The 52214-nt window shown below is 58.9% G+C and carries 45 protein-coding genes and 7 pseudogenes; 15 read left to right on the forward strand and 37 right to left on the reverse strand.

The features are described from left to right. Positions 1-98: 98 nt before the first annotated feature. The 17 genes and pseudogenes from HHL21_RS20545 to HHL21_RS21840 form a co-directional block, all read right to left on the reverse strand. Entirely contained in the window at positions 99-251 is a 153-nt protein-coding gene (locus tag HHL21_RS20545) for a hypothetical protein (protein ID WP_169469392.1), read from the reverse strand. A gap of 101 nt (positions 252-352) precedes the next feature. Beyond that, positions 353-937 (reverse strand): sugar O-acetyltransferase, encoded by a 585-nt coding sequence (locus HHL21_RS20550; RefSeq protein ID WP_169469394.1) that lies wholly within the window; start codon positions 935-937, stop codon positions 353-355. 55 nt (positions 938-992) lie between these two features. Beyond that, a complete protein-coding gene (gene arsH / locus HHL21_RS20555; protein ID WP_169469396.1) occupies positions 993-1712 on the reverse strand; it encodes an arsenical resistance protein ArsH in 720 nt (239 codons plus the stop codon). Between the two features lie 47 nt (positions 1713-1759). Next, a complete protein-coding gene (locus HHL21_RS20560; RefSeq protein ID WP_169469398.1) occupies positions 1760-2239 on the reverse strand; it encodes an arsenate reductase ArsC in 480 nt (159 codons plus the stop codon). Between the two features lie 372 nt (positions 2240-2611). Continuing rightward, positions 2612-4000, reverse strand: coding sequence for an FAD-binding oxidoreductase (locus tag HHL21_RS20565; protein ID WP_169469400.1), 1389 nt, complete (start codon positions 3998-4000; stop codon positions 2612-2614). A gap of 199 nt (positions 4001-4199) precedes the next feature. Continuing rightward, positions 4200-4601 (reverse strand): alpha/beta fold hydrolase, encoded by a 402-nt coding sequence (locus HHL21_RS20570; RefSeq protein ID WP_169469402.1) that lies wholly within the window; start codon positions 4599-4601, stop codon positions 4200-4202. Positions 4602-4972: 371 nt separating this feature from the next. Continuing rightward, the gene (locus tag HHL21_RS20575) at positions 4973-6022 is read right to left on the reverse strand and encodes a DMT family transporter (protein ID WP_169469404.1); all 1050 of its coding nucleotides are present in this window, start codon (positions 6020-6022) and stop codon (positions 4973-4975) included. A 66-nt stretch (positions 6023-6088) separates the two neighbouring features. Then, positions 6089-6463: a hypothetical protein gene (locus HHL21_RS20580; RefSeq protein WP_169469406.1), complete on the reverse strand. Its 375-nt coding sequence runs from the start codon at positions 6461-6463 to the stop codon at positions 6089-6091. A gap of 55 nt (positions 6464-6518) precedes the next feature. Continuing rightward, positions 6519-9617, reverse strand: coding sequence for an efflux RND transporter permease subunit (locus HHL21_RS20585; RefSeq protein ID WP_169469408.1), 3099 nt, complete (start codon positions 9615-9617; stop codon positions 6519-6521). A 7-nt stretch (positions 9618-9624) separates the two neighbouring features. Continuing rightward, on the reverse strand, positions 9625-10743 hold the full coding sequence (locus HHL21_RS20590; RefSeq protein ID WP_169469410.1) for an efflux RND transporter periplasmic adaptor subunit: 1119 nt from the start codon (positions 10741-10743) through the stop codon (positions 9625-9627). A 1-nt stretch (position 10744) separates the two neighbouring features. After that, positions 10745-11293 (reverse strand): hypothetical protein, encoded by a 549-nt coding sequence (locus HHL21_RS20595; RefSeq protein WP_169469412.1) that lies wholly within the window; start codon positions 11291-11293, stop codon positions 10745-10747. After that, complete coding sequence (locus HHL21_RS20600; RefSeq protein ID WP_169469414.1) at positions 11290-12513, reverse strand: TolC family protein; 1224 nt, start codon at positions 12511-12513, stop codon at positions 11290-11292. The genes HHL21_RS20595 and HHL21_RS20600 overlap by 4 nt, the downstream gene beginning before the upstream one ends. An 80-nt stretch (positions 12514-12593) precedes the next feature. Further along, positions 12594-12977 carry a hypothetical protein gene (locus tag HHL21_RS20605; RefSeq protein WP_169469416.1) on the reverse strand — a complete coding sequence of 128 codons (384 nt, stop codon included), beginning with the start codon at positions 12975-12977 and terminating at the stop codon, positions 12594-12596. 112 nt (positions 12978-13089) lie between these two features. Beyond that, entirely contained in the window at positions 13090-14499 is a 1410-nt protein-coding gene (locus HHL21_RS20610) for a TolC family protein (RefSeq protein WP_169469418.1), read from the reverse strand. Next, entirely contained in the window at positions 14496-17789 is a 3294-nt protein-coding gene (locus HHL21_RS20615) for an efflux RND transporter permease subunit (RefSeq protein ID WP_169469420.1), read from the reverse strand. Before HHL21_RS20615 ends, HHL21_RS20610 begins: the two co-directional genes overlap by 4 nt. A 9-nt stretch (positions 17790-17798) precedes the next feature. Beyond that, positions 17799-18983 carry an efflux RND transporter periplasmic adaptor subunit gene (locus tag HHL21_RS20620; RefSeq protein WP_169469422.1) on the reverse strand — a complete coding sequence of 395 codons (1185 nt, stop codon included), beginning with the start codon at positions 18981-18983 and terminating at the stop codon, positions 17799-17801. Between the two features lie 98 nt (positions 18984-19081). Further along, positions 19082-19210, reverse strand: a pseudogene (locus tag HHL21_RS21840) (alpha/beta hydrolase); the annotation flags it as partial. Positions 19211-19338: 128 nt separating this feature from the next. On the opposite strand from HHL21_RS21840, the gene HHL21_RS20625 reads away from it, so the two are divergent. Continuing rightward, positions 19339-19575 (forward strand): hypothetical protein, encoded by a 237-nt coding sequence (locus tag HHL21_RS20625; protein ID WP_169469424.1) that lies wholly within the window; start codon positions 19339-19341, stop codon positions 19573-19575. Between the two features lie 139 nt (positions 19576-19714). On the opposite strand, the pseudogene HHL21_RS20630 reads toward HHL21_RS20625, so the two are convergent. The 3 genes and pseudogenes from HHL21_RS20630 to HHL21_RS20640 form a co-directional block, all read right to left on the reverse strand. Next, positions 19715-20181 (reverse strand): annotated as a pseudogene (locus HHL21_RS20630) (MarR family winged helix-turn-helix transcriptional regulator). A 64-nt stretch (positions 20182-20245) separates the two neighbouring features. Then, positions 20246-20752: a peptide-methionine (S)-S-oxide reductase MsrA gene (gene msrA / locus HHL21_RS20635; protein WP_169469426.1), complete on the reverse strand. Its 507-nt coding sequence runs from the start codon at positions 20750-20752 to the stop codon at positions 20246-20248. Between the two features lie 64 nt (positions 20753-20816). Then, a complete protein-coding gene (locus HHL21_RS20640) occupies positions 20817-21272 on the reverse strand; it encodes an Ohr family peroxiredoxin (RefSeq protein WP_169469428.1) in 456 nt (151 codons plus the stop codon). A 325-nt stretch (positions 21273-21597) separates the two neighbouring features. Here HHL21_RS20640 and HHL21_RS20645 point away from each other — a divergent pair. Then, positions 21598-21724: pseudogene (locus HHL21_RS20645) on the forward strand (IS3 family transposase); the annotation flags it as partial. A 146-nt stretch (positions 21725-21870) separates the two neighbouring features. Here the strand turns inward: HHL21_RS20645 and HHL21_RS20650 are convergent. The 3 genes and pseudogenes from HHL21_RS20650 to HHL21_RS20660 form a co-directional block, all read right to left on the reverse strand. Then, positions 21871-22056, reverse strand: a pseudogene (locus HHL21_RS20650) (epoxide hydrolase); the annotation flags it as partial. A gap of 77 nt (positions 22057-22133) precedes the next feature. Then, positions 22134-22775, reverse strand: a pseudogene (locus HHL21_RS20655) (Tn3 family transposase); the annotation flags it as partial. Positions 22776-23052: 277 nt separating this feature from the next. Then, positions 23053-23856 (reverse strand): site-specific integrase, encoded by an 804-nt coding sequence (locus tag HHL21_RS20660; RefSeq protein ID WP_229496648.1) that lies wholly within the window; start codon positions 23854-23856, stop codon positions 23053-23055. Between the two features lie 696 nt (positions 23857-24552). Here HHL21_RS20660 and HHL21_RS20665 point away from each other — a divergent pair. Together HHL21_RS20665 and HHL21_RS20670 are read left to right on the forward strand one after the other, a co-directional pair. Beyond that, the gene (locus tag HHL21_RS20665) at positions 24553-27357 is read left to right on the forward strand and encodes an EAL domain-containing protein (RefSeq protein ID WP_169469432.1); all 2805 of its coding nucleotides are present in this window, start codon (positions 24553-24555) and stop codon (positions 27355-27357) included. A 39-nt stretch (positions 27358-27396) separates the two neighbouring features. Continuing rightward, positions 27397-29913 carry a transporter substrate-binding domain-containing protein gene (locus HHL21_RS20670; RefSeq protein WP_169469434.1) on the forward strand — a complete coding sequence of 839 codons (2517 nt, stop codon included), beginning with the start codon at positions 27397-27399 and terminating at the stop codon, positions 29911-29913. A gap of 322 nt (positions 29914-30235) precedes the next feature. On the opposite strand, the gene HHL21_RS22065 is transcribed toward HHL21_RS20670, so the two are convergent. Then, positions 30236-30634 (reverse strand): hypothetical protein, encoded by a 399-nt coding sequence (locus HHL21_RS22065; protein ID WP_206085949.1) that lies wholly within the window; start codon positions 30632-30634, stop codon positions 30236-30238. A gap of 700 nt (positions 30635-31334) precedes the next feature. Further along, complete coding sequence (locus HHL21_RS20680) at positions 31335-31514, reverse strand: ATP-binding protein (RefSeq protein ID WP_169469476.1); 180 nt, start codon at positions 31512-31514, stop codon at positions 31335-31337. A gap of 236 nt (positions 31515-31750) precedes the next feature. Between HHL21_RS20680 and HHL21_RS20685 the strand changes: the two genes are divergently transcribed. Together HHL21_RS20685 and HHL21_RS20690 are read left to right on the forward strand one after the other, a co-directional pair. Continuing rightward, complete coding sequence (locus tag HHL21_RS20685) at positions 31751-31942, forward strand: type II toxin-antitoxin system VapB family antitoxin (RefSeq protein WP_169469436.1); 192 nt, start codon at positions 31751-31753, stop codon at positions 31940-31942. 1 nt (position 31943) lies between these two features. Next, positions 31944-32315 (forward strand): type II toxin-antitoxin system VapC family toxin, encoded by a 372-nt coding sequence (locus HHL21_RS20690; RefSeq protein ID WP_169469438.1) that lies wholly within the window; start codon positions 31944-31946, stop codon positions 32313-32315. 38 nt (positions 32316-32353) lie between these two features. On the opposite strand, the pseudogene HHL21_RS22225 reads toward HHL21_RS20690, so the two are convergent. The 3 genes and pseudogenes from HHL21_RS22225 to HHL21_RS22230 form a co-directional block, all read right to left on the reverse strand. Then, positions 32354-32593 (reverse strand): annotated as a pseudogene (locus HHL21_RS22225) (ester cyclase); the annotation flags it as partial. A 12-nt stretch (positions 32594-32605) separates the two neighbouring features. Beyond that, positions 32606-32830: a hypothetical protein gene (locus HHL21_RS20700; RefSeq protein WP_169469442.1), complete on the reverse strand. Its 225-nt coding sequence runs from the start codon at positions 32828-32830 to the stop codon at positions 32606-32608. Positions 32831-33087: 257 nt separating this feature from the next. Next, complete coding sequence (locus HHL21_RS22230) at positions 33088-33297, reverse strand: DUF6130 family protein (protein WP_370659773.1); 210 nt, start codon at positions 33295-33297, stop codon at positions 33088-33090. Positions 33298-33631: 334 nt separating this feature from the next. Here HHL21_RS22230 and HHL21_RS20705 point away from each other — a divergent pair, with 334 nt between their 5' ends. From HHL21_RS20705 to HHL21_RS20715, 3 genes are read left to right on the forward strand one after another with little or no spacing between them, the layout of a single operon-like run. Continuing rightward, the gene (locus tag HHL21_RS20705; protein WP_169469444.1) at positions 33632-34441 is read left to right on the forward strand and encodes an SDR family NAD(P)-dependent oxidoreductase; all 810 of its coding nucleotides are present in this window, start codon (positions 33632-33634) and stop codon (positions 34439-34441) included. 2 nt (positions 34442-34443) lie between these two features. Continuing rightward, entirely contained in the window at positions 34444-34716 is a 273-nt protein-coding gene (locus HHL21_RS20710; RefSeq protein WP_169469452.1) for a cupin domain-containing protein, read from the forward strand. Continuing rightward, positions 34713-35807 (forward strand): thioredoxin family protein, encoded by a 1095-nt coding sequence (locus HHL21_RS20715; RefSeq protein ID WP_169469454.1) that lies wholly within the window; start codon positions 34713-34715, stop codon positions 35805-35807. Before HHL21_RS20710 ends, HHL21_RS20715 begins: the two co-directional genes overlap by 4 nt. 42 nt (positions 35808-35849) lie before the next feature. Here the strand turns inward: HHL21_RS20715 and HHL21_RS20720 are convergent. Further along, positions 35850-36515: pseudogene (locus tag HHL21_RS20720) on the reverse strand (sensor histidine kinase); the annotation flags it as partial. Between the two features lie 500 nt (positions 36516-37015). Between HHL21_RS20720 and HHL21_RS20725 the strand changes: the two are divergent. From HHL21_RS20725 to HHL21_RS20740, 4 genes are all read left to right on the forward strand, one after another. After that, complete coding sequence (locus HHL21_RS20725) at positions 37016-37318, forward strand: DUF4148 domain-containing protein (protein WP_169469456.1); 303 nt, start codon at positions 37016-37018, stop codon at positions 37316-37318. 17 nt (positions 37319-37335) lie between these two features. Beyond that, the gene (locus tag HHL21_RS20730; protein ID WP_229496650.1) at positions 37336-37956 is read left to right on the forward strand and encodes an SDR family oxidoreductase; all 621 of its coding nucleotides are present in this window, start codon (positions 37336-37338) and stop codon (positions 37954-37956) included. 82 nt (positions 37957-38038) lie between these two features. After that, positions 38039-38464: an organic hydroperoxide resistance protein gene (locus HHL21_RS20735; protein ID WP_169469458.1), complete on the forward strand. Its 426-nt coding sequence runs from the start codon at positions 38039-38041 to the stop codon at positions 38462-38464. A gap of 195 nt (positions 38465-38659) precedes the next feature. Next, positions 38660-39079 (forward strand): organic hydroperoxide resistance protein, encoded by a 420-nt coding sequence (locus tag HHL21_RS20740; protein ID WP_169469460.1) that lies wholly within the window; start codon positions 38660-38662, stop codon positions 39077-39079. 12 nt (positions 39080-39091) lie between these two features. On the opposite strand, the gene HHL21_RS20745 is transcribed toward HHL21_RS20740, so the two are convergent. Continuing rightward, positions 39092-39343 carry a hypothetical protein gene (locus tag HHL21_RS20745; protein ID WP_169469462.1) on the reverse strand — a complete coding sequence of 84 codons (252 nt, stop codon included), beginning with the start codon at positions 39341-39343 and terminating at the stop codon, positions 39092-39094. 749 nt (positions 39344-40092) lie between these two features. Between HHL21_RS20745 and HHL21_RS20750 the strand changes: the two genes are divergently transcribed. Next, positions 40093-40758 (forward strand): RodZ family helix-turn-helix domain-containing protein, encoded by a 666-nt coding sequence (locus HHL21_RS20750; protein WP_169469464.1) that lies wholly within the window; start codon positions 40093-40095, stop codon positions 40756-40758. 276 nt (positions 40759-41034) lie between these two features. Beyond that, positions 41035-41865, forward strand: a complete 831-nt coding sequence (locus HHL21_RS20755; protein WP_370659774.1) for a hypothetical protein — start codon at positions 41035-41037, stop codon at positions 41863-41865. Positions 41866-42264: 399 nt separating this feature from the next. Here the strand turns inward: HHL21_RS20755 and HHL21_RS20760 are convergent, their stop codons facing one another. From HHL21_RS20760 to HHL21_RS20790, 7 genes are all read right to left on the reverse strand, one after another. Beyond that, positions 42265-42999 carry a GIY-YIG nuclease family protein gene (locus tag HHL21_RS20760; RefSeq protein ID WP_169469466.1) on the reverse strand — a complete coding sequence of 245 codons (735 nt, stop codon included), beginning with the start codon at positions 42997-42999 and terminating at the stop codon, positions 42265-42267. A 108-nt stretch (positions 43000-43107) separates the two neighbouring features. Further along, positions 43108-44361: an abortive infection family protein gene (locus tag HHL21_RS20765; protein ID WP_169469467.1), complete on the reverse strand. Its 1254-nt coding sequence runs from the start codon at positions 44359-44361 to the stop codon at positions 43108-43110. A 122-nt stretch (positions 44362-44483) separates the two neighbouring features. Beyond that, complete coding sequence (locus tag HHL21_RS20770; protein WP_169469469.1) at positions 44484-44765, reverse strand: hypothetical protein; 282 nt, start codon at positions 44763-44765, stop codon at positions 44484-44486. Between the two features lies 1 nt (position 44766). Beyond that, a complete protein-coding gene (locus HHL21_RS20775; RefSeq protein WP_169469471.1) occupies positions 44767-47265 on the reverse strand; it encodes a DEAD/DEAH box helicase family protein in 2499 nt (832 codons plus the stop codon). 141 nt (positions 47266-47406) lie between these two features. Next, the gene (locus HHL21_RS20780; protein WP_206085950.1) at positions 47407-48429 is read right to left on the reverse strand and encodes a helix-turn-helix domain-containing protein; all 1023 of its coding nucleotides are present in this window, start codon (positions 48427-48429) and stop codon (positions 47407-47409) included. Between the two features lie 46 nt (positions 48430-48475). Beyond that, on the reverse strand, positions 48476-49084 hold the full coding sequence (locus tag HHL21_RS20785; RefSeq protein ID WP_169469473.1) for a hypothetical protein: 609 nt from the start codon (positions 49082-49084) through the stop codon (positions 48476-48478). Positions 49085-50161: 1077 nt separating this feature from the next. Beyond that, complete coding sequence (locus tag HHL21_RS20790) at positions 50162-51868, reverse strand: hypothetical protein (RefSeq protein ID WP_169469475.1); 1707 nt, start codon at positions 51866-51868, stop codon at positions 50162-50164. Positions 51869-52214: the final 346 nt, after the last annotated feature.

Genomic DNA, 52214 nt, shown 5'->3' on the forward strand with positions numbered 1-52214 from the left:
CATCGTGACCGCTGATTCCGGTGGCGGCCGAAATCGGTCACGATAGACCGGAATGGGTGGTCACGATGGCCAGAATGACCGGTCACGATAGACCGGAATCACTGGTCACGATGGGCCGGAATACCCACCAGCCAACGCGTGGCTTCAAGGCGCCTTTTCAGTTCGGAAATTTCGACTTCCGGGACGTTGACATGAAATGGATGAATTGTGGGAGGCGTGCCCGTCTGCGGGGCGTTTTCGATCTTGCTCATAGAGGACTCCATTTGGCTTCGATTGTGCGGTTAGCGATTGGGCGAGGATGCAGCCCGTTCCATTACGATGAGCCCCGATTTTCGGCGCTCATTGTTGGTAATCAGTCTAGCGATGCACCGATCGATGAACTATAGAGCGTTCTGATGACCGTGCAGGGATTCCCTGCCGCGAAGACGCCGGGAGGAATGTCTTTCACCACAACGCTCCCGGCGCCAATGATAGCGCCGTCTCCGATCGTCACGCCCGGGCAGATAACCGCTGCGCCGCCAACCCAGACATCGTTCCCGATCCGAATCGTTTTGCCTGACTCAATCCCGCTGCGGCGCTGTACTGCGTCCATCGGATGGGTTGCCGTGTAAATCTGAACCGCGGGTCCGAACAGGACGTTATTCCCGATGAATACCCTGGCGACATCAAGGACGACGCAGTTAAAATTGAAGTAGACGCCGGCGCCCATGACGATGTTGGCGCCGTAGTCGCACTGGAACGGCGGCGTCACATACGCACTGGTGTTCGCGCCGAACAAGCTCGACACCAGCGCCTGCCTCTCAGTCTCCGGCGCACGAGGAGAAAGCGTATTCAATTGCTGGCACAGTTCGCGTGCCCGCAGCCGTTCCTCGACCAGCTGTGGATCGGCAGAATTGTACGGAACTTCCGCGAGCATTTTTTCTTTCTCGGTGCGCATCCGGCTTAATTTTGAGGAGAGGGCACTTGGATATTAGCAGAGCAATAGACGGCCACTATATCCTCTCGATCTGCTTGTCGATTGCTTTCAGCGTCCGCTCGCTCCGCTCACTATAGCGATCGACCAGGTAATCGGTCCGGCCGCGCAGCAGCAGTGTGAACTTGAAAAGCTCCTCCATGACGTCGACCACGCGGTCGTAATAGGCCGATGGTTTCATGCGTCCTGCCTCATCAAACTCCTTGTAGGCCATCGGGACCGATGACTGGTTCGGAATCGTGACCATCCGCATCCAGCGCCCAAGCAGCCGCAAGGTGTTCACAACGTTGAACGATTGCGACCCGCCACACACCTGCATGACCGCCAGGGTCCTTCCCTGGCTTGGTCGCATCGCGCCTTGTTCGAGCGGGATCCAGTCGATTTGGTTCTTCATGACGGCGGTGATGGCGCCATGGCGTTCAGGACTGCACCACACCTGACCTTCGGACCACAATGAAAGTTCGCGCAACTCGACAACCTTCGGATGGTTCTCGGGAACGCTCCCCGCCATTGGCAGCTCGGTCGGATCGAAGATTCTGACCTCGGCGCCAAAATGTTCGAGGATGCGCGCCGCTTCTTCGGTCAGGAAGCGACTGAAGGAGCGTTCCCGCAGAGAACCGTACAGCATCAGGATGCGCGGCGGATGAGTCTGGTCCCCGACCTGGATGAGTTTCTCCATTGCCGGAACATCGAGTTGTGCCGGCTTGATGTTTGGAAGGTCGTTCAAGTTTTCCGCCATGTTCTGCTTTGGATGTCGTTGAAATGCCTGGGTGGCGAAAATTCGCGTTACGGAAGAATGTTGCCGATGCGGTCGAGTTCAGCTTTCAGCTTGCTTTTATCCTCCTGCAGCTCGGCCAGCGGCAGCGCGAGGAAGGCCTCGATGCGTGCCCGCAGGATTCGGTAAGCCTTAACAAAGGCAGCGTCGATTTCTTCTCCCGTGCCGGTCGCATGGGCGGGATCCTCAACGCCCCAGTGCGCACGCAACACAGGACCAAGGTAGGCGGGACAGGTTTCCCCAGCGGCGCTGGCGCAGACGGTTATGACGATGTCGGGTGTAGCGGGAAGCTTGTCCCATGACTTGCTGTGGTAGCCTTCCGTCGCTATCCCTTCACGCGCGAGGCGGGCGAGCGAACGAGGGTGGACGTAGCCAGCCGGCTGGCTGCCGGCGCTCATCGCGCGCCAACCTTCCGGCGCCAGATGATTGAACGTGGCTTCGCCCAGGATCGAGCGGCAAGAATTGCCAGTGCACAAAAATAAAACATTCACTACAGGCCTCGCGAGTTCGGTTCGATAATTCGAGTATAGTCGAAAGGTTGACGAATTCCAAGGTGTTATGTTTCCAGGAACGCTCCTACGTGAGCAACGCGCACGTGTTAACTGACGAGCCCGCTGCGGACTCCTGGTCGAAATGGGAAGTTTTCACTCTCGATGCCGCGCTCTTTAGTCTGTGAAATGCGCGGACGCAACCGGACTCGCGGCGATTGCTGATGACTCGGCAGGAGCGAAATGGCGAGTAGCATCTTGCCTGCCGAAGCGAGGGCCCTTTTTGTCGCTTGCTTATAAGATCGGTCCAAGCGAAGGTTTTTTTGATGGGGCCGGATTGGAAAAACTGAGCGATACGCCAACCCTGAGCCACACTCAGGGTCCGGGCCGGATGTTCTGGTTGCTGCGGAAAAGGTTGTCGGGATCGTACTTCGCCTTGATTTCCTTAAGCCGGCGGTAGTTCGGGCCATAGGCTTCGGCGATCCGGTCGCCTTCGTCCTCATTGAGGAAGTTGATATAAACGCCACCGGCCGCGTGCGGCGCCGCCGCCTTGAAGAATTCGCGTGCCCAAGCCAGGCACTTGGCATCCTCGGCGGGCTCGAGCCAGCGGGTGTGCACGTTCATCGCGTACAGCGCGTCGCGGTGCGGATAGGCCATCTCGTCCGGGGCGTGTGTATTGGCCGCGCCGCCGAGCAGTCCGAGGAAAATTTCGCTCTGCTCAGATGGCAAATTGCCGGCATACTCGATCACCACGTCGATGGCGGCGTCGCTTAGCGTGTTGAAGTTGTGGGACTTCCAATAATTGCGCGCGGGCGGTACCAGCAGGGGATCGAAAATTTGCTGCCACGCGACGTACGGCATGGAGCCGATGTGTTCGCCCACTGGCTCGCCGAAACCGCGCAACTCGGCTACCGCGCCGTTCACTTCTTCTGATGGGAGTGGCGAGAAAAAGGCCAGCGCCACCACCTCGCTTCCGTGCACCGCCGCAGGCAGGAATGGCAGGGGCGGGGCCTTGCGCAGCACCGCCCAGACCGAAATATTCTCATCCAGCGCCTCGACGTAGTCGCGGTATTTCCTTAGCACTGACCTGGCCTGTGCAAATGGGAAGACCATCAGGCCGCCGGTGACCATCGGACCGACTGCATGGAGCGCGAATTCGAATGTCGTTACCACTCCGAAATTCCCGCCGCCGCCGCGGATTGCCCAGAACAAGTCGGGATGGCTGTCGATGTCGGTGTGCAGCCGCTCGCCGTTGGCAATGACGATGTCGGCCGAGACCAGGTTGTCGACCGCCAGCCCGTACTTGCGCGTTAGCCAGCCAAAGCCGCCGCCGAGCGTGAGGCCGCCCACGCCGGTGGTCGAATTGATGCCGAGCGGCGTTGCCAGCCCATACGCCTGTGCCTCGTGATCGACGTCGCGCAAGGTCGCGCCGCCCTCGACCCAGGCCCGCATTTTATGCGGGGCGACCTGTACCGAGCGCATCATGCTCAGGTCGATCACCAGTCCGTCATTGACCAGGGCGCTGCCTGCAATGTTGTGGCCGCCGCCGCGAACCGCCAGTTGCAGGCCATGGTCGCGAGAGAAGTTGACCGCGGCCCGCACGTCGGCTGCGCCGGCGCAACGCACGATCATGGCCGGGCGCTTGTCGATCATCGCGTTCCAGATCTTGCGGGCGTCGTCGTAATCAGGTTGGCCGGGCAGGAGCACGGCGCCCCTGAGGCTGCGCTCGAGCTCTTCGATCTCCATAACGCCTACGGTAGTCATGACATACCCTTCGCATTGGTTCGCTGACGATCCTTCATAATAGGATGGCAGGGGCGATTTGCAAGCGGTGTCGGCGCCAACACGTTGTTGTCCTTTTTGGTCACAGCCGGACCTTGATGTAGGTCCGTACCGGGTTGATCGAACCTTGCTCAGCCTTGGCGGACCGGAACGTCGGGGTCCGGGCCCGCGTTCGGCTACTTCAATCGCATTTCGCTGCGATTTCCTGTGCTGCTCTTTCGATCAGCTTGGCCACGGCCTGTGGCTGCGAAATGTAAACCGAGTGGCTGCCCGGTACTTCCTCGACGCTCGCGCCGATGCGTTTCGACATGAATTGCTGCGCCGGAGGAGGAATCATCTTGTCGTCTTTGGCGATCAGGTAGTAGCTTGGCTTTGCTTTCCACGCCGCTTCGCTCACTGCACCGGTCCGTGCGTCCAGGCCCCAAGGCACTTGGGAGGCGGCCATGAAGTTCGCTTTTTCTGGATCGATATCGCCTGCAAACGAAGCGGCAAACTTGGCTTGATCGAGCAGCAGGAAGCCATCGACAGGTTGACCGCGCCACGTAGCGGACCGGCGATCGTCAACTGAACTGCGGCCTGCCAATTGAGCACCTGCCTGGACTTGTTGATCCCATTCTCGATACGAACTTGGTCAGCGTTTTCATCGTTCTCACCTTCGAATTGTTCGCTTTCGGGATGGTTCTTGCCACGTTTGGCCGATGAAAGGTCAGGCGCCGGTGGATTTATTTTAGTAGTAAAAGATTTAGAGTTAAAGTAGTCCTTGCGATCTTCTTACTCGCCGGTCGCCAAGCCTGCTCACGACAGCGACGCCTATTGGGCGCAGGGAGTATCTAAGGCCAGGAGGCCTGCTACATCGGCCTTCCCTCGCAGCTTGCAAAATCGACCGACAACCGCCGGACCGTCACACATTTACGTCGATTTCAAATGAAGCAAATGTGCAACACCGCACACCCTTCAGTGGCGATGCCGGTGATGTATGTCCGGAGTGTGCGGATGCTTATGCGTGACGGGATCATGGACATGCGGATGAGCGTGCGGCTCATTCCCGTCCCACTCGAAATCGTGTTCATGCTGATGATGCGCGTCGTGCCGGTGTGCGTGTGCATGTGCTAATGGTTCGTGCGTGTGTTCATGCCCATGGTGTTCGGTGAGATGGAGCCAGATGCCCGCCGCCATCAGCGCGGAGGCGGCCCAGAACGTTGGAGCAGGATCCTCTCCGAGCATCAGCAAGGACAGCGCTGCGCCGATGAACGGCGCGATCGAAAAATAGGCGCCGGTTCGCGCAGTGCCGAGGTGGCGCAAGGCAAGAACGAACAGCACCAGGCTGAGGCCGTAGCTGCAAAAGCCGAGCACGCCGGCCGACACCGCAGCGCTCAGCGAGGGAAGCGACTGTCCCGCCGCGAACGCGAGCGATAGGTTAATGGAGCCGGCAACCAGCCCTTTGATTGATGCGATCTGCACCGCATCACTCGCCGATATCTTGCGGGTGAGGTTGTTGTCGATCGCCCAGCATAGGCAGGCGCCGATAATGGCCAGGCTTGACCACGGCACCTCGGTGACCCCACCCCGCCAGCTCAACAGGGCCGTGCCTGCGACGATCAGGAGCATGCCGGCGAAGATGCGGCGATCGAAATTCTCGTTGAAAATGAACCACGCCAGCGCTGCAGTCAGGACACCCTCGGTGTTAAGCAGCAGCGATGCGGTGGAGGCGGGCGTTACCGCCAGGCCAACCATCAGCAATACGGGCCCGACGACTCCGCCAAACGCCGTCGCACCGAGCAGCCATGGCAGATCCCGCGCGGTCAGGCTGTCGCCCTGCGCTTGCTTGCCTCCGCTGGCGCTCATGCGGATCAGGTACCAGGACAGCAGTCCGAGGCCGCTCCCGAGATACAGAAGCGCAGCAAGCATGACCGGCTCGACCTGGCCCAGCAGGGTTTTCGCAAACGGCGCGCTTGCGCCAAATGATATGGCGGCGAGGAGCGCGTAGATGACACCCTGGTGCATGAGCTGCCTTCTTGAGTTAAGCGGGCGGGCGGCCGTTGCGGCAACGGCCGCCATCCGAGACATGCCTTACTTTACCGAGAACCGGACGCTGACCACGTTCTTGTCCGCGAACGTGACGGCGGCGACGGCTTTGCTGCCCTTTGTCAGGACGGTGTCGCCTTTTGCAACGAGCATATTGCCGCCTGCAGCTTCAAGCGGCACTTCGGTCTTCTGCGTTCCCTTCAAGACGGTCAATGTGCCGGTGACGCCGGTAGTCGGCAAATCCTTGCCGTGATCGTCGACAAAAATCGTGGTCTTGCCGTTCTTGCTGACCAGCTCGAACGATAGGTCGCCGGCGGTCTGCACGATGCCGCCATGCTTGGCCTTGCTGCCATGCGCCATCGCGTTGCCGGACAGGGCAAGACTCATTGCTACAGCCGCGAGTGCAATCAATTTCTTCATTCCAGTTCTCCGAAAATGTAGCGGCAGGGAAGGGCGCCGCTACCTGGCCCATGTTTCAATACGCTTGCTGCTCGTCCGAGGCAACCAGCGCCTCCAGCGGCTTGCGTCCCACCAGCCAGAAGATCAACGGTGTCAGGAGCGAGTCCAGCACCGTGGAACTGATCAGGCCGCCAAAAATGACCACCGCCACAGGATGCAGAATCTCCTTGCCCGGCGCATCCGCGGCTAACAGCAGGGGCAACAGGGCGAAGGCGGCGACCAGGGCTGTCATCAGAACCGGGGTCAGACGCTCCAGCGAGCCACGCACGATCATCGGCCAACCGAACGTTTCACCCTCGAACTTGCAGAGGTTGACGTAGTGGCTGACCTTCAGGATGCCATTGCGTGTCGCGATGCCTGCGAGCGTGATAAAGCCCATCATCGAGGCCACCGACAATGAGACCCCCGCGATCCACATCGCGATCACGCTGCCCACCAGCGCAAACGGGATGTTGCCCATGATGATAAGCGCAAGCGTGGACGACCGGTAGCGCGAATACAGCACCAGGAAGATCAGCACCAGCGACGCCAGCGACAGGCCGACGATGAGCCGCTGCGCCTGCTCCTGCGCCTGGAACTGCCCTTCGATACGGACGAAGTAGCCATCCGGCAGCTTGGCATCGGCGACGGTTTTTCGAACATTGGCTATGATGTCGGACATGTTGCTGCCGTCGGAATTGGCATACACGACGATACGGCGACGTCCGTTTTCGCGCCCGATCTGGTTCGGGCCATCGCCTTCCTCGACGGTGGCAATCGCCGACAGCGGAATGCGCCCGGCGGGGCTGTCGATCATGACGCGCGCCATGTCCTGCGGCGTGCGGTGCGCATCGGACAGGCGGACAACCAGGTCGAAGCGGCGCGCGCCATCGATGATCTGGGTCACGCGGCTTCCCTCCGCCAGCGATTCCAGCGCGGCCAGCACCTGTCCGGCGGCAAGGCCGTGCTGTGCCGCTTTCCGATAGTCGACGTGCACCTTGATCTGGGGGATCAGCACCTGACGTTCCACCGACAGGTCGACCAGGCCCGGGACCGTGGCCAGGCCGGTTCGCAAGCCGTCGGCAAGTCCGCGCAAGGTGTCCAGATCGTCACCGTAAATCTTCAGCGCAATCTGGGCCCGGACCCCGGACAGCAGGTGGTCCAGGCGGTGCGAAATCGGCTGGCCGATCGCTACCGAGGCTGGGATGGCCGAGAGCTGGGACCGGATGCCCGCCATGATCTCCTCGCGGCTGCGTTCGGACGGCCTGAGGTCGACGTCGATTTCGGAGGAGTGAACACCTTCGGCATGCTCGTCGAGCTCGGCACGGCCGGTGCGCCTTCCGACCTTGGTCACTTCAGGGACCTGGCCGATCAGGGTTTCCGCCAACGCGCCCATCCGGTTCGCTTCCGCCAGCGAGGTGCCCGGTGTAAAGGTCATCCCCATGACGAGCGATCCTTCGTTAAACGCCGGCAGGAATGCGCGCGGGAAGAACGGCACCGACGCGGCGGCCGCAATGACGACAATCAGGGCAACTGCCAGGATGGTGCGGATGCGGGCGAACGACCAGTCAAGGACGGCGCTATCCCAGGCTTTCAGTCGGCGCACAACGGGGCTGTCGCCCCGGTGCAGGCGTTTCATGCGCGGCAGCAGGTAGTACGCCAGGGCCGGCGTCACCGTCATCGAAACCAGCATCGAAGCGAGGATCGAGCCGATGTAGGCAATGCCAAGCGGAGCGAACAGGCGGCCTTCAATGCCCGGAAGGGCAAACAGGGGCACAAACACCAGCACGACAATGATGGTCGCGTACACAATCCCCGAGCGCACTTCGATCGAGGCGCGCCAGATTACCTCGAGCACGGAAAGGCCACTCTCGCTACGCTGTTTCAGCCGCCGTACGATATTCTCCACGTCCACTACCGCGTCGTCGACCAGTTCACCGATGGCGATCGCCAGCCCGCCCAGCGTCATGACGTTAATCGACTGGCCAAGCAGGTGGAAGGCCAGCGCAGTCACGCCAAGCGACAGCGGGATCGCGATCAGCGAGATCAACGTGGTCCGCACACTCAGCAGGAAGGCGAACAGCACGATGGCCACCAGGATGGCGCCGTCGCGCAGCGCGTCGACCACGTTGCCGATCGAGGAATCGATGAAGTTGGCCTGGCGGAATAGCACGACAGGCTGCGCCATGCCCTTGGGCAGTCCCTGCTTCAGCTCGGCGAGCGCGGTTTCGATGTCGCGCGTCAGGCGCACGGTGTCGCCGGCGGGCTGCTTCTGGACGCTGATAATGACCGCCGGTTTGCCGTTCAAGCCAGCGTCGCCTCGCTTGAATGCCGGCGCATAGCGCACGCTGGCAACCTGCTCGAGCAGCACTGGCGTGCCGTTCCGGTAGGCGACAGCCAGTCCCTTGGCGTCATCGAGCTTATTGGTACGCCCCAGGTTCCTGATCAGGTATTCGCGGCTGTTCAGGTCGATGAAGCCGCCACTGGTATTGGCCGCGAAGCCACGCAGCGCGCCGGTAAGCTGGTCGAGCGAAATGCCGAACTGGGCCATTCGCGCAGTATCGGGTTCGACCCGAAGCTGGCGCACTTCGCCGCCGATGGGGATGACCTGCGACACGCCGGGAATCGACAGCAGGCGCGGCCGCAGGACAAAGTCGGCATACTCGCGCGCCTTCATCGGGTCGGTGACCGCGACGTCGATCGGCAAGGCGATCAGCATGATTTCGCCCATGATCGAGGAAACCGGACCCATCATCGGCGAGATATTGTCCGGGAGCTGTTCCTTGACGAGAGCGATCCGTTCGGACACCAGCTGGCGGTTGCGGTAGGGGTCGGTACCCCAGTCGAACTCCGCGTAGACAATCGACAGGCCGACGCCGGAGACCGAGCGTACCCGCGTCACACCAGGCATGCCGTTGAGCGAAGTCTCGATCGGGAACGAAACAAGTTGCTCGACCTCCTCGGGCGCCATGCCGCCGGCCTCCGTCAGCACGGTCACGACCGGCTTGTTCAGGTCGGGAAACACGTCGACCGGGGTGCGCCAGGCGGTGACAGCGCCCCAGATCATCAGGAGCACGGCGGCCGCAAGCACAAACAGCCGGTTTCTCAGGCTAAAGCGAACAATAAAATTGAACATGGTCCGCTTACCTGATCTGGTTGATCAGCGCGGTGCCGGACACCACCACGCGGTTATCGCCACTGAGCCCTTTGACGATCACGATAGTACGGGCGTCGAGCGCTTTGGCTTCCACCGGCAGTGCGATGAAACGCTGCGCCCCTGACTTGATCCAGACGACCGTCTCGTTGGCCTGGTTGCGGGCAAGCGCTTCGGCAGGAAGCGCGACGCCTCTCACCCTGGTGCTCAGTTTTGCGAGAACGGTCACAGGCTGGCCGATAGCAAGGCCGAGATCGGCGCCGCTTGCGCGGAAGTTGATGGGCAGGGCGCCGTCGCGCAGCGAGCGGGCGCCGCCCAGCAGGGTTAGCTTCACCGAGGGCGACTGGACCAGCGTGGCTTCGGTGATGCGGCCGGCAAGACCAACATCGGTGGCGAGTGCCTCCACCAGCATACGCCCGGGATCGACGATATCGAACAGCACGTCGCGCGACTCCACGATTTGACCGTTCAGGATTGACGCGCTGGCGATCACGCCGCTGGCCGGCGCGGCAATGCTCTCGACACCGCCGATCGATGCGGCTACGGCCCGTTCGCGCCCGATGACGCTCGTCAGTTCTGCCCTTGCCGCCTCGATATCCTTGGCTGGCACCGTGCCTTCGAGGGACTCGAGGCGCCGTACCCGGCGTGCGAGCAAGGTCCGATTCGCGCGAAGCTCAGCCAACTGGGCGGCCTGATTGCCACGCTCGATGGCGCCATCGACCGGGCGGATGCGGGCCAGGACCTGGCCTTTGCGAACCTGTTGCCCAGCAACCGGAAGGCCATTGGGTCCGGGCTCGATGCGTCCGGAAAATGGCGCCTGGACGCGGCCGCCTGCATTCGGATCCATGCTGGCACGGGCGTTCAGCTCGACAGTCAGCGGATGGTCCGCCTCCTGCGCCATGATCGTGCGGATCGCCATGCGTCGCTGGGCCAGCTTCGGCACGTTGACGCTGCCGTCCGGCAGGCGGGCCAGCCCGCCAGTAGTACCCGTGGCCTGATCGTCAAGGTGCTCGCCGTTTGGGCCATGGGCGCCGGGGGAAGCCAGCGCAGGGAGTACCAGCATTGCGCTCAGGATAAAGCCGGCAAATCGGGTAGGGAAGGATGTCATCTTATTTTTCCTTGCGGTTCAGGCGGCGGCGTGCAATTACAATCGCGGCGACGATTGCCGCGGCGAGCGCGGCCCCAATGCCCAAAGGCCAGCCATCAAATTGATCGTGCTCCGCGGTTGGTTCTGTGCGCACGACCAGCGTGCCTTCGAGCAGGTCGCTTTCGTCGCCGGCGATCAAGGTAAACAACAATGGATGCGAGCCTGGTTTCGAGAGTGCTGCGAGCAATTTCGGATCGTCAATCGCGTAGTCACCGATATCCGCATGGAATTTCGCCTGCGCCTTTAAGCCCTTGTACGCGACTTCGAGCTTGCCGTTTAATACTGGCGCGTTGGTCTCGTACCGGTCGATCAGGACCGACAGCTCGCCGCCAGCGAGGTGGCCGACCAGCTCGAACGATTCGGTGAAGGTTTCAACCCGCGCTACCGCGGTGCCGCCCGCCGTTGCAGCCGGGCCGTCAAGGTGCTCGCCGTTGGGGCCGTGCGCGCCGGGCGAAGCGAAGGCCGGGGACATTGCGCACAGGGCGAGCAGGAGTATGTTTATAAATTTCATGGAAGAATTCCTCGTGCTTGATTAAGTTGGGCGTGTGCCAGGCCCAGCGCAACGCGCTGCTGGCGCACCGCAACATCCGCTTCATGGGTCAGTGCGTTCGCGCGCAATACTTCTGCAAGACCCCGTTCGCCGAGGCGGAACGCGTTTTCGATTAGTGATCTGTATTCGTGCAGCGCGGTAGCGCGACTGGTTGCAGCGTCCAGTGCGGCCTGGGCGTTCGCCAGCTGTTCCTGTGCCAACGACGCGTCCAGCGCCACGCTGGCTTCGGCTTGCGCAGCGTCGGCAGCTGCAGTTGCGATCTGGGTTCGTGCCAGGGTTTCCGCGGGACGGTTGCGGGCCTCACTGCCGAGTGGGATCTGCAAGGCGATTCCGATGCTTCGGTTCGGCTCGCCCAGATTGCGTTCCTGCTCATGGCGAAGCGATACGGCAAAGCTTGGCGGAGCGCCGCGTGCCGCTTCGGCCATGCGTAATCCCGCCTGCGCGCGCGATACAGTGGCCCGGGCTGCGGCGAGGCGAGCGTTGACCGGCTCGGCAACATCGCGCAGCGGCTCAGGTTCCAAGGATGGAAGGTCGGGAAATCCGGTCAGCACCCGGTAGCGCGCCAGTGCCTCGGCCGCCCTGGTCCTTGCAAGCGCAACGTCGACTTGCGCGGCGTGCACTTCCTGTTGGGCGAGCAAACCGTCGCTGCGTGCCAGGTCGCCAGCCCGGACCCGGCGCGCCACAGCGGCGGCGAGTTGCTCCATGTGGTGGAGGTGATCGTCTTTCTCCGCCAACACCTCGCGGGCGGCGGCCGCTTCCCACAGCCGGATACGGACTTCGCCGGCTACGGCAAGGCGGGCCTGCAGGAGCTGCGCAGACACTTCCTCGCTGCTGCGCGCCGCCCACGCCTCGCGCGTTGTTTTCTGACCTGGCAACCAGACAGGCGCAGAGAGCGACAGCTCGGACTCGCGCTGTTCGCGCTGGCTGGGCGAACGATCGTTACGTTGCGACAGGCTGAGTGTCGGGCTTCCGGCGATCCACGACCGCGCAGTCGAGCGTGCGGCCGCCGCTTCCTCCTGGCGCGCTTCCAATGTGCTGACCTGGGCTGAGCGCGCCCAGGCATTCTCGATAACGGTTTTCAGGGTGGCGCCGGTTACGGGCGCGAACGGCGCGGCTACTGCCAGACACGGCAGGAAGATAGCAGCACCGGCAATGCATAAAGACAAGCGACAAGCGCGCATGGGTTCTCCATCGGGTGATCAATAGAATCACCGAGGGCAGGCGAACGGACGGGACGAAAGCCGCGCCCAGAGCGTGTCGATTACGTGCGAATCGATCCCTCGGCAGTTTGGCCGGGGGCTGGGGACGGGGGGCGAAGCGGATCGTCCAGATACGGATCGGGAATGAAACGCGAAAACTCGGCCTTCAAGACCGAAACGAGCTGTTCAGGCGCGCTCGGGAGTTTCGGGACAGAGAGATCGGCAGGCTGCGGCGAGCAAGTGTGATCCTGGGCGTGCTGCGCCGACTCGTCCGAATCGTCGTAATGGACCGAGCCATCGCCATCGTGATGGTGCTGGACGTGGTTGTCGTGTTCGATCTGGTGCGCCATGTTGGCGCCGCCTCCGGACAGGAGCGCGCCGACCTGCAGAGCGAAGCTTTGCAAGGGCAGGCACATCAGAAGGGCGATACAGATGAGTCGACGCACGAATAATCCTTGGGAATACCGGCGCGATTATAGCAGTCGGGACTGCCAGGATAAAAATATCGACGTCCGATAAAGCGAAACGGTGACGGCGGCATTCGCTGCAGTTGTCCGATCAGGGGCCGCCCCAGCCACCGGCCAGCGCCTTATACACGACCACTAGCGATCCCGCCGCAGCCGCCTGCGCCTGCGCCAGCCGGTCGCGCGCCGACAACAGCTCGCGCTCTGCATCCAGTACGACCAGAAAGTCGGTCATGCCGACGGCGAAGCGCTCGCGTGCAATCAAGGCGGCCTGTTCCGACGACATGACCGCGGCGTACAGCAGCGCCGCCTGCTGCTGCGAACGCGTGTAGTGGATGAAGGCGCCCTCGGTCTCCTCGAGCGCCGCAAGCACGGCGCGTTCGTAGTTGGCAACGGCTGCATCGGCCCTTGCATCAGATGCGGCGATACTGGCACGGATGCGGCCGAAGTCCAACAGGTTCCACACCAACTGGGCGCCGAGGTTGTAGGCGTATGACGCGCCCTTGCCAATGTCGGCGGCGTGCGAGGCGTTCTGGCCGATGGTGCCACCGAGAGTTATGGTCGGGAACCAGGCGCTGCGTGCCACGCCTGCGTTGGCCGCCGCCGCCGCAAGTTGCGCTTCAGCCAGCTGTACGTCCGGCCGGCGGCGCAAAAGGTTTTCCGGCGTGCCGATGCCGCCCAGGTCGACGACTCTCAGTCCAGGCAAGGGACGCACTACCTGCAATTCGGCATCAAGCCCGGATGGTGGCAAGCCGCATAGTACCGCCAGCCGGTAGCGGGTACGTGCCAGCGCGGACTCGATGGCAGGCACGGTGGCGGCAGTTGAGTTGACCAGCGCGCGTGCACGCTCTGTATCCAGCGCCGTGCCCCGCCCGGCACCTTCACGAGCCTCTACCAGTTGCTGAGCTGCCCGCTGGGTCTCCAGCGAAGCGACAGCCACACGCAGTTGCTCCTGCAGGCCGCGCAGGTTGAAGTAGTTGCGCGCCACCTCGGCGGCGATGCTCAACTGGGCTGCGCGATAGCCCGCCTCGCCCGCCAGCACGCCTGCCTGCGCCGCGCGGCGGGTACCGCTCAAGCGGCCGAAGACATCTACTTCCCACAGCACATCCAGCCCGACGGAATAGGCGTTGTCCGTCTTCGGCTCGCCATTACTGTCCTTGGCGCGCACGCGGGCGGCGCCGGCGCCGACGTTCACGGAAGGCCACATGTCGGCACTGGCAAAGCGGCCGGCGGCGCGTGCTTCGGCGAGGCTGGCGGCAGCAGTACGCACGTCAGTATTGGCCTTCAAAGCCCGCTGCACGAGGGACGACAGCTGCTCGTCCTCAAATCGCCGCCAGAATTCAGCAACCGGCTCGTCGGTCACCGCCTTGTCCGGCGCATTGACAAAGCCAGCCTGCGCAGGCGGCTGGTAGCGCGCGAGCTGCGGCGCGTGGGAACAGGCGGCCAGGCACGACAACGCGAGCAGGGCGCCTGCCCGGCCGAGGAAGTAGGGCGCGCGACTCATGATTCCCCCTTTTTTGGTGGCTGGTCGGCATCGTCAATGCCGGCATGGAAGGGATGGGCAGCGGCGTCCACGGCGCGACGCACTTCGGCCGCGTGTTCACGTCGTTTCGCCGTGCCCTTGCGCACCATGCTGTAGAACACCGGCGTCAGGAAAATGCCGAAGAAGGTCACGCCGACCATGCCGGAGAACACCGCAATCCCCATCGCGCGCCGCATTTCACTGCCCGCACCGCTACCAAGGATCAACGGGATCACGCCGGCGCAGAACGCGATGGACGTCATCAGGATAGGGCGCAAGCGCAGGTGGCATGCCTCCAGCACAGCCTCGACCATCGGCATCCCGCGTTCCTCCAGCTCCTTGGCAAATTCCACGATCAGGATGGCGTTCTTGCAGGCCAGGCCGACCAGTACCACCAGGGCCACTTGAGTGAAGATGTTCAGGTCACCCGTCTGCCTGAATGGAGGGAAATGCGATAGCCAGACGCCAAATAGAGCGCACAGGATACACATCGGCACGATCAGGATGATGGCAAGTGGCAGGCTCCAGCTTTCATACTGAGCGGTGAGTACCAGCACGACCAGTACCACTGACACGAGCAGCACTGCTGCCAGTGTGGGGATCTTGATGCCGAAACCGGGCAGCGTTACGTCACGGGTCAGGCGGTCCTGGTAGGTCAAATCGGTCCATTCGAAGCCCATTCCTCGGGGCAGGCCCTGGACCATTTTTTCGATCTCGTTTTCCGCCTGGCCGCTGGAGAAGCCGGGCTTCGGCGCGCCGTTGATGTCGGCAGCCGGGAAACCGTTGTAGCGCGTGACGCGCGTCGGTCCGAACGTCGGCTGGATCTGCATGACTGCGCCCAGTTGCACCATCTGGCCGGCATCATTGCGGGTCTGCAAGCGCGCGATGTTGTCTGAATTGGCACGGAAGGGCGCATCTGCCTGCACCACGACCTGGTAAGTCTTGCCGAACCGCGTGAAATCGTTCACGTACAGCGAACCAAGGTTGATTTGCAGCGTGTCGTAAATCGACTGTAGCGGCAGCCCCATTTGCTTGGCTTTGGTACGGTCGACATCAGCGAACAACTGGGGCACATTGATGTCGTAGGTGGAGTATGGCGTCGCAATCGTCGACTTAGGGTTGCCGTAAATCGGCCCCAGCAAGCCCCACACGCTGCCGTACAGCGCCTGCTCGCCCTGGCCGCCGCGGTCTTGCACCATTAGCTTGAAGCCGCCGGCCGCACCCAGGCCGTCGACAGCGGGCGGTGGGACGACAAAGATGCGCGCACCCTGCAGTTGCTGCATGGCGCCGTTCACTTTGCCCAGGATGGCGTCCTTCGATAAGGCCGCCGATGTGCGGTCCTCGAATGGGGCCAAACCAAAGAACACAATCCCTTCGTTCGGCGCAGCGGAGAATCCGGCAATCGACAGCCCGGGGAAGCCGATCGAATTCTCAATGCCTGGCACCTTGAGGGCGATATCGCTCATCTCGCGGATTACCTTCTCGGTCCGGTCCAAGGTGGCCCCAGCGGGCAGTTGCGCCACGCCGATCAGGTATTGCTTGTCCGGCGAAGGAACAAAGCCGCTCGGCACGGCCGCGAACAACACCGCAGTCAGAACCAACAGAATGCCGTATACACCAAGCGCCAACGACTTGCGCTTCAGGAGGCCCTCCACGCCTCGACTGTACTTCTTGCTCTGGCGCTGGAAGAAGCAGTTGAACCAGTGGAAGAAGCGGCCAAACAGCTTGTCCATCCAGATCATCACCTTGTCCTTCTGTGCATCATGGGGGCGCAGCAGCAGGGCAGCCAGGGCGGGTGACAGGGTCAGCGAGTTGATTGCCGAGATCACCGTCGAAATGGCAATGGTCGCAGCGAACTGCTTGTAGAACTGGCCGGACAAGCCAGGCACAAAAGTCAATGGGATGAACACGGCGCACAGTACCAGGGCGATAGCGACGATCGGGCCACTGACCTCACTCATTGCCTTGTGTGTCGCTGCGTGTGGCGTCAGGCCGTCGGCAATGTTGCGCTCAACGTTCTCGACCACGACAATGGCATCGTCCACCACGATACCAATCGATAGCACCAGGCCGAACAGGGTCAGCGTGTTGATCGAGTAGCCAAGCAACAGCAGCACGCCAAACGTGCCGACAATTGACACGGGCACGGCCAGCAGGGGAATTATCGAAGCACGCCAGGTTTGCAGGAAGATGATCACCACCAGTACCACCAGCAACACGGCCTCGATCAGCGTGATGACGACCTTTTCGATCGATGTCTGTACGAAACGGGTCGGGTCATAGACAATGTCGTAGTCCACCCCTTGCGGAAAGCTTTGCTTTAGTCGGGCCATGGTGGAGCGCACGTTGTCCGACAGCGCAAGCGCATTCGAGCCTGGCGACTGGAAGATACCGATTGCCACAGCCTCCTTGTTGTTCAACAGGCTGCGTAAGGCGAAGGTACTGGCGCTCATCTCTACGCGACCAATATCCTTGATCCTTACTAAGGCTCCGGTGCCGGTGTCGCTGCGGATAATGATGTCTGCGAAGTCCTCCTCCTTGACCAGGCGTCCCTGCGCGTTGATGGCCAGCTGGAACTCTGTATTGTTTACTGCAGGCGGTGAACCGACGACACCGGCGGCAACCTGTGCATTTTGCTCACGGATCGCTTGCACTACATCGCCCGCGGTCATATTGCGTGCGGCGAGTTTCTGCGGATCCAGCCATATGCGCATAGCGTAATCGCCGCCGCCAAAGAACAGGACCGTGCCCGTGCCAGGGATGCGCAGCAGTTCGTCGCGCACATTCAAGTTGGCATAATTGCGCAGGTAGAGCGTGTCGTGGCTGTTATCCCGGCTGACCATATGCACCACCATGGTCAGGCTGGACGACTGCTTCTCGGTGGTAACGCCAATCTGGCGCACGATGTCGGGCAGTCGGGGCAGGGCGCGGTTGATGCGGTTCTGGACCGCCGTTTCAGCTTGCTCCGGTACGGTACCGATCTTGAAGGTGACAGTGATGCTCATGCTGCCATCGGCGGTCGCCTGGCTCTGGTAATACAGCACGTTCTCCAAGCCATTGATCTGCTCTTCCAGCGGTGCCGCCACCGTTTCCGAAATCACGCGGGGGTTAGCGCCGGGGAACTGAGCGCGCACCACAATCTGTGGCGGTGCCACTTCCGGATATTCCGAGATCGGTAGCTGGAAGATTGCCAGCAGCCCGGTCATGAAGATGAAGATCGAGATAACGGTGGCAAGGCGTGGGTGCTCAATGAAATACTTTGAGATGTCCATGGCGCCTCCTTAACCCTTGGCCGGAGCGGGCGGGGTGGGCGGCGGGGCGGGGATGGGCATGCCTTTGTCATCCACTTTGAGGACCTGCGGGGTGACGGGGGCGCCGGGGAAGGCGCGCAGCAGGCCGTCCACGATCACCAGTTCGCCTTCCTTTACGCCTTCGACTACGCGCATTCCATCGATCAGTGCGCCGGGCTTCACTTCGCGCTGCTCGACGATATTGTTCTTGCCGATTACCAGGACCACCTTGCGCGTCTGGTCGGTGGTCACGGCGCGGTCAGCGACCACGGTGGCGCTGTAGTTGCCACTGCCGACCAGTTTGAGGCGGACAAACAGGCCGGGGGTGAACAGGCCATCCTTGTTGTCGAACACGGCACGTCCTCGCAGGGAAGCGGTGGCCGGGCTGAGGCGGTTGTCCACGAAGTCCATCTTGCCCTGGTGGGGGAAGCCTTGTTCATTGGCCAGGCCGAGGTAGATTACGCTGGGAGTATCACGCGAGGAGGGGCGGGTGCCTTCGCGGGCAGCGCGCATGTATTTGAGGTAGAGAGCTTCGCTGGCGTCGAAGTAGGCGTACACGCGGTCGGTGGACACCACTGTGGTCAGAACCGGATCGCCCACGTTGACCAGATTACCTTCGGTGACATTGGCGCGCGAAGTGCGGCCGTCGACCGGCGCGGTGATCTTGGTGAATTCGAGGTTCAGGCGGGCCTGGGTCAGCGCAGCCTCGCCAGCGCGGATTGAAGAACCGGAATTAGCCGCGGCAGCTTTCAGCTGATCCAGTTCTTGTGCGCTGACGCCGCGCACGGCCACCAGTTTCTCAGCGCGCGCCAGTTCAGATTTACTTAGCTCCGACTGAGTACGTGCAGATTGTAGCTGTGCTTCGGCTCGTGCCACTTCAGCGGCGTAAGGCCGGGGATCGACGGTGAACAGCGGATCTCCCTTCTTGGCCAGTTGCCCCTCCTTGAAGTGGACGCGGACCAGGGTACCTGCCACACGCGATCGCACGTCCACCGTGTGTGGAGCTTCCAATCGGCCGGTGAATTCATCGAATTCCTGAACCTGTCGCTTGACGACCGGCGCGACCGAAACGGTCGGTGTTTGATCGGCTTGCTTGGAGGGATCATCCCTCGCACCGCAAGCTGTCAGTGCAGCCAAGACGATAAGCGGGACGAGACGTGCGGCTAGAGCATCCATGGCGAGAACCTTCCTAACTGCGTGATACAGCGGATAACGGATTCTTACGGGGTCGCGCCCCAATTTATCATAGATGTGCAATGTGCAGCGGACTAAAGCTAGCCCTTCATTAGCTCCGTTGCCGCCTCATCGATCAATGCCGCCACGTCGACCGGCATGGACGCCAACGAAGCATGGCTTGCTTTCAAGGAACTGATCTTTCTGGCATCGAGCCGATCCGCCATGCGGGGGCCGTATCGACGAACACAGACTGTTTAAGGTCATTCCGCAAAAGATCGAGCGTTTTTGCGACGATGGGATAGACTCGTTGTGCGACCAACATTTCTTAACCCAAGCCATTTTCATGGACGGAATCATGGACAAGCCTTATGAACCTATCTCCTGTGCGATCCACGACGAATTCCTGGCGCTTGCCAGCCTGCGCCGCAGCTGCGAGCTGACCGTGGTGCTGGCCGATGGAAGCGAGGAGACGGTGCGCGGTTTGATCGCGGACGTGTACACGCGCGAAGGCGCGGAGTACTTGCAACTGCGCGATGGTCCCACCTTCCGGTTGGACCAGATACGCGCGCTGGACGGCAAGGCGCTTGTTTGAATTCGCGCAATGGGCGTGCGCATCACCAGGCCCGCGGTAGCGGCACGTGGCGCCTTCCATGTCATGCCAGCACGGACAGCATGCAGCGTTTGGTTTGGTTTGAGTGAAGAGCGAAGGCGAGGGCGCCCTCGGCGGTCCGCTATTTGCGCTGCGCCTTGGCAAAGTTGTTGCGCACCTTGAGCACGGCGTCGCGCGTGGCCCCGAACTCTGCCAAACTCAAGCCGCTGGCTTCGAAGAGCTCGGCGCTGTACGCCCGTTCGCGCAAGGCGCGGCCTTCCTTGGTGAGATTGACCAGCACATGGCGCTCGTCCGCGCTGTCGCGCTCCCGGCTCACATAGCCCGCGCTCTCCAGCTTCTTCAGAATGGGCGTGAGCGTGTTCGATTCCAGAAACAGCTTCTCGCCCAGCCCGCTGACAGTCTGGTTGGCTTCCTCATACAATGCCACCACGGTGATGTACTGGGTATAGGTCAGTCCCAGCCCATCCAAGAGTGGCTTGTACCCTTGCCGAAGGTGATGTTGGCCGAATAGACGGCGAAGCACAGGAAGTCCGCGAGTTTCCGCGCTTCCGGCTGAGATGCCTTGGTTACCTTGCTTGCTTTGGTCATGATGATTTTTTTGTTCGCGTGGTAGCGTATAACTACTTCACCACGCGGATGCGATTCAATCGGATCAGGCGCGCTGAGGCAGTTTCCAATCAGGGCGTATGAAGTGGCAGGTGTAACCGTTGGGCATGCGCTGCAGATAATCCTGGTGTTCCGGCTCGGCTTCCCAGAACGGGCCTGCGGGCACGATCTCGGTCATCACCTTACCGGGCCACAGGCCGGAAGCGTCCACGTCGGCCACGGTGTTCTCGGCCACGCGCTTTTGCTCGTCGTCCAGGTAGAAGATGGCGGAGCGGTAGCTGGCGCCGACGTCGTTGCCTTGGCGGTTGGGAGTGCTCGGGTCGTGAATCTGGAAGAAGAATTCCAGGATCTGGCGGAAGCCGATCTGGCTCGGATCGAACACGACTTCGAGCCCTTCGGCGTGCGTGCCGTGGTTGCGGTAGGTAGCGTTGGGCACGTCGCCGCCGGTATAGCCGACGCGGGTGGACAGCACGCCGGGCTGGCGGCGTAGCAGCGCCTGCATGCCCCAGAAGCATCCGCCCGCCAGGGTGGCGGTCTCAGTTTGCACTTTCATATTGCACCCTTTCATTTTTGCATCGGTCGATGGTGCGCGCGAACGCGCACCGGGTTACAGCACATTATGCGGTAGTAACGTTCAGCGTCACGTCGATGTTGCCACGCGTCGCTTTCGAATATGGGCAGATTGCATCGGCGGCGTGCGCGATCTCGGTAGCCAGCGCGTGGTCGAGGCCGGGCACCACCAGGTTGATACGGCCTTGGATGAAGTAGTCGGCGCCACCCAGGCCCAGGTCCACTTCAATATCCACAGCCGTGTCCGCAGGCAAGGTCACTTTCATCTCCTTGGCGGTAATGCCGACGGCGGCGATGTAGCAGGCCGACCAGGCACCGGCGAACAGTTGCTCGGCGGTCGGGTGCGGTGCGACGGCTTCGAGCGCATAGACGGTGGCGGCACTGTTGCCGGGCACGGACAGATTGATGTTCAGGTTCCCTTCGTGGTCGCCAGCGATGACGCGGCCGTCTGCGGACGTGGTGCGGGTTTTGCCGGTCAGCAGGACTTTTTGAATTTTGCTCATGGTGAACTCCTAAGTGGTTAAAGTTGATCGGATCCGATGAAATCTGATGCGATGTGAGGAGTATAGCGGGTTCAAAACGAATGTCAAGCGGTTGCGAGTGAATCGCGTGCGATTTATGATTGATCGAGTTTGACCTGACCCCAACAGGGTCCTGCTTACGACCGGCGTAGTTCGCGCCGCAAGGCGCCAGCCTACTTCCGGCACATAAGCGCCCGCATCAGAATGGCAGGAAGAGGGCGCAATTGCACGGATAGGCAGCAGGCCGAGCAGACAGTTGCCTGATAGCGCGGAAAGTCTGCTTGTCAATGAGGACGGATCCTGGGGCAGGGATGATTTACCTGCTGACGTGTTCGATTATATCGAAAGTTTCTACAATCCACGCCGGCGTGCTCGGCTATATCAGCCCAGTACAGTTTGGAAATCTAAAATGCGCCTGGCGCAAGTGTCCGTGACGATGGGGAAGGCCAGGCTTGCCCTGCTCACAGCAGTGGTATTCCGGTGTCATCAACCGTGCCGCAAGCAGGCAAACAACAGAGCGCATCGTGTGTCTTACCTGCTTGCTGTGGATGAACGCATCCACGTCGCTTCCGCTAGCAAGTCATGCGCGCAGCGACCTGAAGCTCGCGCGAACCTCTTCTGAAAAGATCTTTGGCTGTTCCCATGCGGCAAAGTGCCCGCCTTTGTCGAGCTTGTTGTAGTGGATGAGCTTGGGGAACGCCCGTTCCGCCCAACTCCGCGGGGTCGGATAGAGCTCGTCAGGGAAGACGCTGACGGCAACTTTCAATTTTGCTCATGGCTATCTCCTTATAGAGGCTCGGCCGGGATTCGTGTAAAAATACTCAAATTACGCTGTAACTGACTGAAGATCGCCTCGTACACGCCACACGGAATGAAATGGCTGAACAGCGCGATGTACATGTCGGACACATGGTAATAGCCAATGCCGCCATACCCGCCGTAGCGGATGTGGTATTCGGAGAGCAGGTTTTGCTCGTACATATTCCACTTGGTCCCGTCGGCCGACGCGCGCTTCCCTGAGCCACAGTATTTCGGCAGCAGAAATTTGTTGTAAGCGTTGATGACCTGGACGATAGCTTTTTCAAGCCGCTCCTCGGTGATGTGGTGCAGGTTGAGCCAGGCTACCTGCTTGCGGCTCAGGTCCTTGACCGAGCGCGCGGTTTGCGTCGCGCCGAGGTTGCAGCCATAGCAGAACAGCGTTGTGATGAACCGCTTGCGCGGGTCGTCGACCTTGGAGTCAAATCCGGACAGCGGACCGAACTGCTTATGCAGGTCCAGCCAGCCCTCCGACTCCACCAAGATGTCGAGGATGTTTTTTTCGGGCAGCCGCGCGGTGAGAATTTTGTCGATCTTCTCCAGCGCCTCCGGCTTGGCGTCCTTCGCGTGCTTGCGCAGGATCAATTCGGTACCGACCAGGTCGACATGCTCATTTTCAGGCAAGCCGGCGTCGACGCGTGCGGCGGTTGCCGCAAGCGACGTTTTTAGCGCCGCTGAGGAGATGGCCACCATCTTGGGGCATCAGGTGCGGGTGGAAATCGGTTGAAATCATCGCGAAGAAGATGTGGCATCGGGGCGACCGCATCACCGGGCGCGATATCGCATGTCAATAAGAGTGTTTAGCAATTCGGCGCTGGAGCGCTCGACGCTCCAATTGTCGTGCTGGTGCACTTAATGCAGCAGCAACTTGCAGCGATTTCTGCCTCCTGGAATCCGCCGATAATGGGGGATTTGGGAAAGTGAAAAAGTCTTGGGCAAAGCGAACTCAGGTCGGCTTGATCCGCGAGCGCAGCAGACTTCCGGCCGCGTTCTCTTCAAACAACCCTGCCTCCTCGATGTACCCCTGCACCGTCCCGTCGTGGCGCCAGCCGCCTTGCTTTTTGATATCTCGGAAGTCGGCGCCGGCGCGGTGCGCGCTGGTGGCCATGCCACGGCGCAGACTGTGACTGGACAGGTCCGGCACATAATCGAGCTGCGCCAACGTCGCGCAGTCCGCGAGGACCGTGTTGACGCTCCCTACGGCCAGAGCAATGCCGGCCGCCTTGCCCCACTTGGTGACCGACCGGAACACCGGTCCGGCCGCGATGCCTGCAGCGTCCAGCCAAGCGCGCAGCGCCTTGGCTGGACAGCATGGCCCGTCGCTGTATGGGATCGCCTTGGTGATGCCTTCCCCCGTTTGATCGGTCTTCGAGCGCGGCAGCGCGATTTCGATGCCCTCCCGCCTCCAAAGGACGTGCTCGACCTTGATGCCTACCAATTCACTGCGCCGGAAACCGCCGAAAAATCCGACCTGTAGCAGCGCGCTGTCGTGCGACGCCTTCAGCGTTGAGATGTCGGCCAGTCGCGCCACAATCAACTCCAGATCCTCGATCGGCAGCGCCTTGGCCTTTTTCTTCGGGCGACCATGCGTGCGCGCGACGCCGGCCAGTGTTTTCCGGACGGTAGGCGTCGATGTCGGGTCCGCAAAGCCCTGGTGCGCGTGCCACTGCGACAGCGCCGTCAGGCGCAGCGCCAAGGTGCGCGGGTTGAGCGCGATCACCCATGCCGACGCAATGTTGATTTCCGTCAACTGCTCACTAAGCAGAAAAATAAGCCTATCAGTGCAACTTCGTTGAAAATACACGCATTGTCACGAGTTGATCGGGACTCGGATGAGTCCCGAAGGTCGCCGGTCAGCGCCGTACCCTAGAATCTCGGATTTCTACGATGCGAATCATGTGACAAAGTGAATTTGGATAAACAAACCGGCCGCAAAAGTAGACCGAAGATGCAGGAGCTTGGGGCCAAGACGAACTTCACTTGACCGCGCGCGCCGTTGGCGATCGAGAGAGATTAGGACCTGGATCCGTTATCTCGAGTTCCAGCCCGGCATCCTGACATCCGCATCAGACCCAGGATGACTCTTTGAGTGAGGTCACGGTCGAATCCCGCGCCGGGATGCGGCGGTGGGTGTGCACTTAACACCCGGTAGTTAAGGCCATCCGGAGTAGAACTAGTCACCCGACGCTTCTTTACAAGATACACTGAAACATTAACCTTCCATCGGAGGTTGGCATGGCGACCTGTCAGCTAAGAAGCAACTTCTCACCCGGGATGAAAGCCTGGTTTACCAATTACTGGCGGGACGCGGCAAGGTGGAGCTCAACATTGCCAGGGTTGAGCGTTACTTTGTCCCCTTCGTATCCTTCCTTTCGGACGATCAGGCCCCGCGCGTCCAATATGGCGCGATTGTTCACAATAGGACGGACGTGTTGGGGCCGAGACCGTGGCCGACTTGCTCGTTATGCTCAACGACATGACCGGCCGGGCGGCCAAATTGAAAGTCGTGTTCTATGGTGGACTCGCCCGCAGAGACAACTGGGCCGCATTGCCTCCTTGTGCTAAGGCGGCTTACGTGGTGTTTGGTCCACGGCGGCTATCGTCAAGACTCTGCAGAGACAATGGCGGCCTCGTGTCCGCGGTAGGCAACAAACTTTCCGGGTTTCGTCCACCTCGAAAAAATTCAAAGTCGGCATTGAGTAATCGTTTTCGCATGGAGGTTAAAGGAATGAAGGATGAACGCATCGAGCGTGCGGCAATTGTTTTAGTCATCGATGATGATCCCTTCATTCGGTTGCTCGTACGCGACTGCTTGGAAAAGACCGGCCTGGCGGTATATGAGGCCGTTGATGCTGCGTCGGGGTTAGCCGCGATTGGAATGCACACACCTGACATCGTCCTGCTCGATGTCGTGATGCCAGGCATCAGCGGCTTCGAAGCTTGCCGCCAAGCGCGCCAGCTCCCCAGCATGCAATTCTGCCCCATCGTTATGCTTACCTCCCTTGAGGATACGGACTCGGTCACGCAGGCCTACGAGGCTGGCGCCACCGATTTCATCAGCAAGCCTATCAACTGGCAGCTGCTCCAGCATCGGGTACGCTTTATCTTAAAGGCATCTGAATCATTTCGTTCCATACAGAAGAGCGATTTGCAGCTGGCTAATGCACAACGGATATCGTCGGTCGGCAGTTGGGAGTGGAACATCAATGCCGACACCGTGTCTTGGTCGAATGAGATGTATCGTATCTGCGGCGTGCGCCCTGGGACCTACGGTAAAAACTATCAGACCTTTCTGGCGCTTGTACATCCAGCGGACCGGCTACAGGTCGAGGCGGCAGTACGTGATGCACTCGATCAAGGGCCGCCATACGACTTGGAGCATCGCTTATTGCTAGCTGACGGCACCGAACGCCATGTGCATGGGAAGGGCGATGTCGTGTTCGACCTCGCTGGCAAGGCTATTTCGATGAACGGAATGTTGCAGGATATCACCCAGCGCATGCTGGATCAGCAACGCATTCATTATCTCGCTAACTATGATGCACTGACTAGTCTCCCTAACCGCAATCTTTTGGAGGATCGCATGCTCCAGGCGATCACCCAAGCCAAGCGCAACAGCGACGGCATCACCGTTCTGTGTCTCAATTTGGATGGGTTCAAGTTCGTCAACGACAGTTATGGTCACGCCGTTGGCAATAGCTTGCTCAAGAAAGTTGCCGTTCGCCTTAAGGAGGCTGTCCGCGAGTCCGATACCGTTGCATGTCTCGGTGGCGATGAATTTGCGCTAATCTATCCCGGTTTGGTCAACAACAGTGACGTGATGCGTTCGGTGCACAGAGTCTTGGGCCTGTTCGCTGAGCCATTTATAGTGGACTTGCGTGCTATTCACGTCACTGCAAGTATCGGTGTCTGTCTTTATCCCGATGACGGTGAAAACGTTGGCGTATTGTCTAAGAACGCCGACGTGGCCATGCACGAGGCTAAAGAAAGTGGTCGAAATTGCTATAAATTCTATGCGCAGGAAATGGGACGTCGTATTGACCAATATGTGGAAATGGAGAACGCCCTGCGAGTGGCGCTCGACCAGAATCAATTCGAGGTCTACTATCAGCCCAAGGTCAATCTTCGCAGTGGAAAATACTGCGGGGTAGAAGCGCTGATCCGTTGGAACCATCCGCAGAATGGCATGATCCAGCCCGGCACCTTTATTTCCCTGGCTGAGAAGTCGGGAATGATTTGCCCGATTGGGGAATGGGTAATGCGCACGGCCTGCGCTCAGGCCAAGGAGTGGTGTGAAATGGGTTTTGATGACATATCGGTTGCGGTCAACCTCTCGGCATACCAGTTTAGTCACGAAAACGTGGCGAACCTCGTGTCGCGCATACTCTCCGATACCGGACTAGGGGCCCATTACCTTGAGCTTGAATTGACCGAGAGTATGCTTATTAGCGATAGCGACAACATGCTTATGGCTCTGCGCGAAATTAAGGCAATCGGCGTCACACTCACACTCGACGACTTCGGAACCGGCTATTCAAGCCTGGCTTACCTGAAGCGATTTCCCTTCGACGTCATCAAGATTGACCGCAGCTTTGTCCGCAATATAACAACAGATGCAAACGACGCGTCGCTGACCAAAACTATCGTGTTGATGGCCAAGTCCTTGAAAATGAAAACCGTCGCCGAGGGCGTGGAAACGCAGGGGCAGTTGGGCTTCCTCAGTTCAATCAAATGCGATGTCGTGCAAGGCTTTTACCTTAGCAAACCGATCAACGCGGCCGCTCTGACTGAACTGCTGCGCAAGCAGAAGGGCCATCCCGTTGTGCCGCGTGAGTCCGTGCCTGAACGAACCATCTTGCTGTTGGATGACGAACCACATGTGCTAAGTGCGCTCAAGCGCGCTTTTCGCAACGAAGGTTACCAGATACTTCAGACCACGTCCGCAATCGAAGCCTTCGAACTGCTGGCCATGCATCGCGTCCAAGTGATCATCAGCGACCAGCGCATGCCAATCATGTCCGGCACGACCTTCCTGTCCAAGGTAAAAGAACTGCATCCTGAAACGATCCGTATTATTCTTTCTGGCTATACAGAACTCAACTCGGTCATTGACGCAATCAATCATGGCGCCGTGTATCGTTTCTTTACGAAACCGTGGGACGATCAGAATCTGCGCGATCAGATTCGGGAGGCATTTGAACACCAGTGGCTGCTTCATGGCAGGCCGCATGAGCATTTATTGCAAATGTAGGGCACCACGCCTAGTGGCTTAACCTCGTAGGAGACCGTCATGACATCGTTGGTGCGATCGGGGATATTGGCACTGCTCCTGCTATTGGCGTCGGGCTTTGCGATGGGAGATGGACAACAGGCTCGGGCATTAGTGGTCGGCAGTGAGGAGGAATTCCCTCCATTCTCCACCGGAACCACCAGCGCGACAGCCGGAGGATTCACTGTGGAATTGTGGAAGGCGGTGGCCAAGGAACAGGGCCTGACCTATACCTTGAGGGTCGCTCCCTTCAATCAAATTCTTCAGGAATTCAAGGACGGAAAAATCGATGTTCTAATCAATCTTGCACAATCTGAGAAGAGGCGCCAATTTTCCGATTTTACTGTGCCTCATGTGACAGTCAATGGTGCAGTATTTGTACGGGCGGGCGAGTCTAATATCAATGTTGAATCGGACCTGACGGGAAAATCGATAATTGTTGTGCAAGCCGATTTGGCGCATGACTATGCGTTGTCCCAAGGTTGGAAAAATCGGCTCGTGATCGAGCCGACGGCTACGGATTGTTTTAAACTCTTGGCCTCGGGAAAGCATGATGCGGTACTTATTAGCAAGTTGGTGGGAATGCAAACACTACAGGCATCTAATATTCACAATGTCAAGCCGTTGGATATCAAAGCTGGTTTTGCACAAAAATTCTCGTTCGCCGTAAAAAAAGGGAATGCCGAATTGCTCGCAAGCATCAATGAAGGCATGTCCATCGTAAAATTAAACGGTACCTACGACCACATTCACGACAAGTGGTTTGGCATCTACGAAGTGCGCAAAGTGTCGCTGCGCGATGTCTTACCGTATTCGATTCCGGGGCTGATTTTGGTCCTAATACTGCTGGGCTATGTCGCGCATCGACGTCGTATTGAAAATATGCTGCGTCACTCGAATGAAAATCTGGAGGAGCGGGTTGCGTTGCGCACGCGGGAGCTCGAAGTGGCAAAGGATTTTGCTGAATTGTCGTGTCGCGCCAAGGGAGATTTTCTTGCTAATATGAGCCATGAAATTCGCACACCGATGAATGCGGTTATCGGCATGCTGCATCTGACATTAAAAACCGACCTCAAACCAAAACAGCGCGACTATCTGGAAAAGATAAGCGTGGCCAGTAATCATCTGCTCGGCATCATCAACGATATACTCGATTTTTCGAAGATCGACGCGGGAAAGCTGGATATCGAGGTAATCGATTTCGATATAAAGGGGCTGCTTCAAAACGTACACGATCAGGTATTGTTCAAGGCGCTGGAAAAGAGCATGCGCGTACGTTTGGAAATCGATCCGAACTTACCTCGTTACCTACAGGGAGACCCGCTGCGTCTGACGCAAGTACTGCTCAACTTCGCCAATAATGCGGTTAAATTTTCAGTCAGCGGCGAGATCGTTATCGCCGCTTCGGAGAATAACGCTGGGACCGATGACAGCTTGGTCCGTTTTGAAGTACGCGATAGCGGCCCTGGCATCAGCAGCGACGAACAGGAGAAATTGTTCCAGCCGTTCCAGCAGGCCGATACGACGACCACACGTCGCTACGGCGGCACCGGTCTCGGACTCGTCATCAGTAAACAGTTGGTGGCGATGATGGGCGGTACCGTCGGGGTGAATAGTAAGCTTGGTCAGGGAAGCATTTTCTGGTGTGAGATACGTTTTGCGTTTGGCCGCGCGCCGCTCGGAAATGACGATATGCGCGCACGGAAAAACACACCCTGTTTGAACGGGATGCGTATTTTGCTTGCGGAAGACAACCTGCTCAACCAACAAGTGGCAGGCGATCTGTTGGAGGATGCGGGCGCATTGGTCACAGTCGCATGCCATGGAGCCGAGGCGCTGGAACTGTTACGGGAGAAGTCTTTCGACTGTGTTTTAATGGACATTCAGATGCCGGAGATGGATGGTCTGGAGGCGCTCAAGTGCATCCGAGCAGATCCAGCCCATCGCGACCTGCCAGTGATCGCGCTCACCGCCAATGCACGTAGCCAAGAGCGCGAGCACTACATTGCCTCGGGTATGGATGACGTCATCAGCAAACCGATAGACGCCACGCTGTTATTTGAGATTCTCTTGAAGTGGGTAACCTTGCCGGAATCTGGGGCGCAAGTGCAGGCACCCGCTCCAGCCGGACCGCCAACCGAAATTGCGAACCAGCCGGACCAGCCCATCGATGTCACACCGCTGCTTGGACCGCAGGATTTCGATTTGTCGGTATTGTCCAAGCTTTGCGTCGATAATCCACAGCGCTTAGAACGCTATGTCGAAGTGTTTATTGACTCGTTGCAGCACGCTATAACGGAGATCAACGTGGCATTGGAGGAGCAAGATAGTGCGGCGATCAGTGCATTGGGTCATAGAATCAAGTCAACAGCCAGCACCGCCGGCGCCACAGGTTTGGCCGATCTGGGACGCTTGCTGGAAGCGACGCGAACAGACGCTAACTTGGAGCTGGCAAGCGAACTTATTGCTCGACTTCCAACTTACTTGGCGGTAATCAAGTTATTGGCCGAATCGCATCAAATTCGGATGTCTCCATAAAACTGTATAAAACTGCCGGCCGATTGTAGGGATACAGGTGCAGCCGGTATGGATCGGATAGAGGGCCATCCCTTGTCATCTCACCACCACCCGGAAAAAAATGGCATCGACCAACGCCATGTGAATCTCAATAAATCAATGAGTTGCAGAGGGATTTGGGTATTTTTACACGAATCCCGGCCGGCCCTCTTATAGGTATGCTTGAAATTATTCCATACACTCTACAAAGTTCCAAGGCCCCCTGATGGCGTGTGGACATCAGGGAAGCTGGCCGATCGCTCCGGGTGCGGTCGCCGCCACGCAATCGGACTGAAGGCCGGAATCAGCTCAGCGCGCGGAAGAAATCGCGGACGTCCGTGATGATGGCCAGCGGTTCTTCCCAAGCCATTGGCGCTTGGTCGGCGTCGTAGTCTTCGGGCGCTGGCGTACGGCCGGAGGTGCGCCAGAAATTAACGCCGGTCGTACGCAACGGGGTAGAGAATCCATAGCCCGGCAAAGAGGGCATCACCAGGTCGAAGGCATCGGCGGGATCGCCGCCGTACGCGCCCGGATCGGTGAGGGGATCGATCACTTTCCGATACTCCCAGAATGTCCAGGGCCAGCCGTGTGAAAGGATCAGCGGCTTGGGATTCGCTCCCTCGTCGACCCAACGCGTCAGCTTGAGACGCACGCGCAGGTCGTTGAGCACTTTATCGGGCACATCGACGCGAAATGGAGTCATAGCTCTCACTCCTTGCGGAAATCCGGAAGAGCCTGCCGCAGCGATAGTGAATCATTCCGAAAAGCATGTCAGGGGTAGGGGGCAGAGAGCGGGCCGGACTGTTAAAGAACTACGCTTTAGTGTAGGCGCTCGCAAGGTGATTGCAAGCGAAGCCAGCCCTCTACGTCGTGAACCAGCTGCCTCAATCGCACGAAGAGTCCCGGGGATTTGTAATCCAATGTATCTGAATCCGCGCGCGGTACAAAACATTGCAGAACACGGTACGTGCCGACACACGCCCGATACGCGGGCACGGTCTAATGAAGCCAGTGCATCGTATGCAATCCAAGCCACCACTGGAGAAACTCGTGACCGAAACATCAAGCCATCCCCGACGACGCCAGTTTAGTACAGCCGGCGCCATCCTTGCAGTTTCACAGCCCGGCTCGATACCGTCGGCGCTTGCGCAAAGTACCCGCCCGGAGACGTTCATGACGTCGACATTACGTATCGCATGCGCGGGCCTGGCCCTGTCGTTTGCAGCACACGCCGGCGCGACCGACCTCTGGATAAATAGCGACAGCAGGAGCAGGGAGTCCTTGCTCGGCTCAGTCGTCCTGCTCGAGGTTGGGACAACCAATACGTGCATCGTCTGCAAAGCGCAGCCATTGCCAATGCGGACCCCGACGGAGCTTGCGCCGCGTCGCGGCGATCCCGATTTTTATGAGTCGGTCAACCGCAGGCGCGAAGGCCAGCCCGATGTCGCCTTCAGCCCGCCGCCCATCGCCGATGTCAGCTGGCGTGCGATTGCCAGTCCCAAGCTGGTACCGCAGGTATCACGGTTGCGTGACGCTTCGAGCCGGTAGAACGGTGTGAAACGTGTCGGCAGTTCGGGCGGAATGCCCGGACCGCCATTTCAAGCCCCAACATACGGTCGCTCTCGTTGAAACGGGCCGTCAGCATCAGGATCGACATGTTGCCGTAGGGGCGGGCGCGCGGGCATCGGTTCCACATGTTGAATCTGGTACGGTGCGGCGCCGGCCCATAGGGCGGGAATCCAGGCGAACTATTTCTGATGATGCATCAAAATTAGCACCAAAAGATACTATAATTGATGCAGTCAATTTGGAGGTAGTCATGCGAACAACAGTTAATCTAGATGATGAATTGCTCGCAAGAGCGCACGACATTACGGGTCAGACGGAGCGTGGCGAACTCTTGCATGAGGCACTTCGTGCGCTGATTGAGCGCGAGGCTGCCCGTAGACTGTCTCGGTTGTCCGGAAGCATGCCTGGCGCAAAAGATATTCCACGTCGTCGCGGTGGGTGACATGATCCTCGTTGACACATCGATTTGGATTGACCTTTTGCGTGGCTCGGGCCCATTGGGCGAAATGTTAAGCAGGAATGAGGTTCAAACGCATCCGTTTGTGATTGGAGAACTTGCCTGTGGCAGTTTGCCTGACCGCCCAACCACTCTTAAGCTATTGCTGGAATTGCCGTCGGTGCGAGTTGCCGGGAACAGCGAAGTTCTATTTTTCATTGAGAAACATAACTTGATGGCTCGTGGGGTCGGCTATGTTGACATGCACTTGCTTGCATCAGCAGCGCTAGACGCATGCAAACTCTTCACCCGCGACAAACGATTACACAACATCGCTGATGAGCTGGCACTCGCTCACGTAGTCCAGCGAAAAACCTAATCTTCGCGTCATCGGTTAAGCCGGTAGCCGGGTAGTCGCTAGGGTGCCTTGTCAGGCAGCAGCCCAAGTTGAAGTAGCCCTGTCATCCAATCCTCAGTGTGCCATGTTTGGGCAATTTTTCCGTTTCTTACTTCATGTATGTCTACAGCCTGGATCGACAGCTTTCGGCCAGTGCCGCCGTGGCCCATGAAAAAACCTCGATGGGTGCCTGTTATTGCCGAGCGAACTACTACCATGTTGCCATCGCTCACAATCTGCAGTATTTCAATTCGGAAATCTGGAAATGCTCGCTACAGTCCAACCATTGTCTGGCGAGCTCCCAGCGGGCCCGGCGGCGTATTTGGCGGCGACGGGATATCTTGCCACTCATCCGCCAGGAGGTGATCGAGCATCTCCGGTTGGTGGCGGTCAAACGCCTCATACCACCTCACAGCGATTGCCTCTGACGTTTTTTCGGCAGCATGGGCGGGCACAAATGACAGAGCAAGAAGAAAGAAAATGGCAATAAATTTCATAGGGTTCTCATTGGTAGTTCGAGGAAGGCGAGCTTTGTTTTTTCGGTATTCCGGTCGCCATTGATAGCGTTGGCACTGCTTGGCATCAGTGCCACATGTACGTTGGGATGCATCGCAAGGAATCCTTGATCGATCTCATCAGCAGAAAGTCGTGAATGGCGCCCAATCTCAGCATATTGTCGGATTCGGCGTAAGAAAGATTTGAGACGACTTTGACATCCCATCCCAGCTTCCTGGAAAGATATCTCGCCATTTCGTCATAGACGGGCATCCCTTTTAACGACAATGTGGCCGCCGTGACAACAATCGGCCAGCGGCGGGAAGGTGAGCAGTTTCGGTGCTGGCTCCGATGCAAGCGGAATGACTGCGGGCGGCCGCCCAGCTTCGGTGCCAGTTTGCGCCCATGCGGCGACGCTGAACACAAGGTTTGCTGTGGCGGTGGCAAGATGTTTGAAGGGGAGAGGCATATCTTTTCCTTTCGGATGGAGGTGGTTTCAACTCCTGCGCCTGCCGCATTTCTTTTGCAGGGCAATAGGGGGACTGAGCAAGTGCTTGCGGTCTCACATCCAGAATGCGTGCCGAGTGTATCGACAGTGTAGCCATGGAGCCGGGTTGTGCAATGTTATGTATCTGAAGCGCCTGCGTACTCATTGCGATACACATCCCCGGCACTTGCTGCCTATAGTTGTCTGCAATGGACCGCGACCGCGCGGCCCCATTCCCCGCTGTGCGGAGACGGACACTGGCTGCTCGTCAGCAAGGTGTTTGAGGCCGTGCGCTGCAATCAACTTAGGAGAGAAAATGAATCATCCACACCCCGGAACTGCCGTCATTACCGGCGCCTCGACCGGCATCGGCGCCCTGTACGCCGAGCGCCTTGCCGCACGCGGCTATGACCTTGTGGTGGTCGCGCGCAACGGCGAGCGCCTGCACGCGCTCGCCGAACGCTTGCGCTCCAGCACCGGCCGCGAGGTGCGCGCCGTGACCGCAGACTTGACCAAGGAGGCCGACCTGGCAGCCGTTGAAACCCTGCTGCGCGGGGATGGCACGATCACGATGCTGGTCAATAATGCAGGCGTCGGCGCCACGGCCCCGCTGCTCGACTCCGACATCGTCAAGATGCAGCACATGATTGCGCTCAATATCGTTGCGCTGACGCGCCTGACTTATGCCGCCGCGCCGGGTTTTGCCGCACGCGGGCAGGGCACTTTCATCAACATCGCCTCAGTCGTCGCCATTGCGCCTGAAATCCTCAACGGCGTGTACGGCGCGACCAAGGCCTACGTGCTGGCGCTGAGCCACTCGCTGCGGCATGAACTGGCGCACAGGGGCGTGCGTGTGCAAGCCGTGCTGCCTGGTGCGACGGCGACTGATTTCTGGAAAGTGGCGGGCACCCCGGTCGAACATTTGCCCCAGGAAATCGTGATGCGTGCCGATGCCATGGTCGATGCCGCCCTGGCCGGTCTCGACGCCGGCGAATTCGTCACGATTCCCGCTTTGGAGGACGGCGCGAAGTACGATGCCTACGAGGCCGCGCGCTTGGCGATGCATGCTGAACTGTCGACCACAGTCCCGGCATCCCGCTACGGGATTACCCTGGCAGCGGCCTGATTGTGGCAGAACTTGCCATCGGAGTCCGGGTCGATTGCGGCCCACGTGCATCGATCCCGAAGCATGCGCCTTCAGGCGTCGGGATCGGCAAAATGCTGGCGGGCGTTATGGAATATGATGGCGATAGTAAGCCGGTGATCCTCAAGGCGGGCCCGTCGCTGTATATCCCTGCCGGTGCGATACATTCACCCCGAAACCTGCGCAGCGGCAATGCCGCTGGACAGGCCACTTGCTTCGTCAAATATGGCGAGCCTTTTCTGGTACTCGACAAATGAAAATGCCTTCACCGATCGCGCACAAAAAGTGCACCCTCCCGTTCATCGCCAGCGCCGTGTTCGTCGGGTGCGCGCTGGCCATTGCAGGCGCGTCCTCGGCGGCCGCTGTGTCGATTCGAAGCAACTTGCCGACCGAAGGGACCATGGCCGGCTTCGCTGGCGCGACCACCTGGCTCAATTCCGCGCCGCTGTCGGCGCAACAATTGCGCGGCAAGGTGGTGCTGGTCGACTTCTGGACCTACTCGTGCATTAACTGCATCCGCAGCATGCCTTATGTGCGCGCGTGGGCCGCAAAATACCGCGACCAGGGCCTGGTCGTGGTCGGCGTCCACACGCCGGAGTTCAAGTTCGAAGAGGACTTGGTGAACATCAACGCCGCAGTCCGGCGCTTTCGGATCGACTTTCCGGTAGCGGTCGACAGCAATCACGCGATATGGCAGGCCTGGGGCAACCGCTATTGGCCGGCCTTTTACCTGGTCGATGCGAACGGCAAGATCCGCTACCACCAGTTCGGCGAGGGCAGCTACGACAAGATGGAACGCGCGATCCAGTCGCTGCTGGCGGAAGCACGCGGCAGCGCCGGAGACACCAGCCTGGTGAGTCCGGCGGCGGGTGCGGAAGAGATGGCGCCGCATTTGGCCAGCGTGCGGTCCGAAGAAACGTATGTCGGTTACGGCAAGGCGTCCAATTTCGGCGCCACGCCAAAGCTGCGCGAAGACCGCCCGCAGTTGTATTCGGTGGACCGGCTCGACCTGAACCAGTGGGGCTTGTCGGGCCGTTGGGTGGTAGGCCGGGAAAGCGCCGTCGCCGATCAGGCTGGCGCGGGGCTGGCGTATCAGTTCAGCGCGCGTGACCTGCACTTGGTGCTTGGGCCCGGTATGCCGGGCAGCAAGGTCAGGGTCAAGGTGACGCTCGACGGCCGTGCGCCTGGCGCCGACCATGGCGCGGACGTGGACGCCGATGGCAATGGCCTCATTGATGCAACCCGCCTGTACCAATTGGTGCGGCAATCGGGCCCGGTGCGTGCGCGGCGCTTCGAGGTACGCTTCATCGACAAGGGCGCAGAGGCGTTCGTCTTCACCTTCGGCTGAGCCGGAGTCGCTCCCAGCACGCGTTCAGCGCGCGCTGGCCGGTCAGCCGGCTTTGCGCATGCCCAGATTCGCTTCCAGGCCGCCACCTTCACGCGTGGCCAGCGACAGTGTCGCGCCCAGCGCTTGTGCCAGCTGGCGCGCGATGGCCAGCCCCAGTCCGGTGCCGCCGGTATCCCGGTTGCGCGATGTCTCGATCCGGTAGAAAGGCTGAAACACCGCTTCCAGCTCGGTGGCGGGTATGCCGGGGCCGCGGTCGAGCACTGCGATCTCGAAGCCGCCGTCCGGCTTGCGCCGCAGTTCGATATCGGCCTGGCCGGCGAACTTCAGGGCGTTGTCGATCAGGTTGCACAGCACCCGGCGCAGCGCGCGCGGCTTGGTCAGGATGGGCGTACCACATTCGCCGCTCAGCGTCACAGGCTTGCCTGCATCGGCATAGTCGGCGGCGACGCTGGCCAGCAGGGCGTCGAGGTCCACCTTGCAATCCTCCTCGACCGCGTTATGCAGCGTGCGCGCGAACGATACGCCTTCGCGCACCAGCGTTTCCATCTCGAGCAGGTCGCGCTGCAGCTTGCCGCGCTCGGGGCCATCGTCCATCAGGTCGGTGCGCAGGCGCATGCGGGTGATCGGTGTCTGCAGGTCGTGCGACACCGCGGCCAGTATCTGCATCCGCTCGGCCACGTTGGCCGCGGGCAGGCGGTCGAGCAGCGCAACTGAGCTGGCAACGTCGCGTTCCAGGTTACCCATCATCATGTCGGTCGCGACCTGGTAGCGTTCGTAGAGGATGGCGCCGAAGGTGAGCGCATTCAACAAACAGGAAAATCAGCGCGGCCAACAGGCGTTTGATGGTTCCTCCGCCGGCATGCGAGGCGGGGAGCACGGCCTGATCATCATGGTTCATTTGCGTATTCCGGAAAGTGTGCGATGAGACCTTATACACGCGCCCGCAGCAAGATTTGCGTCTCATTGTAGCCATCTCCATAGCCGGCAACAAAACATTGCAATGGTCCTTCCCCAAGCCATCAACGGGATGCGCCGTCCCGCGGCGCAATCCTAACTTTCGGGCATGGATTCGTATCTCACTGTATGTGGCGCCCGCCCCGGATACGAGACATTACGTTGGCAGCGATCGCTGACATGGAGGCGATACATCCGGAACGTCTAATGGATACATCGAAGCAACGATGCTCGACTCATCCAAGGAGAACACCATGCATAAGTTCAACGCCGCCGCAGTCCTGATCCTTTCCGCCGTCGTTGCTACCGGCGCCACCGCCGCCGGCACCCATGACGCCGCCCAAAGCGTCACCCGCGAACAAGTGCGCGCCGAAGTGCTGGCCGCACGCGCTGCCGGCACCCTCGACATCACCGAAGCAAACTATCCCCGCGAATACCCGACCGTATCGACCGTCACCCGTGCCGAGGTAATGGCTGACGTGATTCGCGCCCGCGCCGCCGGTGAACTGGACGTGACCGAAGCGACTAACCCGTTTCCCGACGCAAACTGGAACTGATCGAGGGCGTCACCGACTTGCTCACACGCGTGCTGAACAAGAATCCGGCAACCACCTTCGTCATCATCGACGAAGTTGAGACCGACAGCTGGGGACTGAACCGCGAAAACATCACGACCGCCATCGAGAAATTCGGCGCCATCGATGCGCTGGTCAACAACGCCGGCATCTTCTTCCCGAAGCCCTTCATCGATTACACGCCGGAAGACGTCAAGTCGCTGGTGCATACCAACCGGGAAGGCTATGTGTACATCAGCCAGCTGGCAATCAAGCAGATGCTGGCACAGCAGCGCGGCGGCAGCATCGTCGCCATCTCGAGCAGCCTGGTCGACAACCCGATCGGCGGTTTCACCGTCGCCGTTCCGATGATGACCAAGGGCGGCATCGATGCGATGAGCCGCAACCTGTCGATGGAATATGCGAAAGACGGCATCCGCGTGAATGTGGTGTCGCCCGGCGTCGTCGCTACCCCGCTGCACAAGGATAATCCGGTCGATTTCCTCAAGACGCTGTCGCCGATGGGACTGATTGCCACCGTCGAGGACATCGCCGATGCCGTCGTCTACCTGACCGAGGCGAAACAGGTCACCGGCGAAGTGCTGCACGTCGATGCCGGCGCTCATAACGGCAAGTGGTAAGCGGCCGATACCGCTTGCGCCCGTCCGCCACCGCATCGCGGCGGACGGGCGTAATCAAACATACATGTAAAGGTAGCTCACTATGTCGATTCAAAATGTTCTGTACCGCGCCAACGCCCGGGCAACCGGCGGCCGCGCCGGCCGCGCCGTGTCCTCCGACGACGTGCTGGACCTCAAACTGACGACGCCGAAAGCACTGGGCGGCGCCGGCGCGGTCGGCACTAATCCGGAACAGCTGTTTGCTGCCGGCTACTCGGCGTGCTTCATCGGCGCGATGCAATTTGTCGGCCACCGCGACAAGATCGCGGTGCCGGCTGACGTTTCGGTCGAAGGCACGGTTGGCATCGGTCCGATCGCAACCGGCTTCGCCATCGAAGTCGAGCTGAAAATCTCGCTGCCGGGCATGGATCGCGCCGTAGCGGAAGAGCTGCTCGCGTCGGCCCATATCGTGTGCCCGTACTCGAATGCGACACGCGGCAATATTGATGTCACGCTGATCCTCGTCTGATTCTGACCGGCGCGTTGCCTGGCCACCTGGCCGTGATGAACGCCGCGCCGTTCACCAAGCCGAAAGCGGCGCCGATTGAAGTGGAGCGCGGGCCTGATCCGCTCGACGCTGAACGGATCAGTCCGATGTCCCGACAAGATGCAGTGACAGTGCATGCAATCCCGATTCACCCACCCCTAAATTGAAAGCAATATCATGTCTTCGAATTCGACCCAAATCTATTACACCGGAAAAACCCACACCACCGGCGGCCGCAAGGGCGCATCCCGCAGTTCGGATGGCAATCTGGATATCGAGCTGTCGCCACCAGGCAGCAACGGCAAGGGCACCAATCCGGAGCAGCTGTTTGCGGCCGGCTGGTCGGCTTGCTTCATCGGCGCCATCGGCAAGGCGGCCGGCAAGCTGGAAGTGGCACTGCCGGCCGGCTTGGCGGTCGATGCCGAAGTGGACCTTTGCAACACCGACGGCGCGTTCTTCCTGCAGGCCCGCCTGAACGTCCGCCTGCCCGGCCTGGGGCCGGACATTGCGCGCGCACTGGTAGACCTGGCACACCAGACCTGCCCATATTCCAAGATGAGCCGCAACAACATCGAGGTGCAAATCAATCTGGTCTAAGCGCAGCGGCGCTCACTCCCGACAACGCATTCCTGAGACGACGACGACGCGCTCGCATACCCGTCGGCTGTTCTTCCCCAAACCCAGCATGCATGTTGGGATTGGCTGCGCTTCGATGGCGCGAAAAGCCATCTGGCTCTCGACACGTTGTCCAGGCTGAATCAGATCGTGGGCTGCTGGCCGGATAACGGGCCGGCCGGTGAGCCGGACAAGCGGCCTTTCATTGAGCGGTTCCACACTGATGATGACGGTAACGACCTTCATTGCGCCATCCGCGGACAGATTGCGATGTGTGCCGATGCGCCGGCGTCATCGCCGTATCAGAAATGTGATCGCGAAAAAATAGGGGGCGCAGACGCCACCCCGGCATAGCCCGAAGGGCGATCCTCGGCTCGTTTCGGGCCGTCGACAAGCTCCTGCGGCAACGGGCCGTTCGCCCCATCCAGTACTTCGCATGAGCGCTGAATATTGTCTTCACGGAAGGCGATGTGCTGGCCGGCCCATGCGTGCGATGGGACCGCACGCGGAACCCGGCCTCGATCGGCAGCTACGCGCAAACGTTGTCGAACAGGGCGGCGCCCCTGGACTGATTTTCGTGGCCAGCCGAAATTCGCATGCATTCTGCCGTTGCGCTGCACTCGCGTGTACAACTGCGTTAGAAGTGCGACACAAAAGCGCTCTGCCGCGCGCGCTCCGCCATGCCGGTCAATCACCTCGGATCGCAGCTTGGAAGCGGCTCACCGGCCGGCAGGTGGTAGGCAAAGGAACTTGCGATGGCACCGGATTGAACCGCAATTACGCGTTTGCCAGGCTGCTGGCGCCGAATAGCACCCCGACGACAATCTTCCCGGATGGAAGAGTTCAGGCTGGAATGATGTTCACTGCTGAAGTCGCGCGCACCTTCGCAATCAAGTCGATGAAGTGCTTCACAGCCGCATTGTGCGCCGAACCGCCGCGACGTCGCGGGCAGGCTGTGTTACCTTCCGGTTTTAATCTATATAAGGCAACTAAGAATGCGTACTCCAATCGTGATGATGATGATGCTGGTGTCCTCGCTGGCAGCCTGCTCCAGGCCGGCCGCAACCGTGCAAGCGGACGCACCTGAACAGACAAGCTCCGCCGCATCGGCGCACGTGCCGGCAACAACAGCGGCAAGTCCGCCGGCAGAAACGGCGGGAACGCCAGCGTCAACTACGCCTGTAACCCCGGTGGCGGATACCCCAGCCGGCGCTTCGGCAGGACGGATCGCCAGGCCGGTCTTGTCGGCCCAGGGCTACGGCCCGGTCAGGTTCGGCGACAAATTGAGCGCCGTCGAACAGAAGCTCGAAGAGAAGAGCGTGCCACTCGGCGAGAACGATCCGGCATGCAGCTCCGTTCGCTTCAATCAAGTGCCGGGCGCGCGTTTCATGGTCGAGAAGGGCATCGTTACGCGCGCCGACGCCGACGCCGGCACGCCCAACGAACTGGGGCTGGCCGTCGGCGATACGCTGGCGCAGGCGAAGAAAAAATACCCGGCGATCGAAGTCGGTCCGCACAAATACCTGCCGGCGGGCCATTACCTGAGCGTCAGGAGCGACAGTCCGAAGGCTGCGATCATCATGGAAGAAGACGGCAAGCACATCACGAAAATTCGTGCCGGCCTCGAGCCTGCCGTGAGTTACGTCGAAGTCTGCCTGTAAGGCGAGATCGGCGGCTCGCCTAATCGACTTTGCGCGCCACGCCGCGGTGCGTGGCGCCATCGTTCAGTGGCCGGAAAAATTGTTTTGGGTGAAACCACATCTTTGAGCGAAACCTTGAGCGGCGCTCTGCCGAAAAGGGCGCCGGTACTCTCGACTGAACTGTGACGGGCTTTCATCGCCCACCTCGAAGGCGACAGTGGCCGCTTCCACGTTACCGGTCAACGGCAGGCAGAAGCGCTGAATCGATTCTGGGAAAACCTGAGGGAAAAGAGCAGGGTGACGATCAATCACCCGGACCTTCCTGATGCGCTGAAGGTGGCAACCGGTGAGCTTGTCGCCACACTCTGGCAGACCGCTCAGGAAGCCGCTCATGAAGGCCTTGCCTCATTTCAAAGCGAAGCTCAGGCAAGAATCAGCTTGGCGGAGGATGCGGTGTCGAGGTCGACGTCCAACCTTAACGCGGCCCGCGCCGACCTCGTTGCATTGGAAGATGAACTCCGTCACGCGCATGATCAGATCGAACTCCTGCGTCACGAAAGCACATCGCTCAATTCGACCAATGCCGCGCTCGAAGGACAACTCAAGAGTGCGCGAGCCGATCTGGAAGGTAGTCTTGCGCGACTTGATGCCTCTCGTCACGATTTTGCGGTCGAGCTCGACAAGGTACGATTGTCTGTAAAGCAAAACGAAGCGCGCCTCAGCGCCACCGAAGCCAGAGCCCTTGTCGAAATCGATCGCGAACGAATGGCCGCGAGGCAGGCTCGCAAGGCATTGGAGGCCGCACTTTCGGAAAAGAAGGCGGCTGTTGATCGTTACAGGGAAGAGACAATGTCACTCCAAAAGCAGCTGGCAACCTTCAGTCACCAGAATGGCATGCAGGCAGGCGAACTACGTGCCATGACAGCCAACCTGGAGAAATCACAGGCCGAACTCGACCGCTTGCACGCACAGTTGGGCGCGGCGGGCGCGGAGGTTTCCGCGCTGAGAGCCAAGAACGAGATTCTGGATGAGCAGAAATCGAGCTTAGCGACATCGAAAGAATCGGTGGCTCCCGGAGGTCAGTCGCGGACTCGAAAGCAGACGAAAACGACCACTCAATCCGCTTGATGGCAATGGACCCGTTTCCGGGTTGGTTCGCTGGCCGTTTTCATAGGGACGAGCCCGCGATCAGCACCAGTTGCATTGGCACTTTTACTTCACAACATTCGGGAATTGGCACTTTTGCTTACACCAATCGGGCACTTTTGCTTCACCAGACGATTTTGGGCGAGGCGGGATTAGGGCACACTCGTCATCGTCATTTGACATAATATAAATTATGCGAAGACCAGTAGCTTACCAGCCGTTGCGCTATACCGTGCCGTCCGTTTGCATATAGTTGGAACTCAAACGTGCATAAAGTCGGACCTGGGGTGCTCGCGTCGGCTGAACCGGATTTGCTACTCGCACGGACGGCCACTTCTGAGCACCGCCTTTCCATAGCGGACTGAGGTGTATTGGTGTTGCCTATGCCTTACGCAGTGCTTTTTCAACACGGGCGTACATTTTCTCGAAGGACGAACGACTCTGATCCCGTTTGTACTTGGCGATGTAGTCTTTGATCGCCGCCTTCGCCTCCGGCGCGCGACCTAGCTTCACAAGAACCATTGTGTATCTCTCGAGGATCGCGAGATCTCCGGAAAAGCCGAACTCGGCATTTTCGTCATCAATTAAGTCGCCAACCAGATCCAGTTCGAACTTGATGAAGGCATATTCCGCGATCGCCGCAATGGCCGCAGCGTACTTTTCAGCCGCTTGCGCCGGAGCGTCTTTCTCAAGCTCGCGTGCTAACTGAGCCAGCGCCCGATTCGCGTTTCGCAGTCGACGGAATTGGTCAATCGCACCGTAATCCGAGCGCCTAGCCATGTTAATCCAATTGACCAAAGTGGCGACTTCCTGCGCTAGCCACTGACTCTCCAGGCGTTCAGCCTCATCCGCACTAAGCCCCTCGATCAGGACCTTTACCTCGTACTTGCCGCCTGTCCTCCGTTCGACGTAGCGATGCCACAGAGGGTGTCGGTCGTCGCTCCACGCGCGACGGCCCGCGCCCTTGCCGATATAGAAGATGTTTCCGTCTTGATCCAGATGCGCATAGACATACGATTCGCGCGGATGGCTCTGATTGGCGTCAGGATCCGCGCGAAGGCGCCCGGGCGGCGCGTCGACGAGACTAATGCCGTTGTTGTCGATCGAAATATGCATCTCGCCCCTCGATTGCTATTGCGTTTTTAGTGACAAATCTTGCGTCATTGCTCGCCAGCGATTGCGCGTTAGGTAAACAAGCGCTCTAACGTATTGCTCACATCGGTGTCAATTTGGTAGCGTGAGTTGACCGCGCTCGTGATACGTTTCAGAGACAAAGTCAATGAAGGCAACCGCGGACGCTACCGCCAATCGAGCATGCCGAGCCTGGAGCCCCCTGTGCTGTCCGTCCCGTCCGTGTCCTGATCCATAAAGGCCTCGCAGTTGAGCAAGGTTATGAGTTACTTGGGTCAGGTTCCGGAGGATGAGACGAATGTTTTCCGCCCCCTTTGCTTCATCTGTTATATTTTCAGGCACGAGGCGCAGCTCCTTACAAAGCAGCTTCGTCAAATCGCCTAAGTCAGCCCCTCTGGAATACTCGATTCCACGCTTGGACAATATGCTTTTGCAGCACGATTCGACTAATTCCTTAGCGGTGCCGATTGCCAACGCGGGATCGCGTTCGATGGAATGTTCAAGCCTCTCGATCTCTTTCTGCATCCATCCAGCATCGAGAGCATCTGCAACTGTGCGCGCCCGTGAAACCGCGCGCTGGCCGTTCGAAAGCAACTGACGGAAGGAGAATCGTTGCCGACCCGCGATCTTTTCATCCTCGAAAAGCTCCCACGCAACCGGTCGCAATTGGTCGTTAAATTGCTTCACCAACGAAAGTGCCGCATCGCGATCTGGTCGTACCACTGGATGAACCACCTCGCAGAGAAATCGAAGGAACAGCTCGGCGCGGCAGCTCAGCAAGTTAAAGCGAGGGTCGCAGAATACCCAATCGTCATCCCAGTCCGTGGGGTTGTTGATACGATGCTGCCAAATATCGCCTGACGCGTCTGGGAACCGATGATCGGTTGAAGGAAAGGACTTCAAATCGTATAACCGCGCGAGAAATGCGACCTCATCGAGCCGGCCACTCCAGCTCACGTTGTCTAGCGCAAATCCATCTATAATGGTTCTTCTAACTTCCTCCGGCAATTGACCAGGAGCGGCGCGCCAGTCTGGGCAAGTTTCGACTTGGGGAACAATCTTTACCGAGTAACTATCGCCGGTAAATTGCTCAATTACGGCGGCCAGACGCTTAGATATCTGCTCTTCAATAGTCTGCCGTCTGGAACCTAGTTTCGCGTAGTCGCTGGCGTCGATGCTAAAGCTAACCGTCCATAAATTTATGCCGCCATTCCAATTATCCCACCCCGTGATCTCCACGCGTGCTGGTGCCCGCCTGACCAATTCGGCCGCCTCAGTAAACCCTTCTGCACTTAGGAGATTGGTGACCGTTGCGAGCACTTGTTCAAATTCTTGGCTATTTTCCATTTGGCAGTTGTAGCGATTCAGACTATGGGAGAACGGTTGCAGCACGCAAAACTTGGCCTAAACGGGGTCACCAGTGACCTGTCTAGAGGTCAGACTCACGCGTCGCGCTCTGGAACAAATGCCTACGAAGCGTTGATGTGGAGGCTGGAATAGAACTCCAGGTTTGCCCTGCCCCGCGCCCGCTCAAGTCGCTTAGCAGTTTCAGCTGGTAGCAAGACGGCTGTGACCTCATTAATCACAGCGCCTTGTTCGGCCCTGCAAAATTTAGCGAACAACTCGCCGAATTTTTCTACGAAAGAATATTGAGCCTCGGCGGCGTCAACCGCATACCCAATCCAAACCATTAAAGTATGCCCCTCCCCTGTCGCGCCGTAATCAGCCCAGACCGTCCAGATCGTCTTCATATCAGCTCAGGGAAACAGTATATGTTCCGAAAAACTGATCGGGGTGCAGCTTAAACTTGTACATCTCTTCAAGTACAAATTCGGGAGAGGCAAAAACGGGACCGAGTTGCGCGAGCTTTTGCATGAACTGGACGAGAGCGACGCCCAGTGCCGTACAGCCGGCCTGCGTCAGCACCCGCGTCTGCGGCGGGTAATTTGCATCGTGGTCAACGGCTGTGACTTTTGCGACCACAAGTGATTCAAACCGCTCGGCGAATACTGGATAGTTAGTTTGGGACCACTGCATACTGTCGTGCAGTTGACCCGAATCCTTCTTGTGAAGTGTCTTCAGGTTTTCATTTTTCGCTTCGATGACTAACGCGCGCGGGCCCCAGAACCAAAGGCCGTCCGGTCCGTCGCTAAATTCTTCGTCAGGCCGTGACGCTTCGGCCCCCAATGCTTCGCCAAGCCGCATCAACGCGGCCTCCACCTTCTTGGATTTCTGATTTAGATCTAGTGCATTTGCAATTCGTTGGGCCTCGATCACTGCAGCGTTCGGATTGGCAAACTTGCCGAACCAGACGCACACCTTCTCAGCGACGGTTTTAGCGCCGGGCATAGCCGGTTTACGAGGGAGCGACGGGGGAATCGCAAGTGTAACGTTGTTCTCGCGCGCTGCCTGCTGGATGGCCATCGCTTCAACAACATCCGATAGATAGGTAATCCGCGAGAGGCGCTGAAGATGGATGCCAAGCTCATCACCCGTAAGCTTCGCCGTATGAATTGCCTTCTGAAGTAGCGGTTTCGCGTCGGCAGACATATTGTTGGATGCCATAACGTGGGCACGCCGCTCTTGTTCTGCGAGTTCGATCGTGGCCACCGCGATCTCTGGATTCTTTTTTGCGACGTCACGGACCTTTGCGTTGTAGTACTTCTTCCATCCCGGATCGCGATTGAGGCACTGTCCAATTACCTGACGAATCGCGGCATCGGGTTTGCCACCGCTCGACTTGCGGACCATATCAGCCAGCTCGATGCAGAGATTAATTTGATTGCGTGAGTCGTGAGTCATCGCACCCAGCACGTCCTTGCGACCGACGTATGTGGTCAGATCCTGTCCAGCCAGGAGTACCACGGCAAAATCAGCATGTGATCGCACCGGTCGCCCCATCCCCTGCTCTATCCGGAAAATTGTTCGATTGCGGACACCACCAGGTGTAACGGACATCGTCGAGTCGACCTTATCGATAAGTCCCGCACCGTAGGGCGTGCCGTCAATGACGAGTACTCGACAAGCGTCATCAGGAAGGTCCACGCCATCAAAACGCTGAGCGAAAACCGCGAAACGCGTACCCGACCCTGGATTCTTTAGCCTGCGGACGCCTTCCGCAAAATTATCGTCTTTAAAATAGGTGGCACCCTTAGCTACCCAGTCCTCAGCCAGCTGACCGCTGGATGTAAGAACCACCACGTTATGGGTTTTCGAAAGATCCGCGCAAAGATCCATTACGTAGGCCCTGTCGAGCTCCGGATCAATCAGCGACGGCGCGAGAATCATTCGTTCTCCGAGGCCCCGGTCAGAGGGTGGCAAAATTGGATCAGATGCTGCCGCAGCTGAAACCCCTAGCTCGCGTGTCAGAAGCGAGTCGTCGGCCAACGTAGCCGACATAAACAACCTGTGCTCGGCCTGGGCGTAAGCACGAACCTGTTCTGTGGGGAGAACCTCTGGGCTAATTTCTAGCTTTGTCCCGGATATGACGCATCTGCAAAGCGGCAATATCCCGCTGAGATAGGGCCAGACGAAGATGAAATTCTGCTCGGCAGCGTACCCATGTAGGATTTGTTGAATCTCTTGATAGGAATCGGTCCATATCCAATGGGGGACCTCCAGCAAGGCGCCAGGATCACCGCTCTCCACATCCATCCATTTGGTGCGGTGATAATTGCTGCAACACGGCGCCAGTACTTCGATGAGCCGGTTGTAGGCTTCTCCGGTTACTGTCAAAGTGAACTGCTTGCGGATATTTTCAACACCAGCATGAGCATCGTCGAGCACGATGGCATGGGGCACCAAGTTGACCTTCGGGTTGGCGAAAGTGCTGCGTGCATTGAACAGCTTCTCATATGTGCAGACCATTACCGCGTCGCCCCGGGCGCACTCTTGGGGAGGGTACGTTTCACCGCCCAAGTAAGCCTTAGCCGGAATGCCGAGCCGGGCGGCTTCCTCGAGGACTTGATCGATGAGTTGGGAAGTCGGGCAAAGAAATACCACCGGTTCACCCGTGACGCGCATATACCCGTAAAGGTACAGCAGGCCGACCGTCGTTTTGCCCGCGCCGGTGCTTACCTTCAGCACCGAATCCTTCTGGCCGCTCCGCTCCGTCAGAGCACGCATCGCTTCCCGCTGAGCGGGGCGTGGCTCCGTGTGCGTTCCTTTTACGTCGAGCGCGCCATAAAACTTTTCAAGGTCATATACGACCTCTTCTTGCTTTGCTCCGATCAGGCTGCCGAAATCAATCATAAAAATATCCTAAGTCTGGCTCACGACTATCACACTGCCACGTCGTTGTGCGGCCCAATCGACTAGCGTGGGTTGACACGTCTCGCTCATCGTGTTGTTCGAGCGCTGCAAGCAATATGGGGGAGAAATCTCAACAGTTTCCTACTTCACTAGCCGGAGTCCGGTAGCCGGCGCAAGGTCATACATGGAGGACAGTTCGTGATAGTGCAGATGAAGAATTTTCGCGAGTTCTTCGTTCGTGTAGTCCATGTCTTCCACCATATTCCGCACGAGAACATCCATCACCGAAGTCTTCTCAGGCTCAAAATCGACAGCAGAAGGTTCACGCAGCCGGAAATTACGTATCGACATCTGCCGCCACAAATACCCTGCCTTGTTGCGGTCTATCCGTCCTAAATCCGATGCACGATAAATCATTGCCGCCATGGATACTTTCCAGACCGGCTTCATGTACGCGGCCTTTTCTAGCGTCAGTCCCTGCAACTCTGGGCCGATGTCACTTGCAGGCATGAGTAAGGCTGACGCAAACCGGTCTGCCTCTTCTTCCATATTGGGGCTTGGATAGGCATGCATCACAACGTGCCCGAGCTCATGCGCCAAGCTAAAACGCATTCGATCGGCCGGCTGGTCTTTGTTCAGAAAAATTATTGGCGGCAGCCCTGGAATTCGATAACTCACGCCATCAATTTTGGCGTCGTTAAGCGGGCAATGTACAACCAGGCATCCGGCACGTTCGACATGCTCGGTTAATGAACGCAAAGGACCGCGGGGCAGGAGCCAGGCACGCCTTACATTATTCGCGACCGCCTCGGGGTCCCCTCCCATGTCGTCAAGATCGTAGAACGGGAGAGGAAGCTCGGGGTTCAATTCGACGGCAGACAAAAATTTTCTCACGTGCCCAATCCGAATGTTCAACTCGGCGATGACGCGATCAAGTACCTTTTGCGGGACCGAAGCCTTCTTCCGGTACATCGGGTGGGCGCTCATCGGCGCACCATATTCGCGTTCGGCCTGGTAAAAAAACGAAACAGGGCATTCTAGCGCGAGCGCCAGCCGTTCCTGAACCTCATAAGTGCAATCCTTGATGCCCTGTTCTATTTTCGACAGGGCACCTTGAGTGATACCGGCCAATGCTGCCAATTCCGACTGGCTCAATGAGCGCATTCGACGTCGCAAACTTACAAGCTCACCGCGCAGGGGCCGGTCTAGTTCAACCGGTCGAAACATCTTGTTTACCATCTTTCGATTTATTTCTTGGTTTTACGATGCGGTCAGCTACTGATCCGCCATTTTCCGGTGCGGGTGGTTCTGCGAACGGGATGACGTTTTGCACGACTGGATCAGCGCCGAACAAATCGATCATCCAGGCGACCGCCTTGCGGTGTCGCTGCACTAGCACGATACGTTCAATTTCGGTCTCGGATCTATCCAGCTGGTAGACCATATCGAGCCTTGCGACCCCATCAAACATGTCTTGGGTCTGGTCAACATAAGCCAGCGCGCTCTTTGTCGGATAATTCCGCGACAATAGCTTTTCATCAGCTTTCTTCATCCGAATGAAAATATTGCCACCAACAAGGAGTCCTCGGTACGCCTTCATCTTCTCCTCGAAGGTAATACCCTCCCGGCCATCAAAAACCCGCTTCGAATGCACCAGCATCTGGTTCCATACCACATTCGCACGTACGCGCTTACACTGCATCGTCGGCGCGAACGGCCCCTCCTTCCAGTCACGCCATGCATTACGCACGACCGTAACGAACTCTTCTTGGAAAGGGCGTACTGCCTCTTCGGCGACATCGCGAGAAATGACCGGCATATTGCAACCTCTCATTGATTTCAATGAGGCAATGCTAACAGTCAACGACAAAAAGTACAACAAATTATTACCAAAATTATTCCCGTCGAGTCAAATCGCTAGCGGTTAGGTAAGGCGAAAACACGATTTCGCTCTCAACTTCTTCCTCTGATATGCTCCGCTCACGGCCTTGAGCGTTCAGCAAACGAATCCTGTACACTGACTACAACTGCGTCTTTAGATCGAACAACGCGACATGGCGCTCACGAAACACCCTCCTTCCGCGATTGTTACGCAATATAAGGCTGCTGCTGCCGCTCGCCGTGCGAAGATCGCTGCAACGATCACATCCGATGCTGAAGAGGTGTAGCCGAGCTCAGGTCGAATTCGGGCCACGCTAAGCGGGAAAGCAATACCGCGAGATCGACAACACCAGTTGTTCGGCCCTTCGGGGATTAACATTCCAGAATTCGCGACAGCCCGAAAAAAGAGGTCTGTTTGAAATCAATGAAACACGGCCATTCTTTTTCAAACACAGCGTGAACTTCAGGCGAAAGTTTTCTGCCCCTCCTCTATCAACATCCCAGAATTTGCGATGGCAAAAAAGAAAGTCGAAAAGTAACCAAAACGCAGAGTGTCTTCGGTTGAAGGCAATGAAACAATGCGATGATAATTTTCACCGAAGACTGGGCGAAAAAAAACGGCCGCGTGGGCCGTCTCGATAGGCGATGCGTATTATCCGAGCACGCCCAGCCGACGCAACGAGGCCGCGACCTGACCTTGCGCGTCCGCAATTGCCGAACGCCGCGAGGGCTGTGCGGGCGTAACGCCACCCTGAGCAAGTGCACGTCCGACGACACCAGTTGCCGCTACACCGGCCGGGCTGGCGGCTGCGGCGCGGACAATGTCTACCGCCTGCACATGAACTCCCCCCGTGGCTGTAGCGCGGCTACTGGATTTGAACAAGGCGGCACCCGCGGCCGTCCCACGCTTGACTTTAGCTTGCTGGACAGCGTCCATAACGGGGGCTTCTTCGGCAAACGGCTTTCTGCTGCCGACGTGAAAAATGAGTGGTTTGGTTGCCATAATGGGTCCAGTCTATATCCAACTAGGCCGGTCTGCAAGAAAAAGGGGAACTACCGTGCGCAAGGTCAGCTGGCGCGACAACTCTTTGTCCGACCGGTTGTCCAGCGTATTTTGGTGCTTTTTCTTCGATTCCAAGGTCAGCATCATTGCCAACGCGCCACTCGGCAACCCGATCTCCTGGGTCCTGCCGCCGCCGTCGCGCCACAGACCGATCGATCTGGCGGGCTTTGCCTCCAGCCAGTTTGAACGGTCAACCATCGCCGCGCAGGTGAATGACAGCACCGCGGAGCCGGGATCCTCGGCCAGGACCGTGGCATAACGGCCGGGCCATCGCACCGCGAGCTGGGGCCCGTCCATCAGCAGCGCGATCACTAGGTTGGGACCGACCGCCCGGATTGCGCTCATCGCCGGATCGGTGCGTGCTAGGTCCTCGCAAATGAGGGTGGCCAGCGACATGTCCCGGCGCAAGCCAAAAAATGGCAACTGACGCTGGCTTACGTCGATGTCCTCCCACCACTTATCGTTTCCGGGGGAGTTATCAAAGTTTAGTCCGTAGCGATCCGTCTGCCCACGGTCGAGGCGCCAGCGATGGTGTTTGTTTTGCTCACCCATGGCCACATGCCCGTCCTCTTGGAACACGAAAGTCAGTGCTCGGTTGAGCTGGTTTTCCCCGGCTTCCGAATCGAGCACCCCGGTAATCAGGAATTCGATGCCCAGCTCGGCCGCCGCGAGTGCTTGTACCAGTTCACCAGCCAGCGCGCTCGACAACGCACACTCGGGAAGAATAACGCCGGTCGGGACTGCGCCGGTTTCCATTTGAGCCTGCTTAATAAGCGGTATTACCAAGTCATCGGCAAGAAGTTGGCCGGTGAGCGGCTGTCCGTCCAGCGTGAGCCACGTCTGGTTCAGCTTGAAATATGCTGGCACATGGTTATCTGCCAAATTTTGCCGCGGGGAACTCAACTGGAAGCTACGGCCATGGATTGTGAACGGAAACGGAATAAGCAGCAGCCGAAGGTCATATGGCGCCGCCGGCTGCGCCTGATCACCTCCCAGCCGCTTGCTCGAGAGGATCCATGATGGTTCGAGGACGGAGATCGGCGCTAGCAGGGCCAAATAGTGGCTCAGTGAGCGGATCGTGCAGCCGACCGAGGAAGTAATTGCTTTGGGTAAGACGATGGCGCGGTCAGGCGGTACCATTACGCACAGCGAATGCGGTGCATGTGGCAACATGACCGACGCATCCGCCTCGGTGAGCGCTGCAAACGCCATAGAGGCGAACATATTCAGAGATGCATTGTCCGGGGCCACGTCCCAGCCCATGCCGGCGCAAGCTTCGTCAGCGATCGCAAACAACGCCAAGAGGATTTGTACTAAATCCGTATGTTCACGAACGGCACTCACCCGGACGTCGGAGAAGGTGGTTACGACGGCTTGCCATAACGAATCGACCGGGCCCGGGACCATATCATCGTTGGCGTTCCATACGCGCGCACAGTTAGCGATCTCCGTCAGGCGAATCGCGTGTTCATCAAGTTTTTGCCGGTCGGGACTCGCCATTGTGTAGCAGCCGGACCTTTCAATAATGGTTCCAACCACAGCAAATAGGTCTACCGGCCAGCTGGGACAGCTCTCAAGGTTTGTGGACGGCGCTGCCTGGGAGTTAAAGGCGTCCGTTCCTTCCGGCAATAATTGCTGAATCAGTTCAATAACCGTCATTTCATACCCGTAGTAGACACTGGCTGTCGTGGCCAGCTCAGCGCGATCGCGGCCAAAGGCTCGACTATAGCCGAAGAGGTGCTAACAGGGAAATTCCAGCAACCTTAGCCCCGAACGCCCCCATCCTGTGGCGAAGAGAAAGCACGCTACCAACGGAAGCGAATTTGCCAACTGCTGAATGTTAAGAAGCGACTGTGCCAACATCATGTAGGGTTCGGGGGGTAATCCCCCCGCAAAAAGAGCGTGTTTAGAAGTAGAATTTTCTACTTACGAACAGAAAGCTCTACATGAAGACGTCCCGCTTTACCGACAGCCAAATCATCGCCATCCTCAAGCAGGCCGAAGC

The sequence above is a fragment of the Massilia polaris genome (assembly GCF_012927275.1).
Classification (GTDB): domain Bacteria; phylum Pseudomonadota; class Gammaproteobacteria; order Burkholderiales; family Burkholderiaceae_D; genus Telluria_A; species Telluria_A polaris.

Bases quoted from the DNA above. Each gene is read 5' to 3' on its own strand.
- HHL21_RS20545 (WP_169469392.1), bottom strand. From the start codon at position 251: ATGAGCAAGATCGAAAACGCCCCGCAGACGGGCACGCCTCCCACAATT.
- HHL21_RS20550 (WP_169469394.1), bottom strand. From the start codon at position 937: ATGCGCACCGAGAAAGAAAAAATGCTCGCGGAAGTTCCGTACAATTCT.
- arsH (WP_169469396.1), bottom strand. From the start codon at position 1,712: ATGGCGGAAAACTTGAACGACCTTCCAAACATCAAGCCGGCACAACTC.
- HHL21_RS20565 (WP_169469400.1), bottom strand. From the start codon at position 4,000: ATGACTACCGTAGGCGTTATGGAGATCGAAGAGCTCGAGCGCAGCCTC.
- HHL21_RS20575 (WP_169469404.1), bottom strand. From the start codon at position 6,022: ATGCACCAGGGTGTCATCTACGCGCTCCTCGCCGCCATATCATTTGGC.
- HHL21_RS20580 (WP_169469406.1), bottom strand. From the start codon at position 6,463: ATGAAGAAATTGATTGCACTCGCGGCTGTAGCAATGAGTCTTGCCCTG.
- HHL21_RS20585 (WP_169469408.1), bottom strand. From the start codon at position 9,617: ATGTTCAATTTTATTGTTCGCTTTAGCCTGAGAAACCGGCTGTTTGTG.
- HHL21_RS20590 (WP_169469410.1), bottom strand. From the start codon at position 10,743: ATGACATCCTTCCCTACCCGATTTGCCGGCTTTATCCTGAGCGCAATG.
- HHL21_RS20595 (WP_169469412.1), bottom strand. From the start codon at position 11,293: ATGAAATTTATAAACATACTCCTGCTCGCCCTGTGCGCAATGTCCCCG.
- HHL21_RS20600 (WP_169469414.1), bottom strand. From the start codon at position 12,513: ATGCGCGCTTGTCGCTTGTCTTTATGCATTGCCGGTGCTGCTATCTTC.
- HHL21_RS20610 (WP_169469418.1), bottom strand. From the start codon at position 14,499: ATGAGTCGCGCGCCCTACTTCCTCGGCCGGGCAGGCGCCCTGCTCGCG.
- HHL21_RS20615 (WP_169469420.1), bottom strand. From the start codon at position 17,789: ATGGACATCTCAAAGTATTTCATTGAGCACCCACGCCTTGCCACCGTT.
- HHL21_RS20620 (WP_169469422.1), bottom strand. From the start codon at position 18,983: ATGGATGCTCTAGCCGCACGTCTCGTCCCGCTTATCGTCTTGGCTGCA.
- HHL21_RS20625 (WP_169469424.1), top strand. From the start codon at position 19,339: ATGGACAAGCCTTATGAACCTATCTCCTGTGCGATCCACGACGAATTC.
- msrA (WP_169469426.1), bottom strand. From the start codon at position 20,752: ATGAAAGTGCAAACTGAGACCGCCACCCTGGCGGGCGGATGCTTCTGG.
- HHL21_RS20640 (WP_169469428.1), bottom strand. From the start codon at position 21,272: ATGAGCAAAATTCAAAAAGTCCTGCTGACCGGCAAAACCCGCACCACG.
- HHL21_RS20670 (WP_169469434.1), top strand. From the start codon at position 27,397: ATGACATCGTTGGTGCGATCGGGGATATTGGCACTGCTCCTGCTATTG.
- HHL21_RS22065 (WP_206085949.1), bottom strand. From the start codon at position 30,634: ATGACTCCATTTCGCGTCGATGTGCCCGATAAAGTGCTCAACGACCTG.
- HHL21_RS20685 (WP_169469436.1), top strand. From the start codon at position 31,751: ATGCGAACAACAGTTAATCTAGATGATGAATTGCTCGCAAGAGCGCAC.
- HHL21_RS20690 (WP_169469438.1), top strand. From the start codon at position 31,944: ATGATCCTCGTTGACACATCGATTTGGATTGACCTTTTGCGTGGCTCG.
- HHL21_RS20700 (WP_169469442.1), bottom strand. From the start codon at position 32,830: ATGAAATTTATTGCCATTTTCTTTCTTCTTGCTCTGTCATTTGTGCCC.
- HHL21_RS22230 (WP_370659773.1), bottom strand. From the start codon at position 33,297: ATGCCTCTCCCCTTCAAACATCTTGCCACCGCCACAGCAAACCTTGTG.
- HHL21_RS20705 (WP_169469444.1), top strand. From the start codon at position 33,632: ATGAATCATCCACACCCCGGAACTGCCGTCATTACCGGCGCCTCGACC.
- HHL21_RS20715 (WP_169469454.1), top strand. From the start codon at position 34,713: ATGAAAATGCCTTCACCGATCGCGCACAAAAAGTGCACCCTCCCGTTC.
- HHL21_RS20725 (WP_169469456.1), top strand. From the start codon at position 37,016: ATGCATAAGTTCAACGCCGCCGCAGTCCTGATCCTTTCCGCCGTCGTT.
- HHL21_RS20735 (WP_169469458.1), top strand. From the start codon at position 38,039: ATGTCGATTCAAAATGTTCTGTACCGCGCCAACGCCCGGGCAACCGGC.
- HHL21_RS20740 (WP_169469460.1), top strand. From the start codon at position 38,660: ATGTCTTCGAATTCGACCCAAATCTATTACACCGGAAAAACCCACACC.
- HHL21_RS20745 (WP_169469462.1), bottom strand. From the start codon at position 39,343: ATGAAGGTCGTTACCGTCATCATCAGTGTGGAACCGCTCAATGAAAGG.
- HHL21_RS20750 (WP_169469464.1), top strand. From the start codon at position 40,093: ATGCGTACTCCAATCGTGATGATGATGATGCTGGTGTCCTCGCTGGCA.
- HHL21_RS20760 (WP_169469466.1), bottom strand. From the start codon at position 42,999: ATGCATATTTCGATCGACAACAACGGCATTAGTCTCGTCGACGCGCCG.
- HHL21_RS20765 (WP_169469467.1), bottom strand. From the start codon at position 44,361: ATGGAAAATAGCCAAGAATTTGAACAAGTGCTCGCAACGGTCACCAAT.
- HHL21_RS20770 (WP_169469469.1), bottom strand. From the start codon at position 44,765: ATGAAGACGATCTGGACGGTCTGGGCTGATTACGGCGCGACAGGGGAG.
- HHL21_RS20775 (WP_169469471.1), bottom strand. From the start codon at position 47,265: ATGATTGATTTCGGCAGCCTGATCGGAGCAAAGCAAGAAGAGGTCGTA.
- HHL21_RS20780 (WP_206085950.1), bottom strand. From the start codon at position 48,429: ATGCGCTCATTGAGCCAGTCGGAATTGGCAGCATTGGCCGGTATCACT.
- HHL21_RS20785 (WP_169469473.1), bottom strand. From the start codon at position 49,084: ATGCCGGTCATTTCTCGCGATGTCGCCGAAGAGGCAGTACGCCCTTTC.
- HHL21_RS20790 (WP_169469475.1), bottom strand. From the start codon at position 51,868: ATGACGGTTATTGAACTGATTCAGCAATTATTGCCGGAAGGAACGGAC.